This window comes from Lutibacter litoralis, assembly GCF_014646675.1.
GTDB classification, from domain to species: Bacteria; Bacteroidota; Bacteroidia; order Flavobacteriales; family Flavobacteriaceae; genus Lutibacter; species Lutibacter litoralis.
In genome coordinates this window covers 287,932-329,774 of record NZ_BMNS01000006.1, presented here as the reverse complement: position 1 = coordinate 329,774, position 41,843 = coordinate 287,932, and the positions used below count along the sequence as shown (strand labels likewise).

Annotated in this window: 30 protein-coding genes (1 of these 30 running past the window's edge); 8 read left to right on the top strand and 22 right to left on the bottom strand. The window is 30.7% G+C overall.

What is annotated here, in order from left to right; translation table 11 throughout:
- The first annotated feature begins 59 nt into the window (after positions 1-59).
- Positions 60-452, top strand: a complete 393-nt coding sequence (locus tag IEW75_RS11550; RefSeq protein WP_134246585.1) for an HU family DNA-binding protein — start codon at positions 60-62, stop codon at positions 450-452.
- Position 453: 1 nt separating this feature from the next.
- Here IEW75_RS11550 and IEW75_RS11545 read toward each other — a convergent pair whose 3' ends face one another.
- From IEW75_RS11545 to IEW75_RS11495, 11 genes are all read right to left on the bottom strand, one after another.
- Positions 454-1,371 (bottom strand): glycosyltransferase family 2 protein, encoded by a 918-nt coding sequence (locus IEW75_RS11545; protein ID WP_134246584.1) that lies wholly within the window; start codon positions 1,369-1,371, stop codon positions 454-456.
- On the bottom strand, positions 1,364-2,023 hold the full coding sequence (locus IEW75_RS11540) for a class I SAM-dependent methyltransferase (RefSeq protein WP_134246583.1): 660 nt from the start codon (positions 2,021-2,023) through the stop codon (positions 1,364-1,366). The genes IEW75_RS11545 and IEW75_RS11540 overlap by 8 nt, the downstream gene beginning before the upstream one ends.
- A gap of 2 nt (positions 2,024-2,025) precedes the next feature.
- On the bottom strand, positions 2,026-3,303 hold the full coding sequence (locus IEW75_RS11535) for an ABC transporter ATP-binding protein (RefSeq protein WP_134246582.1): 1,278 nt from the start codon (positions 3,301-3,303) through the stop codon (positions 2,026-2,028).
- 219 nt (positions 3,304-3,522) lie between these two features.
- Positions 3,523-3,870: a four helix bundle protein gene (locus IEW75_RS11530; RefSeq protein ID WP_134246581.1), complete on the bottom strand. Its 348-nt coding sequence runs from the start codon at positions 3,868-3,870 to the stop codon at positions 3,523-3,525.
- Positions 3,871-4,018: 148 nt separating this feature from the next.
- On the bottom strand, positions 4,019-4,888 hold the full coding sequence (locus IEW75_RS11525; protein WP_134246580.1) for an ABC transporter permease: 870 nt from the start codon (positions 4,886-4,888) through the stop codon (positions 4,019-4,021).
- 492 nt (positions 4,889-5,380) lie between these two features.
- The gene (gene hisIE, locus IEW75_RS11520) at positions 5,381-5,980 is read right to left on the bottom strand and encodes a bifunctional phosphoribosyl-AMP cyclohydrolase/phosphoribosyl-ATP diphosphatase HisIE (RefSeq protein ID WP_134246579.1); all 600 of its coding nucleotides are present in this window, start codon (positions 5,978-5,980) and stop codon (positions 5,381-5,383) included.
- A 244-nt stretch (positions 5,981-6,224) separates the two neighbouring features.
- Positions 6,225-6,515, bottom strand: coding sequence for a GIY-YIG nuclease family protein (locus IEW75_RS11515; RefSeq protein WP_308423331.1), 291 nt, complete (start codon positions 6,513-6,515; stop codon positions 6,225-6,227).
- A 195-nt stretch (positions 6,516-6,710) separates the two neighbouring features.
- Positions 6,711-7,271, bottom strand: coding sequence for an L-threonylcarbamoyladenylate synthase (locus IEW75_RS11510; protein ID WP_134246577.1), 561 nt, complete (start codon positions 7,269-7,271; stop codon positions 6,711-6,713).
- Positions 7,272-7,284: 13 nt separating this feature from the next.
- On the bottom strand, positions 7,285-8,187 hold the full coding sequence (locus IEW75_RS11505) for an ATP-grasp fold amidoligase family protein (RefSeq protein WP_134246576.1): 903 nt from the start codon (positions 8,185-8,187) through the stop codon (positions 7,285-7,287).
- A 105-nt stretch (positions 8,188-8,292) separates the two neighbouring features.
- The gene (locus IEW75_RS11500; RefSeq protein ID WP_134246575.1) at positions 8,293-9,330 is read right to left on the bottom strand and encodes a UDP-N-acetylglucosamine 2-epimerase; all 1,038 of its coding nucleotides are present in this window, start codon (positions 9,328-9,330) and stop codon (positions 8,293-8,295) included.
- A gap of 301 nt (positions 9,331-9,631) precedes the next feature.
- On the bottom strand, positions 9,632-10,447 hold the full coding sequence (locus IEW75_RS11495; protein ID WP_134246574.1) for a 2,3,4,5-tetrahydropyridine-2,6-dicarboxylate N-succinyltransferase: 816 nt from the start codon (positions 10,445-10,447) through the stop codon (positions 9,632-9,634).
- Between the two features lie 95 nt (positions 10,448-10,542).
- On the opposite strand from IEW75_RS11495, the gene ruvX reads away from it, so the two are divergent.
- Positions 10,543-10,953 (top strand): Holliday junction resolvase RuvX, encoded by a 411-nt coding sequence (ruvX, locus tag IEW75_RS11490; protein ID WP_134247183.1) that lies wholly within the window; start codon positions 10,543-10,545, stop codon positions 10,951-10,953.
- A gap of 42 nt (positions 10,954-10,995) precedes the next feature.
- On the opposite strand, the gene IEW75_RS11485 is transcribed toward ruvX, so the two are convergent.
- The 4 genes from IEW75_RS11485 to IEW75_RS11470 form a co-directional block, all read right to left on the bottom strand.
- Positions 10,996-11,703 carry a VIT1/CCC1 transporter family protein gene (locus tag IEW75_RS11485; RefSeq protein WP_134246573.1) on the bottom strand — a complete coding sequence of 236 codons (708 nt, stop codon included), beginning with the start codon at positions 11,701-11,703 and terminating at the stop codon, positions 10,996-10,998.
- 109 nt (positions 11,704-11,812) lie between these two features.
- Positions 11,813-14,155 carry an ATP-binding protein gene (locus IEW75_RS11480; RefSeq protein ID WP_134246572.1) on the bottom strand — a complete coding sequence of 781 codons (2,343 nt, stop codon included), beginning with the start codon at positions 14,153-14,155 and terminating at the stop codon, positions 11,813-11,815.
- A gap of 6 nt (positions 14,156-14,161) precedes the next feature.
- Positions 14,162-18,481 (bottom strand): PAS domain-containing hybrid sensor histidine kinase/response regulator, encoded by a 4,320-nt coding sequence (locus IEW75_RS11475; RefSeq protein WP_134246571.1) that lies wholly within the window; start codon positions 18,479-18,481, stop codon positions 14,162-14,164.
- A 458-nt stretch (positions 18,482-18,939) separates the two neighbouring features.
- The gene (locus tag IEW75_RS11470; protein WP_134246570.1) at positions 18,940-22,215 is read right to left on the bottom strand and encodes a S41 family peptidase; all 3,276 of its coding nucleotides are present in this window, start codon (positions 22,213-22,215) and stop codon (positions 18,940-18,942) included.
- A gap of 378 nt (positions 22,216-22,593) precedes the next feature.
- On the opposite strand from IEW75_RS11470, the gene def reads away from it, so the two are divergent.
- The 5 genes from def to IEW75_RS11445 are packed head-to-tail and all read left to right on the top strand — an operon-like array spanning position 22,594 to position 25,616.
- Positions 22,594-23,181, top strand: a complete 588-nt coding sequence (def, locus tag IEW75_RS11465) for a peptide deformylase (protein WP_134246569.1) — start codon at positions 22,594-22,596, stop codon at positions 23,179-23,181.
- Positions 23,182-23,185: 4 nt separating this feature from the next.
- Positions 23,186-23,605, top strand: a complete 420-nt coding sequence (locus IEW75_RS11460) for a DUF5606 family protein (RefSeq protein ID WP_134246568.1) — start codon at positions 23,186-23,188, stop codon at positions 23,603-23,605.
- A gap of 3 nt (positions 23,606-23,608) precedes the next feature.
- Positions 23,609-24,388 (top strand): nucleoside triphosphate pyrophosphohydrolase, encoded by a 780-nt coding sequence (gene mazG, locus IEW75_RS11455; protein WP_134246567.1) that lies wholly within the window; start codon positions 23,609-23,611, stop codon positions 24,386-24,388.
- A gap of 40 nt (positions 24,389-24,428) precedes the next feature.
- Positions 24,429-24,884, top strand: a complete 456-nt coding sequence (locus tag IEW75_RS11450; protein ID WP_134246566.1) for a DUF1801 domain-containing protein — start codon at positions 24,429-24,431, stop codon at positions 24,882-24,884.
- The gene (locus tag IEW75_RS11445; protein ID WP_134246565.1) at positions 24,885-25,616 is read left to right on the top strand and encodes an SDR family NAD(P)-dependent oxidoreductase; all 732 of its coding nucleotides are present in this window, start codon (positions 24,885-24,887) and stop codon (positions 25,614-25,616) included.
- 77 nt (positions 25,617-25,693) lie between these two features.
- Here the strand turns inward: IEW75_RS11445 and IEW75_RS11440 are convergent, their stop codons facing one another.
- From IEW75_RS11440 to IEW75_RS11410, 7 genes are all read right to left on the bottom strand, one after another.
- On the bottom strand, positions 25,694-27,979 hold the full coding sequence (locus tag IEW75_RS11440) for a glycoside hydrolase family 20 protein (RefSeq protein WP_134246564.1): 2,286 nt from the start codon (positions 27,977-27,979) through the stop codon (positions 25,694-25,696).
- Between the two features lie 198 nt (positions 27,980-28,177).
- Entirely contained in the window at positions 28,178-29,785 is a 1,608-nt protein-coding gene (locus IEW75_RS11435) for a sulfatase family protein (RefSeq protein ID WP_134246563.1), read from the bottom strand.
- A 311-nt stretch (positions 29,786-30,096) separates the two neighbouring features.
- Positions 30,097-31,833, bottom strand: coding sequence for a RagB/SusD family nutrient uptake outer membrane protein (locus tag IEW75_RS11430; RefSeq protein ID WP_134246562.1), 1,737 nt, complete (start codon positions 31,831-31,833; stop codon positions 30,097-30,099).
- A 13-nt stretch (positions 31,834-31,846) separates the two neighbouring features.
- On the bottom strand, positions 31,847-35,065 hold the full coding sequence (locus tag IEW75_RS11425) for a SusC/RagA family TonB-linked outer membrane protein (RefSeq protein ID WP_158283750.1): 3,219 nt from the start codon (positions 35,063-35,065) through the stop codon (positions 31,847-31,849).
- A 1,003-nt stretch (positions 35,066-36,068) separates the two neighbouring features.
- Entirely contained in the window at positions 36,069-37,529 is a 1,461-nt protein-coding gene (locus tag IEW75_RS11420) for an arylsulfatase (RefSeq protein WP_134246560.1), read from the bottom strand.
- The gene (locus tag IEW75_RS11415) at positions 37,513-39,081 is read right to left on the bottom strand and encodes an arylsulfatase (protein ID WP_188704049.1); all 1,569 of its coding nucleotides are present in this window, start codon (positions 39,079-39,081) and stop codon (positions 37,513-37,515) included. Before IEW75_RS11415 ends, IEW75_RS11420 begins: the two co-directional genes overlap by 17 nt.
- Positions 39,082-39,155: 74 nt before the next feature.
- On the bottom strand, positions 39,156-40,589 hold the full coding sequence (locus tag IEW75_RS11410; protein ID WP_134246558.1) for a sulfatase: 1,434 nt from the start codon (positions 40,587-40,589) through the stop codon (positions 39,156-39,158).
- A gap of 240 nt (positions 40,590-40,829) precedes the next feature.
- Here IEW75_RS11410 and IEW75_RS11405 point away from each other — a divergent pair, with 240 nt between their 5' ends.
- A protein-coding gene (locus IEW75_RS11405; protein WP_134246557.1) for a sulfatase family protein crosses the window boundary here: on the top strand, positions 40,830-41,843 show its 5' portion. The gene runs 507 nt beyond the window's last position; the window shows 1,014 of its 1,521 coding nt (coding positions 1-1,014); it begins with the start codon at positions 40,830-40,832; its stop codon lies off the right edge, out of view.

Sequence of the window (41,843 nt, the reverse complement as noted above, 5' to 3'; positions counted from 1 at the left end):
CCTTTTTGTTTTACTCATAATTCAAATATATTAATTTATGAGCTGTTTTAACTGTAACTATAAATGTAGGTATTCCAATACACTTTAAAACAATTACAAAAACAAACGTTTTGCAACCTAAGAAACCTCGTAAGTATTATGCCCAATCTGTAACAACCGGTGAGGCACATTTTAAAACATTACTACAAGAAACAGCCAAAGCTTGTAAAATGTCACAAGTTGATGCGAACCGCTTGTATTATAATTTAGAAGCCATCATTCAACAAGAACTGGAAGCTGGAAAAGTGGTTCGGTTAGGTGGTATTGGTAGTTTTCAAATTGGAATTAGCTCAAATGGATATGATACTCCCAAGGAAGTAACCTCAAACCAAATTACAAAAGCAAAAATTAATTACCGACCAGGTAAACCCTTTAAAGAAATGTTGAAAGCATTAAATTTTAAAAAAGTATAGCTTAGAAATTTAAATAATGGTTTCCTTTAGTTTTATTTATAGTTCTACTTTTCAAAATTTCTGGTACAATTCTTTTTATTAATTGAAACTCTTTAAAATAAAAAGTTGCTTTATTAAACTGAAATTTAATTACTAATTTTAGAATCAACCTTAATTTTTTTTTCTGCTGATTATTTAATTCATTATTTATATCAAAATTAATATCTGCCCATTTACCCTTTAAAGATAGCTCTTTACGCATTAATTTATCTTTTACAGAAATTAAATTATTATTTTTCCTAAACTCTCTATCATGAAGCATGTACATTTTTGGGACTACTCCAATTTTATAACCATGGTATAAAACACGCTGACAATAATTATCATCTTCTCCATAATGAAAAAATATAGGGTCAAAACCCCCAACCTTAACTAATGTTTCTTTTGGTAATAACCAACCAGCGGCATTCACAAAAGGCACTTCATAAATTAATTTTGTAAAATTGTATTGTAAAGCATCAAATAATAATGTATTGTTAGCCTTTATATAATTAGAAAAGTTTTTATCTAAACTTTTGCCACTACCATTTAAATGAATAGGACTTATGATACCATATTCTTTATTTTCTTTATGAATATTAATTAATTTTTCAATTGTATTTGTTTCTAAATAAGCATCTTGATTCAATAAAAAAACATAGTCTGCTCCATTTTTTAAAGCATAAGAAATACCAATATTATTGGCTGCTCCAAAACCTAAATTTTCTTTTTGTTGAATTAATATAATTGAAGGATAATTTTCTTGGATAAATTGAACTGTAGCATCCGTTGAATTATTATCTACAACTATTATATTATAAGTTTCACAACTTTTTAAACATTTAGGAAGCCAAGACATTGCGTTGTAAGTTGCGATTATTATGTGAGAATTTTTAAACATGTTCACAAACTATTATATGCTGAAAAGTGACTAAATCTTTATCAATTAACCTCAACAACTTATACTTCCAATCGAATTTAGAGCCAATTGCATCACGCGACCTATAGTTTCTTTCATATCTAATAATCTTCAACTCTGAATCTTCAATTAATTTGTATGCATCTTTTTTAGTAAACCACCTTAAATGCGTTTTATCAAATATTCCTCTCGAGTTTTGAGGGAATGTACCTTTGAAATATACTTGAATAAATAATTCAATATGGGCAATATTAGGCAATGAGATAATTACTTTACCTTTAGGTTTTAATAGTGCCTTAAGTTCATTTAAAACCTTAAGAGGGTAAACTAAATGTTCTAAAATGTCACCAAATAATATATAATCAAATTGAGGAGCATCATCCAAAATGATTTTTCTGAAAATTTCAGAATTTAAATCTCCACGAAATATTTTAGTATATGATTTTTCAGCTATAGAGCTCATTTCATCATCATATTCGATACCATAAACAGTGCTTGCAATTCCCTTATCCAATAAATATTTCCCATTCACTCCACTTGCACAACCTACGTCAAGTATGCTTTCAGCACATCCCTTGACATGTTTTAACAAATCGTTTCTAAGTCCTATGTAGGATTGATTGAATAAACTCATTTTTAATAAATTTCAATTTTAGTATCAAAAAAAATATCACCCCAAGATTTATTCCATTTTATCACATAATTATCTACAACATCTTCATTTAGCACCTCAAAACCTATTACTTCATATGCGTGATCAATAACTTCAAGATTAGAATTTTTAATATCTCCAATTGATATTGAGATATTTAAATAGTAGTTTCCTATAGAAAGGTTATGATTAATAATAGATAAATTTACAACTATCTCATCTTTAGAAATTAGAAACGGTTTTGAGAAAAATGATCCTAATTCCATTTCTTTATCATTACAAATAGTGCCCGTTAAACAAACTTTTCTATCATCTTTTTCATTAACTTTTAAATAAATATCAAAATCCATTTCACTTCTAACAGTTATATTCGTACATTTTGAAACTATTTTAACTAATTCAATTTTTCTTGATGTTATTCTTCTTCTATGAGAATCGTCAATTATTGATATTCCTCTCTTTATGCTTCGTGTGTTAGATAGGTAGTAATTAAGACTATCCTCTGTTTCCCCTTCAAAAACAATACCTCCATGTTCCAAAACAACACATTTAGTACACAAATTCTTCACAGCTGCCATATTATGACTCACAAACAATACCGTTCTCCCTTCTCCTCTGCTAATATCTTGCATTTTACCAATGGCTTTTTTTTGAAATTCGGCATCACCAACTGCTAATACTTCATCTATTACTAAAATATCAGGTTCTAAAAATGCAGCTACCGCAAAAGCTAAACGCACTGTCATTCCACTGGAGTAACGTTTTACAGGAGTATCTATATAACGCTCACAGCCAGAAAACTCAACAATTTCGTCGTATTTTGCATTAATTTCGGCTTTGGTCATTCCTAAAATTGCCCCGTTTAAATAGATGTTTTCTTTTCCTGTCAATTCAGGATGAAAACCAGTACCAACTTCTAATAATGAAGCAATGCGACCTCTAGATTTAATACTACCCGTAGTAGGTCCTGTAACTTTCGAAAGTATTTTTAATAAAGTAGATTTTCCTGCGCCATTTTTACCTATAATACCAAGTGCTTCACCTCTTTTAACTTCAATATTAATATCTTTTAAAGCCCAAACATAGTCTGAAGTTCCTTTAGATGCCCTATCATTGGTATCTCCAATTTTTAAAAACGGATCTTCTTTTCCACGCACCTTATGCCACCAACGGTTTAGGTCGTGGCTTAACGTACCTGTACCTACCGTTCCAAGGCGGTATTGTTTGCTTAGGTTTTCTATTTTTAATATAACTTCGTTCATTGCATTCACTCGTTATTTCGTGAAACGTCTTTTCGTCAGACGTGAGACGGTTGTTCGTAAGACGTATTTTCGTCAGACGTGAGACGGTTGTTCGTAAGACGTATTTTCGTCAGACGTGAGACGGTTCCTCACTTCTCACTTCTCACTTCTAACTTCTGACGTTTGACTTCTCACTTTTCACTTCTAACTTCTAACTTCTAACTTCTGACGTTTGACTTCTCACGTTTTTCTTAAATAATTTCTAAATCCTAATATTAACCTTTTAACATCGTTTATTAATACTTCAATATTATTATTTTTCTCAGTATAATTTAACCTAACTGCAATTAGATATTGAGTTTCTATTTCAGAAAGGGAACCTAAAGCAATATGAAGAAACTGAACAAACTCTTTATCTCCTTTTCTTCCTGCACCTTCTGCAATATTTGAAGGAACTGAAACAGCAGCTCTTCTTATTTGACTAGTTAAACCAAACTTCTCATTTTCTGGAAATGAACTTGAAAATTTATAAATCAATTCAACCAAATCCATACTTTTCTTCCAAACATCTAACTCTTTATGATTCATTTTTTCTTATTTTTTCGTGAGACGTATTTCGTGAGACGACTTCTCACTATTGACGTCTCACTATTGACTTCTGACTTCTCACTTCTCACTATTGACTTCTCACTATTCACTTCTCACTTTCGACGTTCGACGTTTGACTTCTCACATACTATACCGTATCAATAAAACTTTTCTCCGTCTTATTAAAAATCACCAATCCAGCTAAAAAAACAACAAGTGTAAATATAACTGAAAACAAGATTCCCTTACTGTTTAAATCTCCTTCATTTAATAACATATACCTGGATGTTTCTATAATATGTGCCATTGGGTTGTATTCCACTATCCACGAAATATCACCAAGTTTTTCTTTTACTATAGACATTGGATACATTACAGCTGAAACATACATTAGTAATTGTACACCAAAGGTTACCAAAAACGATAAATCTCTATATTTTGTTACCATAGATGAAATTAGCATTCCCAATCCAAGTCCTAATAAGGCCATTACAACCACCAAAAATGGTAAAAATAGTATGGAAATATTCGGACTTATTGCAAATCCCTTTAATATAAAATAGCCATAGAATCCTATTAAAATAAGTAATTGAATTCCAAACTTCAATAAATTAGAAATTACATTAGATAAAGGCATTATAATTCTTGGAAAATATACTTTCCCGAAAATTCCAGCATTTTTTTTAAAAGTATCTGATGTTGAAGTTAAACAAGCCTTAAAATAATTCCAAGAGGTAACTCCTGCTAAATTAAATAAGAAAGGAGGAATTCCGCCTGTTTTAATTCCTGCAATATTATTAAAAATGATGGTAAAAATAATAGAAGTAAACAACGGCTGAATTAAATACCAAAGTGGTCCTAAAATGGTTTGTTTGTATACTGTAATTACATCACGCTTTACAAATAGCATTAATAAATCACGGTATTGCCAAACTTCTTTTAAATTTAAGCTAAGTAACTTATTTTTAGGAGTTATTTCAAATAACCATTCATCTTTATTTGACAGTTTTGTATTCATATATGAAGATAATACTCACTCGTTGTGCATTTTGGTTATTTAAATTAATGCAACGTCAGTTCGAGTGATTTTTGATAAAAAATTGTATCGAGAACTCTTTTGTGTTTCAATAAGACAGCTATTCTCGATACTAATTTTAAGCCTAAAAAGGCTGAAAATTCATTCGAATTGACGAAACTTAATCATAGTATACAACAGATAATACTCTTTTATAAGGGTTTATTTTTTACTAATGGTAAATATACTTTTTTTCAACGGGAAAATAAAAGGAATTGTGTATATCAATGAAATGAACATTTTTTTACAAAAAACAGATTGCCACGATTTTTTATCAAAAATCTCGCAATGACGGTTCAAATAGCAACGTCATTACGAGGAGTGGCACGTCGAAGTAATCTTTTGAATATAGCTTACAATGTTACTTTCGCTCCTAACTAACAGATTGCCACGATTTTTATCAAAATCTCGCAATGACGTTCATAATCCGTACTTCTATGAATGTCTTCCTTCTAATATTTTTACAATATCTTTTAAAGTATAACCTTTAGCCTGAAGTAAAATTAAATAATGAAATAATAAATCTGCACCTTCATTTAAGAATAATTCATCGTTATTATCTTTAGCCTCAATTACTATTTCTACAGCTTCTTCACCTACTTTTTGGGCGATTTTATTGATACCTTTTTTAAATAACGAAGCAACATAGCTCTTTTCAGCATCTGCATTTAACCTTCTTCCAGTTATGACACTTTCAAGCTCCGAAAGAAATCCGAAAGATGGTTCGTTGGTTTCATCCCAACAAGTATCTGATCCTTTATGGCAGGTTGGTCCAACTGGTTTTACCTTAATTAAAAGTGAATCGCTGTCACAATCATTTTTTATAGAAACTAGGTTTAAAAAATTACCACTTTCTTCACCTTTTGTCCACAATCTATTTTTGGTTCTACTAAAAAAAGTTACTTTTCCTGTTGCAACAGTTTTTTCGTATGCTTCTTTATTCATATAACCCAACATTAAAACCTGTCTTGTTACAAAGTCTTGAATTATTGCTGGTACTAAACCATCGCTGTTTTTGTTGAAATCTATTTTCATTTTATATGTTGTTTACTTTCTTGTTTTTGTCATTCCTGCGTAGGCAGGAATCTATTTTTTACATTATATGGATTCCTGTTTTCACAGGAATGACAGTGTAAATCAATTTTGTCATACGTCGTGCTGAACTTGATTCAGCATCTCATCATCTATGACTAATTATGATGAGACCCTGAAATAAATTCAGGGTGACCTTAATTTGTTGTTTAATCTTTTGTCATTCCTGCGTAGGCATGAATCTATACTAGTCTATTAAAATATCGTTATACCAATCATTCGAAAGATCGAGCCATTTTTTATTTTCTTCTTCAATCAATTTAATTTTCCAATCACGCTTCCATTTTTTTAAATTCTTTTCTCTGTTTATTGCTTCATCAATACTTTGAAAAGTTTCGAAATACATTAATTTATGTACTCCATATTTTTGTGTAAATCCTTCTATACCTCCAGTTTTATGTTCATAAACTCTTCGTTGCAAATTGTTCGTTATTCCAATATATAATGTTCCTCGTATTTTACTTGCCAAAATATACACATAATATTGATGTATCGTTTACATTTACAATGATTTTTATAGATTCCTGTTTTCACAGGAATGACAACGTTATTTAATCTTGTCACTGATGTCATTCCTGCGTAGGCAGGAATCTATTTTTAACACTCTATGGATTAGCTAGGCTGAACCTAAAGATTTGTCTGTTTATACAGACACTATTGCTACACCATTAATTTATTCACGAAGTACACTAATATCTCCATTCTCAGCTACTTTTAAAATAGTAGATGATTTCTCGTTTACCGCTTCGCGCTGCAAATTTACACTATAGTCCACGCTGTTCAAAATTGATTCCTCTATTTCTTTAAAACTTTTTGGAGTTTCATTTCCACTAACATTTGCAGAAGTTGAAACTATGGGTTTTCCAAACTGAGCAATTAATTCTTGGCAAAATTTATTTTGAACAATTCTAATTGCTACGGTATTATCTGCAGCAACAACGTTTTTTGCCAAACCTTTTGGCTTGTTATAAATTATAGTTGTTGGCTTTGAAGTTGTAGTCAATAACTTAATAATTTTATTGGAAATAGTAGGTACATAGTGTTGTAACATTTCAACACTGTCTACTAAAATTATTAAACTCTTACTTTCTGCACGTTGTTTAATGTTATAAATTTTTTTTACTGCTGGTTCAGAAGTCGCATCGCAACCAATTCCCCAAACAGTATCAGTTGGATATAATAAAACTTTATCCTGCTGAAGTGTTTCTAGGCTATTTTTAATTTCTTGTAACATTTATAGTATACTCTTAAAAAACTGTAATAATTTTATGCTCTTCTGGAATTTTTGGTAAAGTTAAATAATCACCAATAATACTATTGTATTTATGAGGTGTGAAAATTTCTTTACCATCTCCGGGATAAAAAGTCATTTCTCCAAAAATAGTTTTATGATTAACTGAATAAAAATCTACTCTCACAAAAGGAAGATCATCTGCTAAGATTTTAGCCAACGTTTTCATTTCTTCAAAGTTTGAAGGTTTTGGAACCTCACAATCTATTTGAGTTTTAGTTACGATAGAAAATGGCAATAAATTCCAATCTAAATCGTAAAAACACCTAAAATCTTTAATACCACGTTCAATATCTATTTGTAAAAATTTAGGTTCGCCATTAAAGCAAAAGAATTTGTAATCGTACAAAACCTCTTTCCCTTCCTCTTCTAAAAATTTTTCTGCAATTATTTTAGGTTCAATATTTTTATAAGCCCATTCTAAGCCAACTTTTTTATATTGGCAATGGCTCATCCATTTATTCATGGCTTTTTTTGCAGCTGTAATGTCTAACTTACTTTTATCTTTTACAATTAAATTTAAGCTGCTACCGTGTGCACCTTTTAACACAAAACTATTAGGAAGTTCATCAAAATTTATATCGTCAACATTATAATACACTTTGTATAATTCGTTTAAATACTGATTCCCTATTTTTTTGGAAACATACTCTCTTACCAAAAATTTGTCAGCTAATTGGGTTAAAATTGGTACGTGAAAATGTAATTTAAGCCAGGTAATCTTTTCATTAAATTTTTTAGGATGTTCAAGATTTAGCTTTTCATCTGTATAATATCTATACCTTATTTTAAGCAGTCTTCTGTTAGGAAGGAATTTAAAATTTTTTAAAACTCTATAGGTTATTCTTTTTAATTTCATCTATTGCTTTTTAATGCTTTTTAGAATTCAGATGGAATGTCCAAATTACAATTACAGTTTGTTTATTAATTTAAAATTTGCTTTTTAGGTTGCTATTATAATCAATTAAAATTTAAAATAATTTAATTTTTTACACATTTTATATTTTCTAATAAGGTTTAAAGGCTTGGGTTTTAATTTTTCTAATTCGTTATTATGTATAAAATTTCCCACAGCGTCAATAACTCTCTTGCTAGACTTACCATCAAAATAAGGATGTTCTTCCAATACAAATTTTTCAATCTTTTGCATTAACTCTTCTGGTCTTTTTAAGGCATATTCAATACTGCTTTTTAAGTCATCAGCAGTTGTTATATTGATAAAACAATCATTAGGAAGGTTATTATTAAATGTAATTACTGGTTTTTTTTGAATAATAAATTCGGTAATTATTGACGATGTATCTGTAAACATTACATCGGCTTGTTTTAAAGGTTCTAAATCTTCTAAATACGGAAGATAGGTGACATTCCTATAGCTATTTAATTGTTGAAATTTATGTACAATTGTTATATCCATTTTTGGATGTAAGTTTACAATCCAATTCCAATCTTCATTTTCAATAAGTTTTACTAATTCATCAAAAACTTCAGAATTATGTGCTAAGCTCAGTCTTTCTGTAAAAGTTGAAGCAATAAAAATAGTAGGTTTAGATACTGCTACATTTTTAGTTACGTGAAACAACACATCTACTTTAGACCAGCCAGTTTCAACAACTTTAAAATGTTTGTGCTTTTTTTCTAATGCTTTAAAATATGTTGTTGTAGAAGGTCCTTGCGTACAATATAAATCGAAAAAACCTCTAATTCTAAAATGTCCTTTATCTTTTGAACGTTTATTAACACTGAATCCGTGAAATAATTGCACTTTAATTCCTGGGAAAAAGTGGGGCACCTCATTACTGGCAACTAAAACAGCATTTGGTTTAAAATCTAATACTTCTTTTACTGTTTTAAGTAGTTTTTCAGAAGATTTTAATTTTTTCTTACTAGCTTCATTTTCAATATACCAAGCTACTTGATACCCCCGTTTTAGAATTTCAGCTTGTAATGGTCGTACTATTGGAAAACCGTATTCAAAAGATATATAGATTAAAAACTTCATAAATTTATTGTAACAATGGTTGCAAAAATAGTATTTTCAAGTTACTTAACTAATTTGAAGTTTAAATATTGGATATTTTACATAAAAAAAGCTGTTTTAATTATTGAAAATTAAAACAGCTAATAAAGATGTGATTCATCCTTTGTCGGAATGACAAAAATGGTTGATTTGTCATTTCGAACGGCAGAGAGAAATCTTATAATTTCAGCAATTATATAGTTACGTCACCAACAACTGGATTCAAGGTTACATTTATGCTAAGATGCTGAAATAAATTCAGCATAACGCGATTAAAAAGTATTTAAACAGCAACATCATTTTCACGAAGTGCATCGTTTAAAGAGGTCTTTTTATTAGTACTTTCTTTACGTTTTCCAATAATCATAGCGCAAGGAACATTAAATTCTCCTGCAGGGAATTGTTTTTTATAACTTCCAGGAATTACCACAGAACGCGACGGAACTCTACCTTTCATTTCAATTGGTTCAGGCCCTGTAACATCTATAATTTTTGTACTCATTGTTAATACAACACCAGCACCTAAAACGGCTTCTTTTTCCACACGAACTCCTTCAACTACAATACAACGCGAACCTACAAAAACATCATCTTCAATAATTACGGGTGCAGCTTGTAAAGGTTCTAAAACACCACCAATACCAACACCTCCGCTTAAATGCACATTTTTTCCAATTTGTGCACAACTTCCAACAGTTGCCCAAGTATCTACCATAGTTCCTTCATCTACATAAGCACCAATATTAATATAACTAGGCATTAAAATTGTACCTGCAGAAATATATGAACCGTGACGCGCAACTGCATGTGGCACAACACGAACACCTTTTTCTTTATAACCTGTTTTTAATGGAATTTTATCGTGGTATTCAAAACAACCCACTTCTATAGTTTCCATTTTCTGAATTGGAAAATATAAGACAACCGCTTTTTTTACCCATTCGTTTACTTGCCATCCACCTTCAATTGGTTCAGCAACTCTTAAAGTTCCAGCGTCTAATAAAGCAACCACCTCTCTTATGGTGTTTTGTGTTGCTTCTTCTTTTAACAATGCTCTATTTTCCCAAGCATTTTCTATAATTTCTTTAATTTTATCCATTCCTTTAGTTTTGTTAAAACGCAAATATAAAATTAAAATAACAATCTATTTCAAAATGACTAAATTTGCACAACTTTAAAAATTCTGTTATTATTTTGGGACGTGTTTTGGCTTTTGATTTTGGTGAAAAAAGAACTGGTATTGCAGTAACGGATGAACTTCAAATTATTGCTTCTGGACTTACAACTGTTGACACCAAAAAAATATTTTCATTTTTAACTGAGTATTTAAAAAAGGAAACTGTTGAATTATTTATTGTTGGTGAGCCCAAACAAATGAACAACACTGCCAGCGAAAGTGAACAATTTATTCAACCTTTTTTAAAAAAACTAAGCACCACATTTCCTAAAATTCCAATTAAAAGAATTGATGAACGTTTTACATCTAAAATGGCTTTTCAAAGTATGATTGATAGTGGTTTAAAGAAAAAACAACGTCAGAATAAAGCCTTGGTGGACGAAATAAGTGCTACGCTAATTTTACAATCTTATCTTTACAATAAGTAATTGATAATTTTTTTACAACTACTCTTTTTTAAACACGCTTAGTTATATAGTATTTACATTAAATAAATATCCAACAAGTGCCGTTAATCCCATAGCAACAGTTCCCCAAAATGTAATTCTGATTATTGCTTTACCTATACTTGAACCTCCAGTTCTTGCTGATATAACACCTAAAATAATAAGAAAAATAATAGCAAAACCATACAGGTAATATTCCATGTATTTTAAAGGAAGAAACAGCGCAACTAAAAGTGGAAGAATTCCTCCAACGGTAAACGCAGCACCTGAAGCAAAAGCAGCTTGGATTGGTTTAGCCTGACTTATTTCATTAATACCCAATTCATCTCTAATATGAGCTCCCAGTACGTCATGTTCTGTTAATTCTTTTGCAACTGTTAATGCCGTTTCTTTTTTTAAACCCCTTTTTTCATAAATCTCAGCCAATCGTTGTAATTCAATTTCAGGGGTTTCTATTAATTCTTGCTTTTCACGTTCAATATCGGCATTTTCAACATCTGTTTGCGAACTCACAGAAACATACTCTCCAGCTGCCATTGACAGCGCCCCTGCAACCAACCCTGCAACAGTTGCAATTACAATTGGCTCCCTTAGATTACTGGCTGCAGCAACACCTATGGCAAGACTGGCTGTTGATAAAATTCCGTCATTTGCACCAAGAACTGCAGCACGAAGCCAATTACTTCGGTGTATAAAATGATTGTCTAAATAATTATCTATGTTCTTTTCCATTAATTTTGTTTCTCTTACTTATGATGCTTAAATGGAGTTTTTATTAAAAAAAATATTATAGATTCATAATAATTTTTGGTGTTCAGAAACTTTTAAGATTTTTTATTTCTTAAATTAGTTCAGATATTTTTTCCTTTAAAATACTTACATCTATCGGTTTTTTAATATAGCTATTACAGCCAACTTCAATCACTTTTTCTTTGTCTCCGATCAAAGCATAAGCTGTTTGCGCAATAATATTTACTTTAGGGTTAAACTTTCGTATTTCTTTAGTAGCCTCAAAACCATTCATTTCGGGCATCTGAATATCCATCAATATCAAATCAATATTAGGATGCTTACGACAAGCTTGTACTGCTTCAACACCATTTCTTGCAACAATAATTTCCTTAGCGAATTCTTCAAGGCTAATTGAAAGAATCATTTCTGAAGTTTCATCATCATCCACAATTAATATTTTTAACTTTTTAGTTAAACTTATTTCAGCAGGAGCTAAAACTTCTATTTTTTTTATTTTATCTGAGATTATTTCAGTTTGGTACGGAAGCGTAAAATAAAAAGTACTTCCTTTTCCTTTTTCTGATGTTACCCATAAATCTCCCCCTAAAATTTCTACATATGCTTTGGTTATTGACAAGCCTAATCCGGCTCCCTGTTTTGCATTTTTATTAGAAATATCAGCCTGAATAAAACGTTCAAATATAGCTTTTTGTCTATCTTTAGGAATCCCAATACCTGAATCCTTTATATAAAACTGTAAAAAATTATCCTTTTTAAAGTAACCTAACTCAATAAAACCCTTTTCTGTATATTTAATAGCGTTTTTCATTAAATTTGTTAGTATTGCAAATACTTTCTCGCGGTCTGTATAAATTATAGCCTCATTGAAAGATATTCCATTTTTTAATAAAAATTGCAGGTTTTTGCTTTCAATTTCAGGTTTAAAGAAATTATAAATAAATTCTACCTGTTCATTAAAATTAGTTTCCTCTAAATGTACACCTATGAGTCCGGATTCTATTTTAGAAATACTTACAATATCATTGATAATATTTAACATACGTTCCCCGCTTTTTTCAATAACATCAATATATTTTTGTTGGTTTTCACCGCTAAGATCTTGTGTTTTTAACAATTGAGCAAAACCTAATATACCATTCATTGGTGTTCGAATTTCGTGACTCATATTGGCTAAAAAGGCTGATTTTAAACGGTCGCTTTCTTCGGCATGTTCTTTTGCTAATTTTAAGTCCGAAATTAAATTTTGGCGCTCACTAATATTTCGTATAATTCCTAAATTCCCAATCCATTTGTTATTACTATCAAATAATTTAGTTCCAAATGTTTCTCCTGGAAAAACATCATTATTTTTATCTTTATAAAGAGTAACATATAAATTATCTGAGCTTTTTGCATTTTTATCAAAAAGGGCTGTACCCGTATCTGCATATTTTAATGAATCTGCATACAGTAATTTTGTAGATTTTCCCATTAGTTCTTTTGGTTTAAATCCGAATGTGGTTTCCATACCCTTATTTGCCAAAATTATTTCTCTTTTTGTATTCGTTATTACAACACCATCGGTGATGGTATTGAACATGGTTTCAAACAATTTTTTTTGATTATGAACCTCTAACGATGCTCGTTTATAATCGGTAACATCTTTTGCTACAGTTATTACAAGCTTTCTTCCATCACTAAATGTACCAAATGGAGCTGAGTTAAAATCCCAAACTAATTTAGTACCTTTTGAAGTTAGCACTTCAAACTCCCCTTCTTCAGCCTTTTTATCTAGATCATACAATTTATAAATACTTATCTCTCTTTGTTCACTTTCATTTCCAAACGCCTTTTTTGTCCAATCAGAGATAGTAGGAATATCTTTATGGGAATACCCTGTTAATTTCTCCCAATTTTCATTTATTATTAACACTTCCCCATCATTGGCATGAATCATTGTTGGAAATGGCAATGCCATAATTGCTCTACTTAGTTTCTCTTCATTTTCTTCAGCCTGTTCTTTAGCTTCAAGCAACTTTTTATTTTTATGAATTAAACGACTGTTTTGTAAATCAACTAAATCATTTAATTCCTTCTTTTGACTTATTTCAGCTACTAACCATTTTCTAATAAGAATTGTTACTATAATATAGGTAGTAATTAAATTAAACATTTTAGGAACAAAAACAATTTCCGGTTGGTTCAAAAAATTAAAAATTGACCTCGGTAAAAGTCCTGAAAAAGAGGTGTACCATAAACCAAAATAAGTACTTTCAAAAAAAGATCTAAAGGCATCTATTGCCAAAATAATTAAAAGCAACCTTAATAAGCTATCTTTAGTTTTAACTGATTTTACTTTTAGCATGTAAAAACCAAAAATTAATGCCCAAGTGATTATTAATAACCAATAAATAACGGGTGTTGCATATTTGAAAAATGAAGACAGATCCATAAGCTTTTATTTTACTAATAAATATAAAGAAATTAACTCATGCAATACATCAATTTTAATAGGCTTAGAAATATAGTCGTTACACCCCACTTCCATTGCTTTTTCCCTGTCTCCTGTTAAAGCATAAGCCGTTTGTGCAATAATGGAAACTTGGGTATTAAACTTACGTATTTGTTTAGTGGCCTCATAACCATCCATTTTAGGCATCTGAATATCCATAAATACCAAATCAATATCGGGATTATCTCGACAAATTTTAACTGCTTCTAATCCATTTTTAGCAATGATAATTTCCTTAGCAAATTCTTCAAGAGCAATAGAAAGAAATATTTCTGAAGATTCATCATCATCCGCAATCAATATTTTTAACTTTTTAGTTGAACTTTTTTCAGCAGGAGCTAAAACTTCTATTTTTTTTGTTTCTTCAGTAATTGTTTTTGTTTGGTATGGAAGCGTAAAATAAAAAATACTTCCTTTTCCTTCTTCAGACTCTAACCATAATTGCCCACCGAGCATTTCTACATATGCTTTGGTTATTGACAAGCCTAATCCGGCTCCCTGTTTTGCCATTTTATCTGTAATATCAGCCTGAATAAAGCGTTCGAATATTGCTTCCTGTCGGTCTTTTGGAATGCCAATACCTGAATCTTTTACATAAAATTCTAAAAAGTTATCCTTTTTATAATAGCTTAATTCTATTGTTCCATTTTCAGTATATTTTATGGCGTTTTTTACTAAATTTGTAAGTATTGCATATACTTTTTCACGATCTGTATATATTTGAATATCAGAGAGATGATTTTCATTCTTCAATAAAAACTGTAGGCCTTTGCTTTCAGCCTCGGGCTTAAAAAAGGTATAAATAAATGCTGCTTGTTCATTAAAACTTGTTTCTTCTAAATGAATATTTACAAGTCCCGATTCTATTTTTGAAATATTAACAATATCATTGATAATATTTAACATGCGCTCCCCACTTTTTTCAATAATGCTAATATATTTTTGCTGATTTTCTCCAGTGAGCTCGGGTGATTTTAATAGTTCAGCAAAACCTAGTATACCATTCATTGGTGTACGAATTTCATGAGACATATTGGCTAAAAAAGCCGATTTTAAACGGTCTGATTGTTCTGCCTGTTCTTTCGCTTCAATGAGTTCTATTTCGGTCTGCTTTTCTTTGGTAATATCCCTAAATTCAACACTTCTGGCTTCTTTCCCTTTATAAGGAATATTTCTGGCTTGTAAACGCATTGGATATTCTTCACCGTTTTTACGTAAGCCAAATGCTTCATACGGTTTATCGAACGCTATTCTAATATTATTTATTACCTGTTTTCTGGATTTTTTTGCTATTAACATTAATCCGTTCATTCCAATTAATTCGTCTACGGTATATCCAGTAACATCTGATAAACCTTGATTACAATCTGCAATAATTCCTCTATAATGTATTGCTATACCTCCAAATGATGCATTATGAAGGGCTTTAAAACGTAATTCGCTATCTTTTAATGCATCTTCTGCTTGCTTATGCTCGGTAATATCTCTAGCTACTGTTATAACAACATCTCTCCCAAAATAAGTTCCTTTATATTGTGATACTATTTTAGGAAATTCTTCCCCGTTCTTTCTTTTACCCCAAAATTCAAAAACCTGAGGAGTTCCTTGTTTTACTTTATTAAAGCTTTTAAAAACAGCTGACATATTATTCTTACCAGAAGCTGAAAGAAATTTAGGAGTATTACCAATTAATTCTTCTCTAGAATACCCATACATATTTAAAACTCCCTTGTTTACATCTAAAAACTTAGCCTCATCATCTTGTATATAAATAGCGTCTCCAATAGTATCAAAAAGTGCTTTATAACTTTCTTGACCATCTAAGGCTTTGTTTTTAATTTCTTCTAAGTTATAAATTAACTCTTTTTGTTTTGTAATATCTTCCTTAACCGCTAGATAATGCGTTATTTTTCCTTCAACATCTATAATTGGAGAAATGGAAGCAAATTCCCAATATAATTCACCATTTTTCTTTTTGTTATGAAATTCTCCAAACCATTCATTTCCACTAGAAATTGTATCCCAAAGATTTGCATAGTACTCTTTACTTTTTTCACCAGATTGAAACACACGTGGATTTTGACCAATTAATTCTGACAGTTCAAACCCAGTAACTTCAGTAACTTTAGGGTTGGCATACTCTATATTACCATCTAAATTTGTAATTACAATTGAAACAGGACTTTGTTCTACCGCACGCGATAATTTTATTAATTCTTCTTCAGCTTTCTTTTTATGGGTTATATCAAGTATCAGCCCAAGAATTGTGTTATTGCTTAGACTTAAACTTAATAAACAATGGATTACTTTGTTGTTTGCATCTAAAAAATCAATTTCTAAATTTGAAATAGACCCCTCTTTTTTAAGCCTCTTAATAATTGCATCTCTTTGGGTTGGAATAAAATAACTTTCAGAAGCATTCCTACTCATTAATGAATTTATATCTTTAAACCCACCCCTTTCAATTAAATATTTATTAACAAACAGTATGTTCCCTTCCATATCCGTTTCATAAACACCCACAAGTGCATTCTCTATAATATTTCCATATTTTTGTTCAGATACTTTTAATTTTGCTCTAGTTTCGTTAACAAGTGTTACATCCTTTGCCATGGATATTACATATTTTTTACCATCATCTATTTTACCTAAGCCTGCAGAACTAAAATCCCAAACTATTTTCCTTCCATCTGCAGTAAAAATTTCAATTTCATCCAGAGCATCTATTTTATTACTATCATAAAGACTTCTAATATGTTCTTTTATTATTGTGCTATTTTTAGGATGCGCTTTATTACACCAATCTGAAATTGTAGGAATCTCTTCATGTGAATATCCAGTAAGATCAGTCCAAGCTTGGTTTATAGAAACAACCGCTCCATCTTCTGCATGAATCATAATTGGAAATGGTGCAGAAACAAAGGCTCTTCTGAATTTTTCTTCGCTTTCTTCAGCTTTTACTTTTGCATTATAGAGTTCCGCTTCAATCATCCGTTCTTTTGTAACATCTCGTGCGGTAGCATAAGTAATTCCTTCTTCTTTATTATAGCACGAACACCAAGATAATATTATGTAACTGCCATCTTTTCTCTTATAACGATTCTCAAAATTAAGTGTATAGCCTATATTATTTCGTCCTGCTTCATCAAGTGTCTTTTGTTTGTCTTCAGGATGCACAAAATCTATAAATGGTTTTAAAAGAAGTTCTTCTTCTGAATAACCGAGTAACTTGGTTGTGGCAGGATTAACTGCTTTAAAAACTCCTATTGGGTCTGAAATCACCATAATATCTGGAGAAACTTTAAAGAAGTTAAAAAACTGTTCGCGTTCTTTTTCTGCCTGCTTTAGTTCTGTAATATCATTAAATGCAGTTATAAAATATTCTGGATTATTATTAGTATCCCGCTGTAAAAAAGTAGCTATTTTTGCGCATACGATAGTACCATTTTTATGAACATACCTTTTTTCAAAATGTGCTCGTTTAATGGTACCCTTCAATAATAATTGCACCATTTGTTCTGATTTCTCAATATCTTCTGGATAGGTTAGTTCTTGCCATTTTATAGTTTCCAATTCATTTTTAGAATACCCTAAAATATCGCAAAAGGCTTTATTTACCTGCAATAAACCATCAAGTTTGGTTATTGATTTTGCAATTAGTGAATTATCAAAAAGGTTTTGAAATTTCAGTTCATATTCTTCTATATTATCTTTTGATTCAGATAGCTCTTCTTGAAGCGAAAGCGCTAGATTAGCTATAATCAGTTCAGCAATAAGTTTTTCGCTTTCATCTCCTTCTATAGCAATCTTTATTTTTGCTAGTATTAATTCTTCAGCTGGATTTCCTTTTTTCTCTTTTTGAAAAGAAAGTTTTTTGTTATTAACAATTAATTCTAAATCATGTTGTCGTTTTTCTTCATTTTGAAAAGCAAGTTCCACTTTCGAAATTAATGCTGCTGCTGCCCGTTGCCGCTTTTCTTCATTTTGAACATCTAATTCTATATTTGCAGATTTTAAGGCACTAAATTGTTTTCCTTTTTCTCCTTTTTGAAAAGCAAGTTCAACGTTCGCAATAATTAATTCTTCAGCCCTCTTTTCTTTTTCTTTGTTTTCTAAAAGAAGTGCTCTGTTCGATTTAATTAATTTTGATGTAAGCTTTTTATTCTCCTTAATAGTAAAGTCTAAATCATTTTGTAGTATATAAACCTGTTTTTTAAGTTTACTGAGCTCACGTTCCAATTCTTCATACGTTTTTTTGTATCCCATAGGTTGTTCAGTTTCGTTTTTTAAAAAACGATTAAATAATTTGGTTCACGAAAACTAGTTTCATAATACTAACTCTTACTAAAGTAGTAAAAAAAATACTAGTACCTCTTAAAAAGTATACGATGCTAATAATTTAGAATCGTTTTAATTTAGCATTAATTGGTTTTACTTTAATCAGAATAATTTATACCCGTAGCTATTTATTATTTTGTTTATAAATAGCTTCGGCAAATTTCAACCTAAATTTATATACTGTGCTATCATAATGCAAAGTATATAAGTATTTATAATAGTGCGTATTTTTTACAATTGCGGCACTTGTATCCTTTCTAGCAAATTTTTCTTGATCATATATTGTTATGTTTATACTTAATAAGCCATAAAGTATTACAAATTATCTAGTTTGCTTTCTACTCATATTTTATTTACGCTATTATAATATAAATAGCCTATAACACTTAATTACGTTTTTCATAATTAGGTCGTTTAGGCATTTTAAAACTTTTATCACTATCTAATAACCTCAAAACTTCCTTAATCCCCGCTTCTAATTGCATATCTATTCCATTAGCTAATTGTTGGAAATCTTCAACAACTTCTATATCAGGATCTACCCCATGTCCTTCTTTAAACCAGACACCATCAGGGTCATACATTCTAAAGGTAGGCATTGTAATACGACCATTATCAATTAAACTAGGTGCTCCTGAGATTCCAATTAATCCTCCCCACGTACGTGTTCCAATCAACGGACCAAGATCTCTTTTTCTAAAATAATCTGGAAAGGCATCTCCTCCTGAACCACTAAATCCGTTAATAAGCATCACTTTAGGTCCAAAATTACCTGAAGGCGGCCAAGCCCAATCTTTACCATCTCTCACTGCAAAAAAGGCTAAAGGATCTCTATCAAGTAATTCAACAAATCTGTCAGGTATTTGCCCACCACTATTAAAACGTTCATCTATAATCAACCCTTCTTTATTCATTTGAGCATAAAATTGTCTAATTAACTCATTTTGACCATCACGACCTGTACTACGAACATATATATATCCAATTTTACCATTGGTTGCATCGTCTACACGTTTACGATTATTTTCTATCCATGCTAAATGACGTAATCTAGTTTCAGAACCCATAGGTTTAATTATAACCTTTTTCGCTTTTATAGATGACGGTGTGCTATTTACAGTAATTTGTACAGTTTCATCAGCAAGACCTTGTAAGGCAGCCGATATTGGTTTTGTAGTATCTATTGGAAGTCCATTTACTGCTAAAATATAATCTCCTTCTTTAACTGCTGCGCCCGGTTTTGCCAGCGGTGATCGCACTTCAACATCCCACGGTGCACCAGTTATTATTTTTTTAATTCTATAATACCCATTTTCTAAACTTATATCTGCGCCCAAATAACCAACATTCATTCTTTTTGCAGGTGTTATATCACCACCACCAGTATATGTGTGAGATGCATTTAACTCTGCAATAAGATCTCCAATAATTATATTTACATCATTACGCGAATTAGATTGATCAATTAATTGACCATAACGAATTCTCATAGCATCCCAATCAACACCATGCATATTGGGATCATACAAATAGTCTCGCTCAAATCTCCAAACATCATTAAATAGTTGTTTCCATTCTTCTTTAGGTACAATATTCATAACCATCTTTTGTAATGGAACTGTTTTATCTATTTTTTGCTTCTCTTTAATATCGATAACTGCAAGTTTCCGTCCTTGCATAACAAGTATTTTCTTGCCATTGGCAGCAACACTAAAATTAGATACTTTAGAAATAATAGTTTTTACTTCTCTTTCTTTAAAGTCATAATAATCAAGAGATGAAGAAGCTTCACCTGATGCGCCTGCGTTTGGATAACGGGTAAATAATAGTTTACCTTCCACAGCAACTAAATTGCCTAAATTACCAGGTGTTATGTCTAACATTTCAACACGCATTTCAAACCCATCAATATCAATCATAGTTTTTTTCAACTCTTTCTCATCGTCACTATTCTTATCAGCACCTTTTTTCTTTTTGGTTTTATCTTCTTTCTTATCAGTTTCATCGCTCTTTTTAGACACCACATAAGCATCATTTTTAATTTCTATCAACGATTTCTCTGATTTGTTTAAAGTTCCAACGGCAATGCTTGTTGCATTTGGGTACACAAAAGTGTTATCTAAATCGGAATACACTGGGTTGAACGTTCTATTCGTAGCAAAGAAAAGATGATTTCCGTCTATACTAAAGGCAGGAGCATAATCTTTATAATAACCTGATGTAAGCTGTGAAACTTTATTATTTTTTGAATCATATAAAAATATGGCAGCAGTTGCAGGATTATCAGTTGCACGACTATAAGCTATCCAGTTGCTATCTGGAGACCAGGAAACACTAAAGCTACGTAAACCTCCTTCTAACATACTTTTACCTTTATCTACTTTCGTTACCTCACCTGTAGTTACATTTATACAATTAATGCGCATCGTTTGATCTACATACACAATTTTTTTACTATCAGGTGACCAAAAAATTTCATAATTAAATCCACTTTTAAAATTTGTGACTATTTTAGGCTGTTTTTCACCAGACATATCATATAATAGCAATTGATATTCACCATTAACATCGCTCCAACAAGCTACAAAATTACCATCTGGAGACCACGATGGTTTACGCTCTGCACTCCCTGAAGTGGCTGAAATATTTGCAACATATCCTTCTTCAGCTGGCAAATTAAATAACTCTCCTCTTGCTTGTACCACAACCCTATTTCCATCAGGAGAGATGGTTGCACTCTGCAAATAAGAAGCAACATTTTTTTGTTGCGTTATCAGCTCTTTTCTATCTGAAACAATATTAATAGTTACCTCTTCCGTATTGGCCGATGCTACATTGTAAATGTATAATTTTCCACCCGCTTCAAAAATAATCTCATTAGCCCCTTTTTCTGGAAAAGTAATATCAAAGTCTTTAAAACTTGTTAATTGGGTATTTTTTTTAGTGGTTACATTATACTTCCATAAGTTATTTCTTTTATTAGGACCATTATCAGACATATAATAAATTGCATCTCCGTGCCACATTGGCAACTCATCATTTGCTGTATTATTGGTTATATTTTCTGTAGTATAGGTATTAAGATCGAAAACAGAAATATCAGGAGCTGTTCCTCCACGATATCTTTTCCAATTTCTATTTACTCTAGATCTATCTGTATAAGCTATTTTTAATCCATCTGGAGAAAATGAAGCGTATTCACCATATGGTATTGGTAATTTTGTTGGTGTACCTCCAGTTACAGGAATGGTATAGAATTGGCTATATCGCTGGCGACCACTTTCTCTTGATGATGCAAACAACACCGACTTTCCATCTGGTGTCCAACCTAAAACTCTATCAAACATGCCATGATAGGTAAGTCGCATAGGTATTCCTCCTGTTGCATTTATAAGATATACATCACTATTTCCATGATAATTAGCGGTGAAAGCAATTTTACTTCCATCAGGAGAAAATCTAGGATAACTTTCGGAACCTTCTGGAGAGCTTAATCTATGAGCATTGCCATCAGATTTTGCTGCAACCCATACATCATCACCATAAACAAATGTAATGTGTGTTTCAGATACATCTGGATATTGCATTAAACTTCCACTAATTTGAGCACTTATTGATCCATAAATGAAAAAGAGCACTAAAGCTGAATAAAAATTCTTCATAATTTTGGTTTGAGTATTATATAGTTAATATCTAAAAATCTAGCTTTTCTAATAATTGTTAGTAAATTCATTAAATAAAATCATTTATTTGAATTTTTGCTAAATCTGTAAAAATCGCATGCATACATAGCTGAATTTATGGATGATTGCTATTTTGCGATATCTAAAGTAATATAAATGTTTTGATATTCATAATCCAAGCCAATTTGCAACAATGGATGTCCTAAAAAAAATCAAGAATTTTTAGCAAAAAGAACTAAAGTTATTATTAATATACTTTGTAGTAGTTGATAATTTTTTATGGTTTTATAAATTACAATTCTCAACATTTTATTATTCATCTAATCTTTTGTACTTTTGCAATCCAAAAAAAAGAAAATGATTTTACCAATTATGGCTTATGGTGATCCTGTTTTAAGAAAAGTAGGAAAAGATATTGATAAAGATTATCCAGATTTAGATATTCTTATTGAAAATATGAAAGAAACAATGGTAAATGCTAGTGGTGTTGGTTTGGCGGCGCCACAAATAGGAAAAGCTATTAGATTATTTATAATAAATGCCACTCCTTTTAGTGAAGATGATGATTTAGAAGAGGATGAACGCACCTTTTTAGCAAATTTTGATAAAGTATTTATCAATGCTAAAATTTTAAAAGAAGAAGGTGATGAATGGGTATTTAATGAAGGGTGTTTAAGCATTCCTGATATTAATGAAGATGTTTTTAGAAAAGAAAAAATTACTGTTGAATATTTAGATGAAAATTTTGAAAAACATACAGCTGTTCTTGATGGATTAGCTGCAAGGGTTTTTCAACACGAATACGACCATATTGAAGGAATACTGTTTACAGATAAAATTTCCTCATTAAAAAAACGATTAATAAAAAAGAAATTAGAAAATATTTCAAAAGGGAAAATAAATCCAAAATATAGAATGAAATTTCCCTTATTAAAAAGAAAATAACTTTATGGAATTAAAAGATATTGTATCTGTTAACGGTAAACCAGGTTTGTTTGAAATTAAAGCACAATCTAAAGGTGGAATTATTGTAGAATCTTTATTAGATGGTAAAAAATTTCCAGTAACTGTTACTCATAATATAAGTGCCTTAAACGAAATTGCTATTTACACCTATGAAGAAGAAGTTCCGCTTCGTATCATTTTAAAAAGTATTGGTGAAAAAGAAGAAGGAAAAGAAGCTATCAGTCATAAAGAAAGTGGTAAAGTTTTAACTTCATACTTTAGAGAAGTTTTACCAAATTTTGACGAAGAACGTGTATATACTTCAAACATAAAAAAAGTATTGCAGTGGTATAATTTATTAGCTTCAAAAAATTTCGACTTTGCTGCAATAAAAGAAGAGGAAGAAGAAACTGAAGAAGCTTAAATTATGAATTCTCGAGAGCAGCAACTAAAAGCATTTGGTCGATTGTTAGACATTATGGACGAGTTGCGTTTAAAATGCCCTTGGGATAAAAAGCAAACTTTTCAATCACTTCGTCATTTAACTATTGAAGAAACTTATGAATTAGGCGATGCCATTCTTAATAACGATTTACAAGAAATTAAAAAAGAATTAGGCGATGTATTACTTCATATTGTTTTTTATGCAAAAATTGGTTCAGAAACCGATGCTTTTGATATTGCAGATGTTGCCAATTCAATTTCAGAGAAGTTGATTTACAGACACCCGCATATTTATGGAGATGTTACTGTAAAAGACGCAGAAGAGGTGAAACAAAACTGGGAACAGCTAAAACTAAAAGAAGGCAAAAAATCTGTTTTAGAAGGTGTTCCCAAATCGCTACCAGCTATGGTAAAAGCCAACCGAATACAAGACAAAGTTGCAGGTGTAGGGTTTGATTGGGAAAAACCCGAGCAAGTTTGGGAAAAAGTACAAGAAGAGTTAGATGAATTAAACGCAGAAATTAAAAAAGGAAATACCGCTAATATTGAAGCTGAATTTGGTGATGTATTATTTTCTATGATTAATTATGCGAGATTTATAAAAGTGAATCCTGAAAATGCTTTAGAACGCACCAATAAAAAATTCATTAATCGGTTTCAATATTTAGAAACAGCAGCTAAAAAAATTAATAAATCTCTTCACGATATGTCTTTAGAGGAAATGGATGTTTTTTGGAATGAAGCAAAGCAATTCTATAGTTAAATAAAAAAATAGTTATATTAGTATAGTTAAAACTACAACTATGCACATTGCAGCAAAAAATCCCGAAGCGTACATTTCTAAAATTCCCCAAGAAAGGATTCCTTATTTTAAAACACTAAGAAAAACTATCTTAGAAAATATACCAAACGGATTTGAAGAGCAAATGAGTTATGGTATGATTGGCTATGTGGTTCCTAAAAGTTTATATCCAAGCGGATACCATTGTGATACAAATTCACCATTGCCTTTTATTAACATTGCTTCTCAAAAAAACTTTATAGCTTTGTATCATTTAGGAATTTATGCAAACCCTAAATTACATGATTGGTTTGTAAATGAATATCCCAAACATTGCAAAAGAAAATTAGATATGGGTAAAAGCTGTATTCGATTTAAAAAAGCTGAAGAGATCCCTTTTAAGTTAATAGCAACATTAATTCAAAAAATAACACCAAAACAATGGATCGCATTGTATGAAAAAAACATAAAACGTTAAATGGAAAAAATACTTATAATTACTGGAGGAAGTAAAGGTCTTGGTTTAGGATTGGCAAAAGAATATCACAAAAATGGATATCGCATTATTTCAATTTCAAGAAGTACAATTAAAAAATTATATGCAGTAGAACAATACCAATGTGATTTAAGTAACACCGAAACCATTGAAAATGTGATTACTGAAATTTTTTCTCATTTGGATAAAGATACTACTAAAGTATTAACCTTAATAAATAATGCGGGCGATTTAGGAACTGTAAATACTCTGGAAAACATTGCACCAAAAGAAATTGATTACACTATAAGAGTAAATTTAATAGCGCCATTAATTTTAAGTTCATTATTTATAAAATTATCAAAAGGCTGGGAATGCAAAAAGAAAATTATTAATATTTCTTCTGGTGCAGCAATAAATCCTTACGAAAGTTGGTCGTTGTATTGTGCCTCAAAAGCGGGTGTTGATATGATGACTAAAGTACTTTCTAAAGAACAAAAGAGACTTAAAAAAGGGGTGAAAATAATTTCAATTTATCCTGGAATTGTAGATACAGACATGCAAGAAAAAGTAAGAACTACACCTAAAGAAAATTTTAAATCTGTACAACGTTTTATCGACTTTTACGAACATGGTGATTTATTCTCTCCAGAACAAGTTGCCCAAAAAATTTATCAGCTTGAAATTGCAGGTAAATTAAAAAATGGGCGCATATTAGATGTTCGAAATGAATAAACCATAACCACCATAAAAATTAAAAACAGTTAATAATTCTGTGTAATAGTAACAAAAACAGCCTTAAACAAGCATAACTACTTCACAGAAATTTCATCAACAAAAACCCAAGCAGCACCTTTTCTAATATGCCATTCTGGGAGTACCCCCCTATTTTTTGCAATAATTTTTATAAAACCGACTTGTTGTTTTTCGAAATTAGCTTCAATTTTTTTAATTATTGGATCTCTTTTTTTAGTAGTTGGTAATATTTCATTTAAAACAGTTGTATAGTTTTTACCATCTTTAGAAATTTCAACAATTATTTCTGTAGGCAACATAACCGATGTTGCTGCAATATGCTGGAAGAAATTTAATGAAATATAAGATAACTCAGAAACGCTTCCAAGCTCTACAATAACATCAAAATCTTGTTGTTGAAATCCTTGCCAATTCGGGTCGTCACCACGAGAAATTGCAAATTTACTATTAAATAATGCTTTATCACCACCGCCACTATAACCTTCGTTGTACGCATTTTTATAAATTACTTTACACTGGTCGCTAAAACTTGTAGAAAACATTTTTTGCAAAGGATAACCAATAGGTTCGCCATTTCTAAAACAAAATGCAATTAAATTTATAGGCTTAGAATAATTAATTGGTTTCGTATATAACATTGAATTATTTGTTGGTGTTGAGCCGTCTAATGTATATCTAATTTCATATCGGTCAATTTCATTTTTTAATGAAAGATTAAATTCTTTTGTGTCTTTATTATAAGTTACGTCGTATTCTGGGCTTAACGCACTTTCAGCGAAATTATATCCTTGTGCTACCAATCTATCAAAATAAACATCTAATTTATCAATAAAATATTCTTTATCTTTTTGTTCTGAATTTGTCCATAAAGCTTCAGAAAGTGCAGATAAACGGGGTAACAACATATATTCTATATGATGCAAGGTTTTAATTTGTTCTGTCCATAAATTTGCTTGTCCACCTAAAATATGATGTTTTTTATCCTCTGAAATTTCTTCAGGAATAGGATTAAAATCGTAAACACTTAACAAATTATTATATCCTCCCCACGACGGTGGCTCAAATTCACTTTTCCCCTGACTATGATCGAAATAACATGGAAATCCTGGAGACATAACCACATCATGTCCCGCATTTGCAGCTTCAATTCCACCTTCTACACCTCGCCACGACATTACTGTTGCTCTTTCTGGTAACCCTCCTTCTAAAATTTCATCCCAGCCAATTAGTTTTTTATTTTTTGAATCGATAAAAACCTCCATTCGTTTTACAAAATAACTTTGTAATTCTTCAGCAGTTTCCAACCCTTCGGTTTGCATTCTTTTTTGACATTTTTTACACTGCAACCAACCTTCTTTACCAACTTCATCTCCTCCAATATGTAAGTATTTATACGGAAATAACTCTACTACTTCTGAAATAATATTTTGTAAAAACTCAAAAGAACCATCATTTCCAGCGCAATAAACGCCAGAAGATTCGGCTCCAATACAAGTAAACTCTGGATAACATTGTAAAGCGGCTTCGGAATGTCCTGGCATTTCAATTTCTGGAATTACATCTATGTATCTTTCTGCCGCATAAGCAACTAACTCTTTTATTTCATCTTTTGTATAAAAACCTCCATAAACCTCATCTTCATCATTCTGAGAACTAATTTCAAAATCTTCCCAAGGCTTTTTATTCTCTTTTACCTTTCGCCAAGCACCTTTATTTGTCAACTCTGGATACGCATCAATTTGAATTCTCCATCCAATTCCATCTACCAAATGCCAATGAAATTTATTCATTTTATGCATTGCTAAAATATCAATCACTTTTTTTACCGAATCTATCGGTTGAAAATGTCTAGAAACATCTACCATTGTTCCGCGCCATCTAAACCGGGGTACATCATTAATTTCAACAAAATTTAAAATTGGTTTTGAAATTTTAGTTTTAGGTGTTAAAAGTTGCTTTAAACTTTGAAAACCATAAAAAATCCCTTGATATGTAGCAGCTTTAATTTCGATTCCCTTTTTTGAAACCGTTAAATTATAAGCTCCTTCTTCTTTTATTTCATTTGATTTTAAAAGAGAAATTGCATTTTCTTGTACTTCTGTAGTTACCTCTAATTCTATATTGAAATTAGTTTTTAGAAAGGTATTTAATTGGTTTGAAATACGCTTTAAATCTTCAGAATTATCAATTACAATTACGGTTTTAGAAGTAACTTTAAATTGTCCTTTTTGGTATTTTATACTGTTTGGTTGTGGAATAATTCCTGTATTTACTATTTCAGGTTTTTCACAAGAAAAGAACACTGCTAAAATTAAAACCAGTAATAAATTGAGATTTTTCATATTTTAATAAATTAAACTATTTTGCTTTCTATTTTGTTATTTAAATATAGTGTTACGTCAGTTCGAGTAATTTTTGGTAAAAAATAGTATCTAGAACTATTGTTTTTTTTATAAAATTTCTATTCTCGATACTAATGCTTAGCCTAAAAAGGTAAAATATTCGCTCGAGCTGACGAAGTTTAACCAAAAAAAACTAAACTACTTCTTAGTAAGCCCTTTAGCTTTTAAATAATTATCTAAATTTTGTTGCGTTAATTCATCACTATCACCATATTTAGCTCTTAAATCTTGTAGCTTTTGATGCATATCTTTTTGGATAGCTGCATATGCTGGGTTGTTGTAAATGTTATTCATTTCAGAAGGATCTTTCTCTAAATCATACAATTCCCAAGTATCAATATCGTAATAAAAATGAATTAATTTGTATTGTTTTGTTCTAATTCCATAATGACGTTTTACGTGGTGTTCACCTGGAAATTCGTAATAGGTATAATAAATAGCATCTCTCCATTCACTGGCTTCGCCATTTACCAATTTTCTAAAAGATTCACCTTGAATATCTTTAGGAATATCAATACCCGCATAATCTAAAAACGTAGGTGCAAAATCTAAATTCTGAATCAATTCGTTTACAACAGTTCCTGGTTTAATTTCTTTTGGATACTTCATTAAAATAGGCGTTCTAAAAGATTCTTCGTACATAAAACGTTTGTCGAACCAACCGTGTTCTCCTAAATAAAATCCTTGATCTGAAGTATAAACTATAATTGTATTTTCAGTAAGTCCGTTTTCTTCCAAATAATCTAAAATTTCCCCAACACCATCATCTACAGATTGTATGGTGCGCAAATAGTCTTGCATATATCTGTTAAACTTCCATTCGGCTAATTCTTTTCCTTGGTAATTTTTTTCTTTAAAATCGTTTATAATTGGAGTATAATATGCATCCCAAGCAGCCTTTTGAACAGAGTCCATTCTATTGTACTGGTTTTCAAACCATTTTCTATAGCCTGTTTTTATTTCTCCTTCTTTGTCTAACATTTTAAGGTCGTACACAACATCTAAATCTTTATAGATACCCATTTCGTGTTTTGCAGCGGCAGGTCTTCCTTTGTAATCATCATAAAAGTTAGCAGGAAGTTCAAACTTTTTATCATCAAATAAGGTAAAATATTTTTCTTCTGGCATCCATGTTCTGTGAGGTGCTTTTTGATGGTATAATAATAAAAAAGGAGCGTCGGCTTGTCTTTTATTTTGAAGCCAGTCCAAAGCAATATCTGTTGTTACATTTGTAACGTAGCCTTGGTATTGTTTTTTCACGCCGTTTTCAATAAAATCTGGGTTGTAGTAATCTCCTTGTCCAGGTAATACATTAGAATAATCAAATCCTTGTGGCAATCCATGTAAATGAATTTTACCTACCATAGCCGTTTGATAACCAGAGTTCTGCAATTGCTTAGCAAAATTATCTTGATCCCAATTAAACGGTAAAATATTGTCAACTTTTCCGTTTATATGACTATGTTTACCAGTAAGCATTACAGCCCTACTTGGAGCACAAATTGAGTTGGTAACATACCCTCCGTTAAAAATAACACCTTCTGTTGCAATTCTATCAATATTTGGAGTATTGTTAAGACCGTGACCATAAGCACTAATTGCTTGATACGCGTGGTCATCACTCATTATAAAAACAATGTTTGGTTGTTTGGGAGTTTCTTTTGTTGTTTTAGTTTTAGTAGTACAACTTATTAGATTAACTAAGAAAATACAAGTTAAAATAAAGGAAATAGGTTGTGATTTCATATTTAATTATATTTTTAAGAATTAATTGGTGCCTTTTTATGTAAACATAATAAGCAGTAAATTTAATTAAAAATAGCTAATTTATAATTGTATTTATAACATTTAATTTGAGTTTCACATATGGTTTTATTTCGTTTTAAAATAGTTATAATTTATAGTATCTGCATTTGAACCCCACTCAGTAACCTCATGGAAACGACACAACAAGAAATATCTTATATATAACAAACCCATTATTACAATTTCAGGCTTATGAAACAGTAATAATGGGTTTGAAACTTAATTATTAACTCAAATAAATAATTAATGTATTACCATCCAGGGTTTTGAGTAAGTGTACCATTACTTAAAACCAATTGTTCTGTTGGTATTGGACTTAAATAATCTCTTTCAGGATTAAATCCAAAACCAGCAGGAATTGTATTTTTGTAAGGATCTATATATCCATTTTCATCAACAAGAATAGTAGGTCCAATTAAATCGCTAAATTCAGTTTCTAAATCACTACCAACAATTTTAAAACCTTTTAATCTTTTACCTACAAACTGACTATGTGCTCTCCATCTTAATAAATCGTCTAGTCTTTTACCTTCTAAAGCTAATTCAACTCTACGTTCACGTCTAATTTCATTTATTAAATCGCTTAATTCTGGAAATGCCTTATTTGGATCTGAAACTATCGAACCAATTACCATTGCTGGCATTCCGGCTCTTGTTCTTAAAAGATTGATAGATTTATCAAGATCTGCTTGAGATAAAGTTCCTAATTCAGCTTTAGCTTCAGCATAGTTTAATAATACTTCAGCATACCTATATATAATTGATCCCATTTCACATTCTTCACGTTCTGTTGGATCTGTAGTTCCACCTTTATAGATTTGGAAACCTGTTGTACAAATAACTTCATTATTATCACGAAATGTAGGAAACTCAAAAATATCATCATTTATTCCACCATTATCAGTAATTAAATTACCTGGTTCACATATAAGTTGCGATAATCTTGGATCTCTAGTGGACGCAATAGTTCCTAAACTTTTTTCAAGCTCTGGAGTATACAAAGGACTAACAGCTATTGGCTGACCGTCTGTACATAAATAACTATCTACTAAAGACTTTGTAACACCAGTACCAGAACCATTTCTAGGAATGTAATGACCAACTCTGTGACTTACGCCATCTAACTTATCATACTTCTTCCAAAGCATTACCTCACTTACACCTGCATAATCTTGTTGGATAAATAAATTTCTATAATCTTCATCTACATTTCCTGTATTATAAAGTGTATAGTTACCTTCATTTATTAGAGTGTTTGAAGCTTCTGCTGCTAATTGTAAATATTTTTGACTATTATTTGTTTCAGCTGCAAACGTTGTTCCTGCATGGTATTTTTCCCAGGTTCCTTCATACAAACAAATATTTGATTTTAAAGCTAAAGCAATTCCTCTATGAACTCTAAAATTTTCTGCGTTATTTCTAGGCTTTAAGTTGGCAATTGCTAAATCTAAATCTGCAATAATTTTATCAACTACTTCATTTCTAGGCAACCTTTCTGAGTATAACTCTTCAGAATCTGTTCCTAAAGTTTTATCTATATAAGGTAGATCTCCAAATCTTTTCACAAGATCAAAATAGATCATAGCTCTAAAGAAATAAGCTTCACCATTAAAGTGTTTTATATCTTCTTCACTACCTTCAATATCTGAATTATTTTCTAGATAGAAATTAATTGCACGTACAGATCCCCAATTCCAGCCACCACCAGTATTAGGTACTGTTGAATTATTACCTACAAACCTTTCGTTAATCCAAAAACTGGCAAGGTTATCACTATTGTTATCTGTTTCAAATGTACCACCACTCCATCCACTATGAACTGGAAAAGAGGTATAAAACTGGTTTAAATATAGCTTTAAGTCGTTAGGTGTTTTCCAATAATCCTGTGGAGAAATTTCATCCTGAGGGAATCTATCTAAAAAATCTTCGTCGCAAGAAATTGAAACAACCGTCAACAAAAGCAACATTATAAATATATATTTTTTCATTTCTTAATTGTTTTTAAAATTGAACATTCATTCCTATTGCAAGTACTTTCTGCAATGGGTAAATTTTACCACTTCCCCAATAACCACCTGTAGTTTCTGGATCGAACATATCTGCCATTTTTGTAAATGTTAATACGTTTTCTCCCGACACAAATACTCTTAATTTACTAAGGTTTAAAGTTTCTAAAATTGTTTTTGGGAATGTATAACCTAAACTAATATTTTTTAATCTTAGGTATGCAGCATTTTGTAAATATCTTGTTTGAGTTTCTTGATTTCTCCAAGAAGATCTAAATGAAGGACGCGCGTAATAAGCATCTGTATTAGTTTCTGACCAATAATCTAAATGATCTACAAAACCTGCAGATTGCCATAAATTACCTTGAACACCAAACATATAAGGACCACCAATATATAAGTCTCTTTTTCCAATACCTTGCCATATCATAGATAAATCTATTCCTTTATAGCTTGCATTCATATTTAAACCAAATTGATATTGAGGTGTTGAGTTACCAATAATTTTTCTATCTCCAGGATTGTCTGTAGTTGAATCACCCCAGTCAATATGACCATCATCATTTAAATCTTTATACTGAACATCTCCAGGAAACCATACACCGCCATACATTGTAGATTGGTCTGCACCATTATCTATTTCTTCTTGGCTTTGGTATAACCCAACAGTTTCAAATCCCCAAATTTCACCAATAGTTTGACCTTCTCTATAAGTATTTAATAAATTATTTGGATTCTTATATTCTAACACCGTTGTTTTAGCATTTGAAATATTAAAACTTGCTCCGTATTTAAAATCATTTATTTCATCGTTCCATTTAACTACTAAACCAAAACCTTTCGTTTCTAAAGAGGCATTATTAGATAAAGGGGCTCCAGTACCTAATAAACCTGGATATTTCTCAGCTGGCCCAAACATATCTTCAGTTTGTCTTGTAAATACATCTAAACTTGCAGATAATCTACTGTTCATTGCTGAAACATCTACACCAAAGTTTGTAGTTGAAACTTTTTCCCAAGTAATATCTGAACTAATTAAACCAGGCGTTGTGGTATAATTAGGTCTTCCAGAGTCAGTTACCCACCATAAGTTGGTATTAACTGGCATTCTTGGTACATACAAGTAATTTGAAACATTTTGATTCCCTAAATTTCCATAAGAAAATCGAAGTTTTAACATTCCAATTTGGTCAACATTCCAAAAATCTTCTTTGGCTAAATTATAACCTGCAGAAACTGAAGGAAAAAATGCCCATCTATCATCTCTTGCAAATTTTGATGAAGCGTCATAACGACCATTAAACTCAATTAAGTATTTTCCTTGATAATCATAAGATAAACGTCCAAAATAACCTCTAGTTGCATAGTGTCCAACCCCATCATCTGTTTGGTCATCTCCAACTGCTGTGCTTATTGAAGGAACATTATCTGTAATTAAATCGTTTCTTTTTCCCCATAAGTTTGTATACTTATCTTCTTCTTGCTGGAAACCTACAACTCCACTAAAATTATGTGTTTCATTATTTAGTGATTTATTGTAAGAAATAACTAAATTAGGAGATAAATAAGTGCTCTTACTTGCATACTTACTAACATCATTCCAAGCTCTATTTATAATTTCATTTCCTGCAGGTCCTGTTGTTGAAACTTTTGCATTGTGGTTGTTATAGATATATTGTGTATTTCTATAAAGCAATGTTGCAGTAACTTTTAAATCTTTTATTGGTTCAAAAATGAAATTTAAATTTGTATTTGTTGTTTCATTGTCATTATTATAACGTCCTCCGTCCATAACAAAAGGAATCTCAGAACCATCTGAATAACTACCGTTTGGCATGATTATACCATTAACTGGCCATCTTCTAGCAATATTATGTAAGTATAAACCTCTATCATAACTTGGTCTTTCAATAGAAGTTTTTGATAATCTAATATTAGCATTCATTGAAAACCAATCATTTACTTCTGTATCAATTTTAGAATTTAACGTATAACGTTGGTATTCATCATCGCCATATTCCATAATACCATCTTGGTCGAAGAAAGATCCAGAAAGAAAGTATTTTACTTTATTTTGCTTTCCTGATAAACTAATATTGTGTTGTTGTCTTGCAACTACATCTTTGTACATAGCATCAAACCAATCTGTATTCGCATTTGAACCTGTATATTGTTGGTATCTATCACCTGATGCATTAGGTACAGTATTTGGATTATTTACAGGATCTTCAGCATATGCAATTATTCTAGCCATTACTTCATCACTAAAAACTTTACCACTACCACCATTAGTTGCAGATAAGTTAAAGAAGTTGGCAAAATCTACCGAATTCATCATTTCTGGTAGTTTTAACGGTGAGGCAAAAATAAAGTTATTAGAATATGTAACATTTACACCATCTGAAGCACTTCCGCTTTTAGTTGTAATAAGTATTACTCCAAAAGCTGCCTTAGAACCATAAATTGCAGTTGACGCAGCATCTTTTAATACAGAAATGTTTGCAATATCTTCTGGGTTAATATTGTTAATTTCATTTGGATTATCTAAAGGCATTCCGTCAACAATTACATAAGGACTGTCGTTTCCAGATAAAGAACCAACACCACGTATGCTAATTGCCATGTTTGCACCCGGTTCTCCACCAGAATTACCAACACTTAACAACATATTAGGCACTGCCCCTTGAATTGCATTCATTACATTAGAAACAGGTCTAGATTCAATTTGCTCAGCAGAAACCGTACTTACAGCTCCTGTTAAGTTAACTTTTTTCTGAGTTCCATACCCAACAATAACAACTTCTTCTAATGCCGAAGAATCATCATCTAAAGAAACGTTGATAGTATTTGAATTACCAACAGTAACTTTTTTGGTTTTCATACCCATGTAAGAAAACTGTAAAACATCACCCTTTTTAGCTTCTAATGTATAGTTACCATCAAAGTCTGTGTCAGTTCCTTTAGTAGTTCCAACAATCATAATACTTACTCCTGGTAATGGATTACCGCTAGCATCGGATACCACCCCAGTTATTGTAACAGTTTGGGTTACATTTTTAGGTGAGTTTTCTGTAATTAGGTTTTGTTTTTCATCAATTGAAATTTCATTCAAACTACTATTTACAGATACATTCATTAAGTTTGTTTTAGAATGTACTGTAGTTGCCGTAATCTGAAAAATTGAAAAAAGCAGTATAAATACTGATATTTTCATTTTTAGTTTTTTAATTTCCATATTTTGTAAAAATTAAGGTTTGTACTTGAGTTAGTTAATTTTGATTTGATTTTTTAGAAATAGCTTACTATTTCCTTTAAGTAGAATTTTACATAGGCGTGACTTTTAAAGAAAGGTTAATATTTGAGTTTGTATTTAGTGTTGCTTTTGCTTGTATTACTTTAAATTTTAAATTTTTAGTGCTACAGTAAGTTTTTAAAGCCTTCAACTGAATGTTGAAAAAAAATTTAAGTTTCGGTTTTAAACAAATCCATTTATTATAAAATATTTCTTGTTCACTTAATAGTGAATTATATATTTTTTTAATTAAAAAATGTTGTCTATTAACAGCCATTTTATACAAATTATTACGTTAAAAATTAATTTGTTTTTATGTATGACGTAAAACTATATAAAATCCCTTAAACTTTAACCGTATTTTTAACATTTATTTAATTTATTTTTTTTAAACCATATATTTTAGAACAACTATAGTGAAATAATAGAATTACAAAAGGTGCTATATGTAATTTATAATCAACCTATTATAATATATTTAGTAAGTTTAAAATTGGAAATTTATATCCATAACTGTAAAATTTATTTGTTAATTATTTTAACAAAACATGATATTTATCAGAAAAAAGCAGTGGTAAAAATGATTAAAAATATAAAATCTGAGTAAATTTTAGCTCAAAAAATGAATAAATATACTTAAAACATAAGCTATTATATGTATTTTATACATTTTATTCTAAAAAAACAATAAACCATCGCTTAATTTAAATAAGAAAAAAATAGGCTATATTATTAAATGGCTACCAAAGTGTAATTAATAAACCTATAATGTAATCGGAATTTGGTCTAACTAAAATTAATTTGACAACAATATATGAAGTAACCTAACCAAAATATTGATTAGATTCTTAATAAAAAACATATAAAATCTTCTATATTTGAACTAATTCCAAATATTAATAAACCTGTTATTTAGAAATAAATACTATTCCGAAAACCTAAATTGTTGAATTGGAGACAGTACACTTTCTTCCTTAAAAATTTTCAATGCTTTTTCAATTATTTCAGGATTTTGTGCAGCAATATCATTATTTTCTTCAGGATCTATTGTTAAATTATAGACTTCAAAAGGTAAGAATTCTTTGTCTTTTACTTTTCGTAACACTTTCCATTTACCATTAATAATGGTTGCTTGAGCCGATTTAGAACCGTGAAACTCCCAATATAAAAACTCGTGTGTTTGTTGCGGTTTATTTAACAACGTTGGTAAAAATGAAATACCATCAATATCTTGGGAGATTTTTGCATTTGATATTTCTGCAAATGTTGGTAAAACATCCCAAAAAGCAGAAACATGGTTACTTGTAGTTCCTTTTTTAATTTTAGCTGGCCAACTTGCAATCATTGGTACTCTAATCCCTCCTTCATACAAATCGCGTTTATATCCCTTAAATTTACCATTACTATTAAAATAATTTGGATCTGCGCCACCTTCCATATGTGGTCCATTATCTGAAGTGAAAATAATTAGAGTATTCTCAGCCAATCCAAGCGCTTCTAATTTATCTACAATTTCTCCAACTTGCTCATCTAATAAATATACCATGGCTGCAAATGCTGCGTGTGCTTCTGGCTGACTTCCATATCCTCCAATTTTATAAGATTCACAATCTTCATCGCAACCTTTATATTTTTTTTCTGGTTCTACAGTACCTCTAAATTTTGCTAAGTATTTTTCTGGTACTTTTAATTCGGCATGTGGAATAATACTAGCCACATACGCAAAAAATGGTGTATCCTTATTATCTTCAATAAATTTTAATGTTTCTTCATGTATTTTTATTGGAGCATACACATTTTCTAGGGATCCAACATTTCCTTCTAAAACAACTTTCTCTTCATTATCCCATAAATGATACGGGTAATAATTATGTCCTAAACGTTGACAGTTAAAACCATAAAAAGTATCAAATCCTTGCTTGTTTGGAACTCCTTCTGAACCTGGATATCCTAATCCCCATTTTCCAAAAATACCGGTTGTATACCCCTGTTTTTGAAGCACTTCTGCAACAGTTACAACTTCATCGGATATTGGATGTTGCCCTTCTGGACTAATTTCTTTGTTTCCTCTAATTGGTGTATGCCCAGTATGCTGCCCGGTCATTAAAGTACTTCTAGAAGGTGCACAAACTGTTGAACCAGAATAATGTTGTGTAAATAGCATTCCTTCTGAAGCCAACTTATCAATATTAGGTGTATTAAACTTTTCTTGACCGTAAACACTTAAATCACCATAACCTAAATCGTCAGCTAAAATGTAGATGATGTTTGGTTTTGTTTGATTTGTAGCAATTGCTTGTTTTTTATTTGTTTCTTGACAACTGTATAAAAATTGAAAACATAGTAAAAGAATTAAATAAAAAAAAAGTCTATTTTGTAATCTCATCTCCTAATTGTTTAATTTTAAATTTGTCTAATTCAGCTGGTGTATGTTCATTTTTCATGATAGCTTCAATTTTAGAAACTATTTCAGGATATTTTAATGCTACATCTGTAGTTTCTTTTAAATCGTTTTTTAAATTGTACAATTCAATGTTCATATTTCCTTTAAAAATATTTTTACGAATACCTTTCCAATCACCCATTCTAACCGCTTGTTGTCCTTGGTAACTTGGAAACTCCCAATATAAAAATTCGTGATTTTGTTGATTTTCGTTTCCTAATAAGGTTGGTAAAAAACTGATACCATCAATATCTTCTGGAACTTTTTCATTTACCAATTCACCTAAAGTTGGCATTACATCCCAAAAAGCTGAAATATGATTTGTTTTGCTTCCTGCTTTTATTTTTCCTGGCCAACTTGCAATCATTGGTACTCTTATACCTCCTTCGTAAGTGAAACCTTTAGTGTTTCCATATGCATTATTAAAAGGTTTAGCACTGTTAAAATATTCAGCATCAACACCTCCTGTATAAGTTGGTCCATTATCACTCGTAAAAACTATAATTGTATTTTCATATAAACCTAATTCTTTTAACTTGTGAACAATTTCACCAACTTGATCGTCTAAATAAGTAATCATTCCTGCATAAGCTGCATTTGGATATCTGTTTGGAAAATAACCTTTATCCCCTAAATAAGGAGGTTCTTCTCCAAATAATTTTACATATTTATCTACATATTTTTGAGGTACTTGAAGCGGTAAATGAGGTAACGGAGTAGCATAGTACATAAAAAATGGTTGATCTTTAGTCGCTTCAATAAAATTTAAGACCTCTGCTTGCATCTTTGCAGGTGCATAATCCTGTTGCTCAAATTTACTATAACTAGTAAGATCCATAGGATCCGCACCTTTATCTAATTTTACAGTTGGTGCAATTAACTCATTATTAAGCCATTCTTTCTCATTATTTTTCCATAAATGCTTTGGGTATAATTGATGCGCTTGTCGCTGACAGTTATAGCCATAAAAAAAGTCAAATCCACTTTTGTTCGGAATTCCTTCAGTTAATGGAGCACCTAAGCCCCACTTACCAACAACAGCGGTTTTGTAACCTGCTTTTTGCATTACTTTACCAATAGTTTCTGTAGTATTTAAAATTGGACGTTGACCTTCTAAATTGGGATTATTAACAGCGGCTTCAAAATTCCAAACATCGCCTCTTTCAGCCCACTCATCATTTCCTCTAATTCTCGCATGTCCTGAATGTTTTCCTGTCATTAACATATATCTTGATGGAGCACAAACCGGAGCTCCAGAATAATGCTGTGTAAATAGCATTCCAGAACTTGCTAAGGCATCTATATTCGGAGTTTGTATTTTTTCTTGTCCATAAACTCCTAGTTCACCATAACCTAAATCATCTGCCAATATGTAGATTATATTCGGTTTTGTTAAAGTGCTATTAGAAGCAACATCTTTAATTACTTCTTTACAATTACTAAAATTTAAAGCTAAGAGTAATAATAGAACTACTTTTTTTAAATTTTGTATCATTTTCTTAAAATTTAATTGTGATATTAATTCTGTAAAACTACTAATTTATTTAATAAATGTATTAAATACTATTATTAATATTTTATATTTAAATCGTTGGTCCTAACTTCAAGTAACTTGTTTTTTAACTTACGTTTCATTTTTTTTACAATTCTCTTGTATTTTGAGACCTGAGCTAAATTTGTAAATTGTTGTGGATCTTTTTCCATATCAAATAATTCTATTCCCGAAGCTGCATCTTCATCATATTGAATATAAGCCCATTTTTTTGTTCGTACTAAAAATGATCTCCCTCCCTGACTTACAGAAAAAGCCATTTTTCTAAATTTTTTATTTGGATTTTTTAATAAAGGGGCTAAATCTTTTCCTTGTAAATGTTTAGAATAGTTAAGATTTGCTAATGACGCTAAAGTTGGATATAAATCTAACAATTCAGTAAAAGAGTTACACACTGCAGGATCTCTTCCTGGCGCTTTAATTATCATAGGAACTCTAACAGATTCTTCATGTAAACTAACTTTCATCCAAAAATCGTGTTCTCCTAAATGAAAACCGTGATCTGAAGTAAAAACAACAATAGTATTGTCTTCTAAACCTTCTTCTTTTAACGTTTTTAGCACTTTTCCAACTTGAGCATCCATATACGAAACACTTGCATAATACGCTGCAATAGCCTTTTTCTCTTGCTCTAAATTCATTTGAGCATTTTTACTAGTAACGTAATTAATACCTCTTTTTGGAATATCATCCCAATCTCCTTTTAATTTTTTAGGCACTTCCATTTTTTCAAAAGGATATGGTTTGAAGTATTTTTTTGGAGCAACAAAAGGAACATGAGGGCGCACAAAACCAACTGCTAAAAAGAAAGGTTTATCTTTATGTTTTTTAATTAATTCAATTGTTTTTTGTGCCGTTTTACCATCAGAATGTGCTAAATCATCTCCTTTGGCTTTAACAATTGTCATAACATTTCCTCCTTTACGTTCTATTTTTCCATCAGGATTCCCTTGCACTAATTCTGCTTCACCATCAGCTTTCCATTCTGGCCCTTGACTGTTAAAACGCTCTGTCCAAGAGTCGGCATCATCTTCACCATTTGAACCTGTTTCAATATCTATCGGAACACCCATATGATAAATTTTATTCACTCTAGCTGTATAATACCCATTATTTTTAAATAATTGTGGCAAGGTATTTCTCTCATTACCAATATTCTCTCTTCCACTTACATACCCATATGTTTTAGTTGCACTTGGATAATACCCCGTTAATAAAGAGGCTCTTGAAGGTCCACAAACTGGATATTGGCTATACGTTCGAGTAAATTTTATGCCTTCGGAGGCTAGTTTGTCAATATTAGGTGTTTTACAAACCTTATTCTCATAAGAAGAAACACCTGTTGCAGTTAAATCATCTGAAATAATAAATAATATATTAGGCTTTTTCTTTTGCTGTGAAAAAATTGTTGTTACTGTTAAACTAAGAATTAAAAAATATTGAAACTTCATTTGAATTATTTTATAACTTTAAAAGTACTATTATTTTTATTTTATATAAGTTAAATTTAGACGAATAACACGCTACAACAATTAAACCTCTAAAAACAAACAGATAATTAATCTTTATTTAAATTTAAAAAACCTATTTAATTACCCTTTTATGAATCCAAAAATAGCATTCGTCTAAAAGTTATTACTTCCACAAAAAAAAATATTAAATTTAAAACTTTATCTTTTTAATTATCATTTATGAAAGTGAATTATAAAATAAGTGCTCTAAAATTATTTTGGATACTCCTATTAATATGGTGCCAAACAACTATTTTTTCCCAAGAAAAAAAACTCCCCAACATTATTTATATTTTGGCAGACGATTTAGGTTATGGAGATATTTCACATTTAAATAACGGTTCTAAAATTATAACACCAAGTATTGACAAACTAGCCTCCGAAGGGATTTCTTTTACCGATGCGCATAGCAATTCAGCAGTCTGTACACCAACACGTTATGGGGTTTTAACAGGCAGGTATGCTTGGCGCACTTGGATGAAAAGCGGTGTACTTTGGAGCTATGATAAGCCTTTAATTGCTAAAAAAAGAGAAACAGTTGCTTCCCTGTTAAAGAAAAAAGGCTATGCAACAGCTTGTATTGGAAAATGGCATTTAGGATTGGGTTGGCAAAAAAATAAGGACAGTACTATTAACTTTAAAAAAACTATTAAAGAAACTCCGAACGATATAGGTTTTGATGAATTTTACGGCATAACAGCATCTCTAGATATTCCACCTTATTTTTATATTGAAAACAGAAAAATTACAGCATCCCAAATTAGCACTATAAACGCTACTATTGGCAAAGGTTTTTGGAGAGAAGGTCCCATTGGAAACGATTTTAAACACGAAGACGTGTTACCACATTTAACCAATAAAGCTATTAAATACATTAACAAACAAAGCAAACGCAAAACGCCTTTCTTTTTATATTTGCCGCTACCTGCACCTCACACACCAATTTTACCAACACCCGAGTTTAAAGGAAAAAGTAATGCTGGGGAATATGGAGATTTTGTTTTAATGGTTGATAATGTTGTAAAACAAGTTGAAGAAGTTTTAAAAATTAACGGTATTTCTGAAAACACCTTATTAATATTTACGAGCGATAATGGGTTTGCTCCTGCTGCAAATACACAAGAACAACTTGCTTTCGGACATACACCTAGCAAAAATTATAGAGGTTATAAGGCTGATATTTACGAAGGTGGC

What these genes read in the sequence shown, in the direction of transcription:
- IEW75_RS11545 (WP_134246584.1), bottom strand. Translation starts at nt 1,371, where the DNA reads ATGTTTAAAAATTCTCACATAATAATCGCAACTTACAACGCAATGTCT.
- IEW75_RS11540 (WP_134246583.1), bottom strand. Translation starts at nt 2,023, where the DNA reads ATGAGTTTATTCAATCAATCCTACATAGGACTTAGAAACGATTTGTTA.
- IEW75_RS11535 (WP_134246582.1), bottom strand. Translation starts at nt 3,303, where the DNA reads ATGAACGAAGTTATATTAAAAATAGAAAACCTAAGCAAACAATACCGC.
- IEW75_RS11530 (WP_134246581.1), bottom strand. Translation starts at nt 3,870, where the DNA reads ATGAATCATAAAGAGTTAGATGTTTGGAAGAAAAGTATGGATTTGGTT.
- IEW75_RS11525 (WP_134246580.1), bottom strand. Translation starts at nt 4,888, where the DNA reads ATGAATACAAAACTGTCAAATAAAGATGAATGGTTATTTGAAATAACT.
- hisIE (WP_134246579.1), bottom strand. Translation starts at nt 5,980, where the DNA reads ATGAAAATAGATTTCAACAAAAACAGCGATGGTTTAGTACCAGCAATA.
- IEW75_RS11510 (WP_134246577.1), bottom strand. Translation starts at nt 7,271, where the DNA reads ATGTTACAAGAAATTAAAAATAGCCTAGAAACACTTCAGCAGGATAAA.
- IEW75_RS11505 (WP_134246576.1), bottom strand. Translation starts at nt 8,187, where the DNA reads ATGAAATTAAAAAGAATAACCTATAGAGTTTTAAAAAATTTTAAATTC.
- IEW75_RS11500 (WP_134246575.1), bottom strand. Translation starts at nt 9,330, where the DNA reads ATGAAGTTTTTAATCTATATATCTTTTGAATACGGTTTTCCAATAGTA.
- IEW75_RS11495 (WP_134246574.1), bottom strand. Translation starts at nt 10,447, where the DNA reads ATGGATAAAATTAAAGAAATTATAGAAAATGCTTGGGAAAATAGAGCA.
- IEW75_RS11485 (WP_134246573.1), bottom strand. Translation starts at nt 11,703, where the DNA reads ATGGAAAAGAACATAGATAATTATTTAGACAATCATTTTATACACCGA.
- IEW75_RS11480 (WP_134246572.1), bottom strand. Translation starts at nt 14,155, where the DNA reads ATGGATCTGTCTTCATTTTTCAAATATGCAACACCCGTTATTTATTGG.
- IEW75_RS11475 (WP_134246571.1), bottom strand. Translation starts at nt 18,481, where the DNA reads ATGGGATACAAAAAAACGTATGAAGAATTGGAACGTGAGCTCAGTAAA.
- IEW75_RS11470 (WP_134246570.1), bottom strand. Translation starts at nt 22,215, where the DNA reads ATGAAGAATTTTTATTCAGCTTTAGTGCTCTTTTTCATTTATGGATCA.
- def (WP_134246569.1), top strand. Translation starts at nt 22,594, where the DNA reads ATGATTTTACCAATTATGGCTTATGGTGATCCTGTTTTAAGAAAAGTA.
- IEW75_RS11460 (WP_134246568.1), top strand. Translation starts at nt 23,186, where the DNA reads ATGGAATTAAAAGATATTGTATCTGTTAACGGTAAACCAGGTTTGTTT.
- mazG (WP_134246567.1), top strand. Translation starts at nt 23,609, where the DNA reads ATGAATTCTCGAGAGCAGCAACTAAAAGCATTTGGTCGATTGTTAGAC.
- IEW75_RS11450 (WP_134246566.1), top strand. Translation starts at nt 24,429, where the DNA reads ATGCACATTGCAGCAAAAAATCCCGAAGCGTACATTTCTAAAATTCCC.
- IEW75_RS11445 (WP_134246565.1), top strand. Translation starts at nt 24,885, where the DNA reads ATGGAAAAAATACTTATAATTACTGGAGGAAGTAAAGGTCTTGGTTTA.
- IEW75_RS11440 (WP_134246564.1), bottom strand. Translation starts at nt 27,979, where the DNA reads ATGAAAAATCTCAATTTATTACTGGTTTTAATTTTAGCAGTGTTCTTT.
- IEW75_RS11435 (WP_134246563.1), bottom strand. Translation starts at nt 29,785, where the DNA reads ATGAAATCACAACCTATTTCCTTTATTTTAACTTGTATTTTCTTAGTT.
- IEW75_RS11430 (WP_134246562.1), bottom strand. Translation starts at nt 31,833, where the DNA reads ATGAAAAAATATATATTTATAATGTTGCTTTTGTTGACGGTTGTTTCA.
- IEW75_RS11425 (WP_158283750.1), bottom strand. Translation starts at nt 35,065, where the DNA reads ATGAAAATATCAGTATTTATACTGCTTTTTTCAATTTTTCAGATTACG.
- IEW75_RS11420 (WP_134246560.1), bottom strand. Translation starts at nt 37,529, where the DNA reads ATGAGATTACAAAATAGACTTTTTTTTTATTTAATTCTTTTACTATGT.
- IEW75_RS11415 (WP_188704049.1), bottom strand. Translation starts at nt 39,081, where the DNA reads ATGATACAAAATTTAAAAAAAGTAGTTCTATTATTACTCTTAGCTTTA.
- IEW75_RS11410 (WP_134246558.1), bottom strand. Translation starts at nt 40,589, where the DNA reads ATGAAGTTTCAATATTTTTTAATTCTTAGTTTAACAGTAACAACAATT.